This window comes from Micromonospora sp. RTGN7, assembly GCF_033804645.1.
In the GTDB taxonomy this organism is placed as follows: Bacteria; Actinomycetota; Actinomycetes; order Mycobacteriales; family Micromonosporaceae; genus Micromonospora.
Genome location: NZ_JAPZLF010000020.1, coordinates 1 through 57,671, shown reverse-complemented (window position 1 = coordinate 57,671; position 57,671 = coordinate 1). Strand labels below are relative to the sequence as shown.

The following is a 57,671-nucleotide window of genomic DNA, read 5'->3' as shown; positions in this document are numbered from 1 at the left end:
GCGAGGTCTCGCCAGCGGCTCCGCCAGACCCGGTGCCACTGGCTGGCGCGAATGCGCTCCAGGCTTCTGATCACGAGGGGATACTCCGTGGTCAGGGGACTCGGCATCCGTGAATGGAGCTCCTTGCGCCAGGTGTCGACCGGTTCGTTGATCAGCTGCCAGGGCAGGACGAACTCGATGGTCACCGCGCCGGCCTGATCTGCCCAACGGCGTTCGGTCTCGTTGATGACCTGGTCGACGGCGGCCTCGAGCTCCGTGTACGGGACGTGTCGGTCCTCGCCGCGGATCGGCTGCCACACCGGGGACGCCCACTGATACCAGTGCGACATGATGTAGGTGTCGTCGTCGCCGCCGTACTTCTCGAACTGGATCACCAGGTAGGCGGTGCCGGTGGGTGTTGGAGGGCTCGGCTGAGACGCATCGAGCTGATCGGTGACTCCCCAGTCCTTGGCCAGTTGGGCGACGAGCTGGCGCATCTGGTCCAGCGACGCCTGCGGTACGGCTGTTGCCAGCCTGTCGAGTAGCGGGAGCCAGGGTGGCACCTCACTGTGCGCGTTCGCCGACGCGAGATGAGCGAAGAGTTGCCAGGCGGTCTCGCACCAGGGCGGGGCGGGGGTCGCGCGGGTCTGGGCGACGAACCGCCGCAGTTCTGCAGTCACTTCGAGCGTGGACAGCAGGCTGCGGAGCCAGGGGATGTCGTGGTCGGAGAACAGCTCGGCCACCTGCCACTCGTCGGCCAGTCGCAGGAGCGTGATGGTCTGCTCGCTGCCCGGTTCGAGCAGCTCCAGGCATTCGACGAGGCAGCGCAGTCCACCCGGGCGGTCCACGCACACCGTCACCAGCTCGACAATCTGGGGTCGCAGCAGGCCCAGCTCCCGGTAACCCAGTGTTCCGCCCAACGCGTGGCCCAGCTCCTGAAGCAGCAACTGTCGGCTGTTTGGGTCACGGATGACCGACGACGCCTCCATCACGGTGGCGATCTGTCCGACGAGCCGGCGGCGTTCCTCCGCTACTGATGGCGAATAGCGCCGCTGGGTCTCATGCACCGGCCTCATGTGATCGCTCGTCGGCATAACCTCGGCGGGACGCTGCGCCCGGCGTCATCAGGACGGCTCCGAGTTGAACGGATCGAGCCTCTCCAGCGCCTCGACGACATCGGCCACCTCTCCGGTCACTTCCGCACGCCGTCGCTGGACACCGTCGTCGAAAAACGCGAGCACCCTGACCTGTCCGCTACGTCGGCGCAACAGGGCCTGCAGGGCGTACCAGCCGGCGGACGAGCCGACTCCGACACAGATCTGGAGCAGGGTGTCGGTCACCAGACCGCGGGACGAGACGAACTCGCATTCCGCGGCGGGGTGCCAGGTGTCCGCGACGATTCCCGCGGCCTGCAATTCGTGCACAAGTCCCGGGGTGGAGTCGTGGTAGGTCGGAACGCCGTCGTCGTCGGCGAACGGCAGGAAGGTCACATCGGCGCCGGGTCGCGGGCCGGGGTCGCGGTGGCTTTCCGTAGCGACAATCGAGACCTTTGGTGACATGCGCCTATGGTATTAGGCTGGGCGGCGCCTATGGCATCGGTGAAGTGTCGCCAACTTGACACATTTCGATGCCGTTCAATCTTGACCTGTCGCTCGTCGGGATAGCCGAGCCGGAATCACGTGCCTAACGACTGCTCGACGGGGATCAGGACGGTGCTTCCGGACCAGCTGATGTCCTCGTTGGAGATGGCTTTGTCCGGCTCGTCGTCCTCGTCCAGCGTGGAGTAACTGGCGTAGTAGCGGCCGAAGCCGTAGCCGCCGGCCGCCAGGGTGGCCAGTGCCCAGGGCCGGAGCTGGTCGCGCAGCTTGTCGGAGTCAGCCGGGCGGGTCAAGCTGCCCGCCGACCGGCTGGTCCGGACCGGCCTCTTGGGCCCGGCACTGCCACCCCCCCCGGCGCGGGGGCCACGACGGATCAGGCCGCCGGCTCCGGGGCGGGGCCAACCCACCGGAGTCCATTCCCCATCCGAGACGGCCAGGGTCGATGTTTGAGCCGACCCGTAGTCACTAGTGGACGGTTGATCGGAAAGCCGACAGACATAACCGCACGCATCACCGCCTCCGTAGCCTCGTCAGCACCGCACGCCGAGGAGGTTGGGTGTCTGACGTCCGCATCCGGATCGACTTCACGCCGCTCGCCGACGACGAGTTCGTCCTCGGTGAGCTGACCGAGGAGCTGGCGGACGAGCTCCGCGATGTCGGCGAGGTGGATCGCGTCGAGCTACCCGTCACCGACCCCAACGCCAAGGGCGTCGGCGAGCTGGCGCTCGGCGCGGTGACCGTGCTGGCGGGCGTCGACCCCGGCTACGTGCAGGCCCTGGTCGACGTGGTCCTGGCCTTCCTGCAACGCCACACCGGCCGCCGGGTGCACCTGCGGGTCGGTGACATCGAGCTGACCATCGACCGGCCCACCCACGCCCAGACCGACGAGCTGATCAGGACGATTCAGGCCGCCATCGAACGGTCCCGCCGCTGATGGGTCGGCACGCCCTGCTGCTCGGTACGGCCGCCTGCCACGTCGACCGCGAGCTTGCGCCTCTTCCCTCGGTACGACAGGACGTGGCGCAGCTCAAGGCGCTGCTGGACGGCACCGGCGAGTTCGACACCGTACGCGCCGAACTGGACCTGCCGGCCGCGCACCTGCGGCAGGTCGTCGAGGAGTTCTACGGCACGCGGCGAAACGGCGACCTGGCGCTGCTCTACTACTCCGGCCACGGCGTGCTGCACGGCGACGGGCAGTCACTGTTCCTGGCCGCGACCGACACGCTCTGCGGGCAGTTGCACGCCACCGCGTTCGACACCGACGGCACCCTGCGTCACCTGCTCAACCACACCAGGGCCAGCCAGAAGGTGGTCCTCCTCGACTGCTGCTTCTCCGGCGCGTTCACGGCCCGGCACCGGTTCCGGGGCGGAGTGCGCGAAGAGCCGCGGCGTGCCAAGCGCGAGCGTGGCACCTTCATCCTGACCTCCAGCACCCACCTGAAGGCGTCGAAGGCGCAGGGACCGGACCAGCCTTCGATCTTCACCGAGGTGCTCCTCACCGGCCTGCGGGGCGCGGCCGAGGGGACGGCGGACGACGGCTGGATCACCACCAACGACCTGTCCCGGTACGCCCTGACCGAGATGGCCCGGCGTCGTCAGCACAACCCGGTCGAGTCGAGTGAGGGAGTCACCGAGCCGATCCGGCTGGCAACGACGCCCGGATCCGCCGCCGCCGCGAGGCAGGTCGTAGCCGCCACGGCGAGCCCGGCGGACGAGGCGCCGTTCGACGCGGACCAGTGGCGTCGCCTGGTGACCTACTACGTCAACTGCATGCAGCGGTCGACCGTGCTGCAGTCCCTCATCGATCCCCGGGCAACCGGCACGTACGTCGCGGCTCCGCCCGGGTCCGAGGCCGTCCTCACCTCGGACACGCCCGTCCAGCTGGGCGGTTCGGCCGCAAAGCTCGCCGCGCGGGCCCGCGCCGAGGGCAGGGAGGTGCAGTACGGCTATCCGGTCGTCGCCGTCCGGCCCGGTCAGGGCAGACCTCCACGGCTGGCCCCACTCCTGGTCTGTGACGTCACCGTCGGCGCGGACGACGTCCTGCACGCCTCCTTTCCACCCCGTCCCAGCGCAGCCCTCGTCGACCTGTTCCAGCTCTCCGAGGTGGAAGCCGACGAACTGCGGCAACGCGTCGAGCAGCTCTTCGTACCGGGCGACCCCGCCGCCCTGGTCGCCACCGCCGACGTGCTCATCAAGACGTTCGGGCTGAGCCTGGTGGTCGAACTCGACCCGGCGATGCTGGTCGGCACCATCCGGCCGGGACCGTTGAACAGGGCCCAGAACGCGGCCATCCTCTACACCGTCGACGCCACCGAGTCGCCGCAGCGGCAGCTCGTCGAAGACCTGCGCGGCATGGTCAAGAATCCGAAGCTCATCGAGCGGACCGCCCTGGGCGCGCTGGCGCTGCGCCCGGACGAGGTGGCTGCGACGCCGGCCGTGACGGTGGCGATGAGCGCCACGAACGAGGCACAGGAAGAGATCATCCAGGCGGCGATGTCGCAGCCGTTGACCGTCGCCCAGGGGCCGCCGGGCACCGGCAAGAGTCAACTGGTCACCGCGCTGCTGGCCACCGCCACCGCCGCCGGCCAGAGCGTGCTCATCGGTTCCACCAGCAATCAGGCCGTCGACTCGGTGCTCGGCCGGGTCGCCGACCTGATCGGTCCGGGCCTGCTGGTGCGTACCGGCAACAAGGAACACCGTCAGCAGGAACCGAAACACCTCGCCGACATCCTCGCGGCCTACCCGCCGGCAGAGCCGCACAACATGCCGGACGACCGCACCCCGCTGCACGAGCTGCGGCTGTTGGCCGAGAAGGCTGCCGAGCACCGGGGGAGGCTGGACGAGCGGCGTCTGCTCGAACGCGACCTCGCCGAGCTGGCCGTCGAGCGTGACTCCGACCCGGGCGCAGGCACGGCCACCCTGCCGGACGACGACAAAGCTCTGGAGCAGCTCGTCCGCCTGACCGATCGAGCGCTCGCCAGCAGGTGGTTCGGGTGGTGGTACCGGTGGCGGCTGCGGGCGTACCAGGTTGCCGACCGGGACTCCGTCGAGGCCCTCGCCGAGCGGGCGGTGATCGAGCTGCGCTGGCGGGAACGGCGGCAGCGTCTCGCCGAGCTGCCCGACGGCGACGATTCCTGGCGGCGACTGGCCGACCTGATCGGCACCGAACGGCCCGCGCTCAGCATCAAACTACTGCGGGCGCAGATCGCCCGCCGGGTGGCTGCGGGAGCGCGCCTGTTGCAGGACCGGGCCGACGAGATGGCCAAGCCGCAGTCGGACAGCTGGGCCTACTTCCCCGAGCTGCTGCGGGTGCTGCCGGGCTGGGCGGTGACCGCGCTCTCCGCCCGGCGGCTGCGCAGAAGCCCCGCCCTGTACGACCTTGTGGTGATCGACGAGGCGGCGCAGTGCACCATTCCCGCGATCCTGCCCATGCTCTACCGCGCCAAGCGGGCACTGATCATCGGTGATCCGCGTCAGCTCGCGCCCGTCGTGGACCTGCCCGAGGCCGACGACATCACCGAGCGAGCCCGGGCCGAGGTGAGCACCGGCTGGCTGACCGTCCGCCGGCTCACCTACACGGGCCACTCCGCGTACGACGCGTTCGCCGCCGCAGCGGGCGCGACGCACCTCCTCGACGAGCACTACCGGTGCCACCCGGACATCGTCGAGGTGCCGAACCGGGAGGTCTACCAGGGGCGGCTTACCGTGCTGACCGACCCGGCCCGGCTGGCCGCTCCGGCCGAGCCGGCGGTGCGCTGGCGCGATGTCCCCGGAAGGTTCAGCCCCGGGGCGACCGGTTCCGGGCGTAACCAGGTGGAGATCGATCAGGTCGTCATCGAGGTGGCGCACCTGCGGACGGCGTACCCCGATGCCTCGATCGGGGTGGTCACGCCGCTCGCCGCGCACCAGCGTCGCCTGGCCACGGCCCTGCACGACGCCGGCCTCACCGACAACCTGCTCTGCGCGACCATCCACAGGTTCCAGGGCAGCGAACGGGACATCATGGTCGTCTCGCCGGTCGGGGCGCACGGCATCCCGGACCGCACCCGAGGCTGGCTCGTGCACCAGACCAACCTGTGGAATGTCGCCATCACCCGGGCCCGGTCCCAGCTCGTCGTGGTCGGTGACCGTTCGTGGTGGTCGGGGCAGCGTGGACTGCTCACCGCTCTGGCCCTCGGCCGCGAGGTCGCCGACAGGGTGCCGGGTGCCGCGATGGTGGCTACCGACCGGCTGCATCGTGCCCTTGGGGAAGCCGGCCTCGCCGTGCGGCGTGACGTTCCCGTGGCCGGGCGGACCATCGGCCTGGTTGTGCGCCATGCGGATGTCGAACTGGCCGTCGTCGTCGACGATCCGTTGGGCGCCTCCGACGGTCGAGGACTGCGTAAGGTGCTCGCCCATCTCGACATCGTCGCTGGCCTCACCCCCGTCCGTCGGGTGCCGGCCTGGCGTTGTCTGGCCGAGTCGGAGCGGGTAGCGGCCGAGCTGACCGACGAACTGCGCCGCTCGGCAGGAACGGACGCCCGGGAACGGTGATGTCGGTCAGCCCACGGCTGCGGATCAATAGGCATGTCAGGCCCGTCAGCGGCTCGGCCGGGATCTTCACAGGTCGGCCGCGATGTTCAGCCGCCAGAGGGCCGCCCTCCGACCGACCCGGGGCATGCCCCGGCGGGCGTCGGTCGGAGGGCGTTCGCCCCTCATCGGTGGGTAACGGGCCGGCTCATCCCGTCCAGCGGATGCCCTCGGCGATCTGGAGCAACTCACCCGTCGGCGGTGCCGTGGGCGCGGTCGGACGAATCCGCTCGGGCCCGTTCAAGGACACGGACAACTGGCCGCCGTGGAAGCCGTCGACGATCACCGTCATGCCCCGGTTCACCAGGTACGTCGGCAGGCCCTGGACATCCCGGTCCGCGCGTTCGCCCAGTTCTTTCCCCGTCGGCTCCGACCCCGTCGGCCCCCAACGGATCGAGTACCCGACGCCGTAGTCGACCGTGGGCCGGTCGGTGGGGATCCCGTCCTCGGTCAGTCCCTGGACCGGTTTCCGGTCGAGCACCCGGCCGGAGCCCTCCCGGTAGGTGAGGCCGGACTTGGTGCCGCCGAGGGCCGAGACGAAGCGCTGCCCTCGCGGCAGATAACTCGGCGCGAACGGTACGCGTACCGTCGAGGCCACGGTCTCGCCGATGCCCTCGGCGATCCGCTTCGCCGTCTCGCCCAGCTTCTCCGTACGCGGACCGCCGGGCTGCCCGACGCCGTACTCGAGGCCGACCCAGCGGCCCGAGGAAAGCGGGAACAGCACGAGAGCGCGGGTGTTCTTGACCGCCATCCTGCCGGTGCGGCCGTTGACCACCACCGGCTCCCAGCCCTTCCTGGACAGCGGAGGCTGCCACCCGGAGTGGTCCACGTCGACCCGCAGGTAGGGGCCGCCGTCCATGGGGTAGAGCACCCTCTGGTCACCCGGGCCGCACGTCCACATCGGCGTGGCCAGATTCGTCGGCAGCCAGCCGAAGCCCAGCCGGCACGGCTGCGGCTGGACGGGCCCGGCGGCTGCGGCGGCGGCGACCCCGTCGACCCCGTCGACCCCGTCGGTCGCCGGTGTCGACCCGACCGGCGGGATCGGAAGCCGCTGGACCAGCAGCCCGCCGCCGGCCAGCACCAGCACGGCCGCGCCGGCCGATCCCGCCACCGCGAACCGCCGACGGCGGCGGCTCCGCCGCACCCCGGCCCGGATTCCGGCCAGGACCTCCGTGGGGTCTGGAGAGTGGCGCTCCCCCTCGGCCAGCGCGCGGTTCAGTCGAGTACTCATCGGCTCTCCTCCAGTTCGAGTTCCAATCTGAGGGCGGCGAACGCGCGGGCCCGGTAGACCCGGACCGATCCGACGGCGCACTGGAGGACCTCGGCGATCTCCGGGTCGGAGAGGTCCTCGTAGTAGCGCAGCACCAGCACCGCCCGCTGCCGTTCCGGCAGCGCGGCGAGCCGGGCCCACAGGTCGTCGCGCTCGGCGTGCCTGACGGTGTGGTCGGGGCCGTGTTCGACCGGGGCCCGCCGGGCCTCGAACAGGGCCGCCCGCCGGGCCTTCCGCCGGTGCCAGGACAGGTACTCGGTGAGCACCATCCGGCGCAGGTAGAGGTCCGGCCGGTCCATCCGGCTGATCCGGCCCCAGCGGGCGTGCGCGCGGATCAGTGCGTCCTGCACCACGTCCTGGGCTAGGTCCCGGTCCCCGGCCAGCACCGCCGCGTACCGCAGCAGGGCCGGCAGCCGGGCACCGATCACCTCGTCGAAGCTCTCCATCCGTCCACCTCCGATGCCAAGAACGTCATGAGGCGTACGGGAGGTGACAGACGGAGGCAGTCGAGTCCTTGCCGCCCCTCGTCGGTGCACCGCGGACTACCGGGTGGACGGCACGAACCACGACGAGGTGTTGGAGGCGTACCGGTGGCGGCGTACCCGGGTCAGGCGAGGTGGCCGCCGATCTCGGTCAGTTCCTCGGGGGTGAGGTCGAGGTTGTCCAGGGCGGCGACGGTTGCCTCCAGTTGCCCCATGCTGCTCGCGCCGATGATCAGGCTGGGGATTGCCGCCGAGGTAGCGGTCGGTGCGCAGCCCTTGGGCGAGCGGGCTGTAGGCGATGCATCCGGCGCCGATCTGCTCCAGGGTGTCCAGCAGGCCGTTGTCCTCGGTCCAGCGGATGAGCATTGAGCCGGGCCACATCGGTAGCCGGCTCGACGACGTCAACGCACGAGGGGTGGCCGTCGGCACTCCTGTGCTCGTCCGGGCTGACGGGGCGCCGACGATGCTTCCACTATGGGCGATCAACCGGGCGGGCCGTTGCTGTCGGATGGGTGACAGTGCCGGGCGGGCTCGGGTCCGGGCGGTAACCGGTGGGTTCAGCGTGCGACGGCCGCCACGCTGGCGGCAACCAGTTTCGCGACGCGGTCGAACTCGCCGGCCTTGATCGCCGCCCGGGGCACCATCCAGCTCCCGCCCACGGCGAGGACCGACGGCAGCGCGAGGTAGTCGCCGGCCGAGTCGGCGTCGATGCCGCCGGTCGGTACGAAGGAGACCTGGCCGAACGGAGCGGAGAGGGCGGAGACCGCCGGGGCCCCGCCGGAGCTGCCGGCCGGGAAGAACTTGAGCACGGTGATCCCCGCGTCGAGGGCCGTCATGACCTCCGTCGCGGTGCTCGCGCCGGGCAGTACGAAGATGCCGTGCTCCTGGCACCGGCGGACGACAGCCGCGCTGAACCCGGGCGACACGACGAACCGGGCACCGGCCCGTACCGCCGCGTCCACCTGCTCGGTGGTGGTGACCGTGCCCGCGCCGACCGTGACGCCGCCGTGGGCGGCCATCCGGGCGATCGCCTCGGCCGCCGCCGGGGTGCGGAAGGTGACCTCGGCGATCGGCAGGCCCCCGGTCGCCAGCGCGTCGGCCAGCGGCTCGGCCGACGCGGCGTCGTCGAGGACGACGACCGGAACGAGGCGGTGCGTACGCAGCAGTTCAGGAGTGTGCATGGTCTTCTCCCCCTGAGGGTTCGGCGGTGGTCAGGCGCACCGGGACGTCGGCCCGGCCGGTGACACCGAGTTGGGCGAGGACGGCGACGCCGAGGACGGTCGCCTCGGGCTCGTCCACGAATCTGAGCCGGCGGTCGGTGACCTCCTGGCGCAGCCGGCGCCACGTCGGCCAGCCGGCGGCCACCCCACCGACGGTGACGTCGGTGATCTCGACGGCGCCGAGGCGGCCCAGCCGCGCGGTCGTCGCCTCCGCCTCCACCGCGAGTCCCTTGAGCAGGCTGACCATCGCGTGGGCGCGGGTGACGTCCATCGGCATGTCGGCGAGCCGGACGCGGCGCAGGTCGGCCCCGATCACCGCCGGGTCGACCTCGTCGACGACGCGGGCCAGTTCCGCCCACAACGTCGCGTCGGGGACGCCGGAGTAGAGCATGTCGTGCCAGGCCTGGTAGTGCCGGCCGGCCGGGGTGGCGCGGTGCACGAAGCGCAGGCCGCCCGCCACGAAGATCCCCGTGTCGAGGCCCGGCCCGACCACGTCGGGCAACTCGTCGACCAGCAGCACCTGCGCCTCGGAGGTGCCGACCGACACGTAGACGTCGCCGGCGGCGCGGACCCCGGTGCCGAAGGCGCCGCACATGTGGTCGTGGCCGCCGGCGACCACGGGGACCCCGGCCGGCAGCGCGCCGCCGCCCGAGGTGCGGCCCACCACGGTGGCGCTGTTGACCAGGCCGGGCAGCGAGAGCGTGGTAAGGCCCAGGTCCGGCAGCGCGTCGGTACGCAGCACGCCCGCCCGGATGTCGAGCAGCCCGGTACGCGAGGCGTGCGAGACGTTCAGGAAGACCGGGGCGCCTGCGTCGGCGAGCAGGTCCCGGGCGACGAAGTCGGCGAGCGAGGTGAAGGTGCGCGCCGCCGCCAACTCGTCGGGCAGGTGCTCGGCCAGCCAGCGCAGCTTGAACACCGAGAAGGTCTCGTCGGTGCCGGCCCAGCTGCTCTCGGCGCCCAGGGCCGCCCTGGCCTGCTGGCCGTGCTCGGCGAACCAGGCGAGCACCGGCGCGGTGACGGCCCCGTCGGCCGAGAGCAGCACGACCTCCTCGCCGACCGAACCGACGCTGACGCCGGCGAGGTCGTCGGGGCGTACGGCCGGGTCGGCCAGCAGTTGGGCCAGCAGGTCGCCGACCGCCGCCGCGAGCCGGGCGGCGTCCCGCCGGCCGCCCCACGGGTCCGGGTCGACGACGGTGGGCGCGTGCCGCAGCGCGACCAGCCGGCCGGCGTCGGTGTCGTAGCAACCGACCTTCGTCCGGGTGGTGCCGATGTCGACACCGATGAACTGGCTCATCCGCTGACCGTCCCTCCGGTCGTTGCCCGGGTCACCGTCACCGTCCTGCGTAGCCGCTCGACCAGCGCCGGGTCGACGTCGGGCGCGAGCGAGGCGGCGTTGGCCGCCCCCATCGCCGAGGCCAGCCTCAGGGCCCCCGCCGGGCTCTCGCCCCGGCCCAGGGCGACCGCGAGGCCGGCCAGGAACGAGTCGCCGGAGCCGGTGGCGTTGACAGTCTCGACCGTCGGCGCGTCCACCGCCAGGTCGTCGGCGCCGTCGGTCCAGACCGCCCCGTCGGTGCCGAGGGTGACCACGAAGGTGGCGCCGGTCTGCGCGTGCAACTCGCGTACGGCTGCCGTGGTGGCGGCCCGGTCCGGCAGCGGCCGGCCCAGCACGCCGGCCAGCTCCTCGGCGTTGGGCTTGACCACGAGCCGACCCGCGGGCCGGGAGGCCCGGGCGTCGTCGACGACCCGGGCGAGGGACTCGCCGTGCGCGTCGACGAGGGCCGTCGCCCCCCGGGCGAGCGCCAACCGGGCGACCCGGGCGTGCAGGTCGGCGGCGCAGCCCGGCGGCAGGCTGCCCGTGGAGACCACGACGTCCCCCGGGCGCACCGCCGCGTCGAGCCCGGCGAGCAGTTCCTCCTGCTCATCGACGGTGACCTGCGGGCCGCGTTCGTTGAGCACCGTCGAGCGGCCGGTGCTCCGGTCGATCACGACCGGCGTCACCCTGGTCTCGCCGGCGATCGCGACGTGCCGATCGAGTACGCCGAGCTCGCCGCAACCGTCGCGGATCACCTGGCCGACGCCGCCGCCGACGAAGCCGTACGCCGCGACGCCCGCGCCGAGGCGGCGGGCGCCCCGACAGACGATGAGGCCCTTGCCGCCGGCCAGGCTGCGCACCTCGACCACCCGGTTGACCTCGAACGGCCGGAACCGTTCCACCACCTGGAGCCGGTCGAGGGCCGGGTTGGGACAGACGACGTGCAGCGTGGACGCCGGCATCGGACTACTCGGAGTCGATCTGGTAGAGGGCGTAGAGCTCCTCGTCGCTCGCGCCTAGCACCTCGTCCTCGCGCTCGCGGAACGTCCGGACGGTGTCGCGCACCATCTCGTCGAGCCGCTCGGTCTGCGGCGGCAGGTTCATCGCGGCGTAGGGGTTGCCGCCAGCGCCGAGGGGCTCCGCCGAACAGTAGTTGTCGCCCCGCTGGAAGCCGATGGCGTAGAGCGCCATGAGTACCACGTCGAGGTCGAGCAGGCCGTGGCCGAGGGCGTGGCGGTTGCTGTCCGCCAGGTGCAGGTTGATCATGCGGTCGCCGTGGTCGAGGATCGTGGCGCCGATGTGCCGCTCGCCGCTGAGCATGTGGTAGAGGTCGCCGTTGATGTGCGCGATCGCCGGGTGATCCACCAGATCGAGCAGCCGCAGCGCCTGCGCGAAGGTGTGCACCACGCTGGTCTCCTCGGGGCGGATGGGCTCCACCGCGCCCCGGATGCCGGCGGCGGCGAAGTCGTCGGCCACGAGACGCATGGTCTGCGCGGAACGCTCCAGCTCGTAGGAGTCCTGGACCGTGGGACGACCGACCGAACCGGCGCCGAAGAGCAGGTACGACCCGCCGACCGCCTGGGTGAACGTCGCCTGGCGGCGGAAGTACTCGATGGCGCGGGCCCGCACGTGCGGCAGGTTGTGGGCGAACTCCTGGTCGGGCGTGACCATGCCGCAGACCCCGGAGACGGTGATGCCGTGCTCGCCGAGCACCCGCAACGTCTCGTCGGGCCGGTACCCGAGGTCGGGGGAGTAGAGGTTGCCGTGCAGCTCGATGTAGCGCACGTCGTTCTTCTCCAGCCGGTCCGCGGTCGCGGCCAGCTCCTCGGTGCCGAATCCCCAGTTGCTCCAGCCGAACTTCAGCCGCGGCTCCGTCGGGGTGTGCCCCCGACGGGCCTCGACGAACGCGCGGACGACCCGTTGGTCGTGGAGGCGGAAAGGTTGAGGCTTCATGGTGTGGGTCCTTTCGCGACAGGCGGAGGTCAGGCCCTACGGCGGACGAGCTGCTGGCGGAGGTTGCGCGGGTGCAGGTGCCCCAGGTTGCCCTGACGCCACTGGTCGAACACCGCCGCCAGGACGATGACCAGACCGATGCTGAGCTGCTGGAGGAATGGCGACAGGGCCAGCAGGATGAACGCGTTGCGCAGGACGCCCAGCAGACAGGCGCCCAGGAAGGCGCCGATGATCGAGCCCCGGCCGCCGGAGAGGCTGGCGCCGCCGATGACGGCCGCGGCGATGACGTCCAGTTCGTAGCCCATGCCGGCCTGGGCCTCGGCCACCCCGACCTGCGTCGAGAAGACGATCCCGGCGAAGCCGGCAAGCGTGCCGATCAGGACGAAGGTGAGCACCCGGGTCCACGCCACCGGGATGCCACCGGTGCGGGCGGCGGCGTCGTTGTCACCGATCGCGGTGACCCGCAGGCCGAAGACGGTGCGGGTGAGCAGGAGCTGACCGAGCAGGACCAGCACCAGGAAGATGATGACGCTGACCGGGATGCCGCCGAAGACCCGGCCCTGACCGATGAAGGAGAGCTCGCTCGGCATCGCCTGGGGCAGTCCGCCGGTGATGAGCTGGGTCAGTCCCCGCGCGATGGAGAGCATGCCGAGGGTCACGATGAACGAGCTGACCCGGCCGAGCACGACGACGGAGCCGACGGCGAAACCGCAGAGCGCGCCGACGCCGATGCCCACGGCCGCGGCCACCCACGGGTTGGCCCCGCTGCCGTAGACCGAGCCGGCGGTGACCGCCGAGAGGGCCAGCACCGAGCCGACCGAGAGGTCGATCTCCTTGGAGATCAGGACGAAGGTCTGCCCGACGGCGATGATGCCGACGACGACCACGGTCTGCAGGACGTTGTAGAGGTTGTCCTTACGCAGGAAGTTCTCGTTCGCCACGCTGACGATCAGGGCCAGCACGATGATCACGCCGAGCAGCCCGGTCTCCTGGCGCTTGACGAGTGACAGGAGGCCGCTCTTCCAGGAGCGCTCCTGCCTTTGGGGGGCCAGAGTGGCACTCATGATGATCCTTCGGTCGCGCCCATGGCCGCGGCGACGATGGGCTGGGGTCCGGCGTTGTTCAGGGCATCAAGGGTCACGTGTCCGCCGCGGACGACGACCACGCGGTCGGCCAGCTCGACGATCTCCTCGAGTTCGGACGAGATGAACCACACCGCCAGGCCCTCGTCGTGGGCCAGCGCACGCAGCGTCGCGTAGATCTCGGCCTTGGTGCCGACGTCGACGCCCCGCGTGGGTTCGTCGAGGATCAGCACCTTCGGCTGGGCCGCGAGGGCCCGCGCGAGCAGGACCTTCTGCTGATTGCCGCCGGAGAGCGAGGTGATGGGCGCCTCGCTGGAGGCGGCCTTGACGCCGAAGCGCTCGGTCAGTTCGCGCGCCTTGGCGCGAGTGCGGCGGGGGGAGACCCAGCCGAGCCGGCCCAGGGCCGACAGCACCCGGACGGTGAGGTTGTAGCCGACGCTCTGGGCGTGGAAGACCTCGGTCCGGCGTTCCTCGGCGACGTAGGCGATGCCGAGCCGTTGGGCCGCGCCGGGCCCGCCGATCCGCACGGGCCGACCGGCGACGCTGATGCCGCCGCCGGTCAGGCGGCGCAGCCCGATCACGGCCTCGGCGATCTCGGTGCGGCCCGCGCCGACCAGCCCGGACATCCCGACGATCTCACCGCGGCGGACCGCGAAGCTGACGTCGGTGAAGCCCTCGCCGGTCACGTTGCGCAGTTCCAACGCCACCTCGGCCTGCTCGATCGCCCCGGCCCGGTCGGCCATGACCTCCGCCACGACCGCCCGCTTCCGCTCACCGGCCATCAACGCGACGGCCCGCTTCTGGTCGATCTCGTCGGGCGGGCCGGCGGCGACGAACTCGCCGTCGCGCAGCACGATCACGTTGTCGACGATCGAGTAGACCTCGGTCAGCCGGTGGCTGACGAGCACGACCGCCACGCCCTCGTCGCGCAGCCGGGCCATCACCGCGAAGAGCCGCTCGGACTCCTCGTGCGTCAGGCTGGAGTTCGGTTCGTCGAGGAAGAGCACCTTGGGCTGGCGGGAGAGCGCCCGGACGATGTCGACCATCTGCCGGGACGCCGCCGACAGGTTGCGACAGAGCGTCGACGGGTCGGGCAGGTAGCTGGCCATCTCCAGCCGGTCGAGCAGATCGCGGGCCCGCTGGACGTTTGCCCCGCGGCGGGCGCGGGCGAACCCGGAACGTTCCCCCAGGTCGTAGAGGAAGAGGTTGTCGGCGATGGTCAGTTCGCCGATGAGTAGCGGCTCCTGGTTCACCACCACGACTCCGGCGGCGATCGCCTCCAGCGGGCTGCTGAAGGAGACGTCCTCCCCGTTGAGGGTGAGCCGGCCGGCGTCGGGCCGCATCTGACCTGAGCACAGGCGGATGAGGGTGGACTTGCCTGCCCCGTTCTCCCCGAGGAGTCCGGTGACCTGACCCGCCGGGAAGACCAGCGAGACGTCGCGTAGCGCCCTGACGGCGCCGAACGACTTCGTCAGGCCGGCGGCCGCGAGAGCCGCCGGCCTGACGTCGTCCACGTGGGTTGTCGGTTCCATGAGGAGGTGGCTTCTCCGATCAGGAGGCGCCCGGAGCGCCGAGCGGCTTCACCGAGGGGTCGTGCTCTGCCAGGTTGTCCTTGGTCACGAAGGGGGCGACGGCCTCCTGCTTCACCTCGGCAGGCTGCTGGCCGGTAGCCGCCGCGTTGAACAGCTCGATCGCGACGTTGTAGCCCTGGCCGAACGCGTCCTGACCGATCACGCCGTGCATCGAGCCGTCCTTGATGGCGGCGATGTTCTCGGTGGTGATGTCGAAGCCGATGACCTTGACGGTGTCCTGCTTCTTGGCGGCGGCGACGGCCTGGGCCGCGCCGAACGGGCCGCCGGCGGTGGCGTAGATGCCGACGAGGTCGGTGCTGGACTGCAGGAAGTTCTGCGCCGCCGCGAAGGTGTTGGACGCGGAGTCCTTGGCCTCGACGCCCTGGTTGACCGGGGTCAGCTTCGAGCCCTTGAGGGCGTCGACGAAGCCCTGTCGGCGCTGCTCCGAGCCGGGGGCGGTGAACTGGCTGACGATGATGCCGACCTTGCCGGCCTTGTCACCGGCGGCCTTGATCATCTCCTGGGCCGCGGTCTGACCGGCCTTGTACTGCTCCTGGGCGTAGTTGATGGTGCCGCCCGAGGTTCCGACGCAGTCGAAGAGCGTGTTGTAGGCGCCCATCTTGATGCCCTTGGCGGAGAGGTTCTTGATGTCGGCGCAGTTGCCCTCGCCGGCGATGAAGAATCCGACGCCCTTGTAGCCCTGGGCGTCGGCGGCGCGCACGGCGCTGGAGACCGTCTGCACGTCGATGTTCTCGCCCGCGACGATCCAGTCCACCTTGCCCTTGTGGGAATCCAGCACCCGGTCGGCGTAGTCGGCGCCGGCCTTCACCGAGACCCAGTACGGGTTGTTGGCAAATCCGATCATGGCGATCTTGACCTCGGAGTCCGGCGCCTGGTCGGTCGGCACGGGACGCCCGGCGATCGGGTCGGCCGGCTCGCCGCCGCTCGAGTCGTCGGAGCTGCAGGCGGTGGTGGCCAGGGTGACGGCCAGCAGTGCGGCGACGCCACGAGCGAGCGTCTTGCCGCGTGTCCGGTTGGACATCTTTCCTCCAGGGGGTGGTGGGGTGGGCCGTCCCCGCACGCAACGTGATCGGGGCCCACACCTACGGAGCAACACTACATTTGACGCCTCGGATGTCAACGACGCGTTTCCCGAACGTTAGCTCGGGGGGTCGGCACTTAGTAGCCCTGCTACCTCCCCTAGTCCGTGTTGTGCTCTTATATCGGTTATTGCACCCCAGTCCATTCCGCCAATCGAGGGAATTCGGGACTGTTTCGCTACAAACCACGTGGCTCGGCTGGCGGTGGGGGTGACTTCGTGTTGTAAGTTTGCTACAAACGGAGCTGAGAGGCGCCGCACGGGTCTGTAGGACCCCAAGCAGGAGGAGCCACGGTGACCACACCGCAGCAGGGACCGAGCCTGGTCATTTCCCCCGGGGAGATGCTCGGCCGCACCGGCCGCTACGAGAAGAAGCTGGCCGACCTCGGCGGGCTCTTCGCCGACGAGGCGGCGTTCGCCGCACGCCTGGAGACCGAGGCCGACCGGGTGATCTATTACGTCGACGAGTTCCGCCCGTCGACCGAGCCCGGCGACCTGATCACCGGGATCTCCACCCTGTCGCCCGGCCGGGTCGGCGCCGAGTTCCACCTGACCCGGGGCCACATCCACGCCCAGCACGACCGCACCGAGATCTACCACTGCCTCGCCGGCCACGGGCTGATGCTGATGGAGACCCTCGACGGCCGGACCGTGGTGACCGAACTGCGCCCCGGCGTTGTCGCGTACGTCCCGCCGGTGCACATCCACCGCAGCGTCAACCTGGGCGACACCGACCTGGTCACGCTCTTCTGCTACCCGGCCGACGCCGGACAGGACTACGGCATCATCGCCCGCTCCGGCGGCATGCGGCACCGGGCCGTAGCCGACGGCGCCGGCTGGCGCCTCGAGGAGAACCGCAGCTATGTCCCCCGCTGAGCGCACCGGCCACCCGCTGGCCCGCATGATCGACATCAGCGCCGTGCAGGCCCAGCACGGCCGCGCGGACGTCGAGGAACTCGCCGGCCACGCCCTGGCCGGTGACTTCGTCGCCGCGCACGTGCTGCCCTCCTGGCTGCCCGTGCTGCGCCCGTTGCTCGACGGATCACACACCAATGCCGGCTCCCCGGTCGGCTTCCCCTCCGGCGGCTCGGCCACCCCGGTCAAGGTGACCGAGGCGCGCTGGCTGCTCGACGCGGGCGTGCAGGAGATGGACATCGTGATGAACGTCGGGCTGGTCCGCTCCGGCGAACTGGCCGCGGCCACCCGCGACGTCGCCGCCGTGCTGGAGGCCGTCGACGGACGGGTACCCGTCAAGGTCATCCTTGAGGTCGGCCTGCTCGACGAGGCCCAACTGCGCGCCGCGGCACAGGCCGCCGTCGACGCCGGGGCCGCCTCGCTGAAGACCGGCACCGGCTGGCAGCCCCGGCCGACCACGCCCGAGCACGTCCGGGTGATCCGGGAGATCGCCGGGGGAGACCGGGAGATCAAGGCCTCCGGTGGCATCCGGTCGCTGGAGGCGCTGCACGCGCTGCTCGACGCCGGGGCGACCCGGTTCGGCATCAACACCGCGTACGCCGTGCGGCTGGTCGCGCAGGCCGGGGAGGCAACGCCGTGACCCCCGACGACCTGCGGCCGGCCACCCGACCCACCATGTACTTCGTCGGCGTCAGCACCGCGTCGTCGGCGATCCACCGCGTCTTCGCGGCGTGGCGCCCCCTGCTCGGTCTGGACGGGGTCGACCTCGTCGGCATCGACGTGCCGGTTGGCGCCCCACCGGCGGTCTACCGGCGGGTCGTCGAGCACCTGCGCGACGACGAACTCTCCCGCGGCGCCCTGGTGACCACCCACAAGCTCGACCTCTACGCGTCCAGCCCCGACCTGCTGCGGCAGGTCAACGACGACGCCGCCCGGCTGCGCGAGGTCAGCACGCTGGTGGCCCGGGACGGCTGGATCGACGGCCTGGCCCTGGACACCGTCACCAGTCAGATGGCCCTGCGCTCCCTCGTTGCCGAGATGGCGGGCCGGGACGTGCTGGTCATGGGGGCCGGCGGGGCCGCCCTCGCCCTCTGCGACCACTTCGCCCACCGGGCCGGCGACGACGCACCCGGGCGGGTCATCGTCACCGACATCGCCGACCGGCGGCTCGACGCCATCACCGCCGACGTCGCCACCGGCGACCCGGCGATCACCTGGCAGACCCGGCGGCTTTCCCCCGGCGAGGTGCACGACGAACTGCTGGCCGGCCTGGCCCCCGGCGCGCTCGTGGTCAACGCCACCGGCATGGGCAAGGACCGGCCCGGCTCACCGCTCAGCGACGCCGCCACCTTCCCCCACGGCGGGTACGCCTGGGAGTTCAACTACCGCGGGGAGCTCGGCTTCCTGCGCCAGGCGCGAGCCCGGGCCGAGGCCGACGCGCTGACCGTCGCCGACGGCTGGCGGTACTTCGTCCACGGCTGGACCCGCGCGGTCGACGCCGTGTTCGACCTCGACATCCCCACCAGCGGCCCGGACTTCGAGCGGCTCTACGACGCGGCCCAGGAGGTGCGATGACGCTACGGGCGCGGTGGCTCGGACAGGCCGGGTTCCGGCTCACCGTCGGCGGCCCCGATGGTGAGACGCACCTGCTCGTCGACCCGTACCTGTCGGACTCCCTGGCCCGCAAGTACGCCGGCACGACGTTCCCGCACCTGCGGATGCTCCCGTCGCCGGTGACCGCGACCGGGCTGCCGCCGCTGCGCGCGGTGCTCTGCTCGCACGCACACACCGACCACATGGACCCGGACACCCTGGTACCGCTGATGGCAGCCCAGCCGGAACTCCGGCTGGCCTGCCCCCGCGCGGTCCTCGGCGAGGCGCTGCGCCGTTCCGGCGCACCCCGGTCCCGGCTGGACGCCCTCGCCGACGGCGACCGGGTCGACTACGGGCCCTTCACGGTCACCGCGCTGCCCGCCGCCCACGAGGAACGCCTCCTCGACGACCGTGGTGACGACCACTTCCTCGGCTACGTCGTGGAGGCCGCAGGCACCCGCGTCTACCATTCCGGCGACTGCGTGCCCTTCCCCGGGCAGGCCGAACGACTCGCCGCCCTGCACGTCGACGTGGCGCTGCTGCCGGTCAACGGCCGCGACGCCCACCGGCTCGCCCACGGGGTGCCCGGCAACTTCGACTTCGCCGAGGCCGTCGAGCTCTGTGCGACAGCCGGCATCCCCACCCTGGTGCCACATCATTGGGGAATGTTTGACTTCAACACCGTCGATCCGGCCACCTTCGACCTCGACGCCGCCGCCCGCCGTGGCGTCACGGTGCGGGTACCCCGCCACGACGGCACCCTCGACCTCAAGGCCGCCCGATGAACGCCGGCACCGTGCTGGAGCGGATCAACAATGGCCTGGAGACACTGCGTCGTTCCGAGCGCAAGGTCGCCGACGTCGTCCTCGCCGACCCGCACGGGGTGGTCCGGATGACGCTGGCCGAACTCGCCGAGGCGGTAGGGGTCAGCCAGCCGACCATCGTCCGGTTCGCCAACGCGATCGGCTGCGACGGGTTCCACGACTTCCGCATCCAACTCGCGCAGAGCGTCGCGCTCGGCATCCCCGCGACCCAGTCGGTGATCGAGGCCCAGGACGGCACGGCCACACTGGTCAGCAAGGTCTTCGACTTCTCGATCACCTCCCTCGACCACGTACGACGCCACCTCGACCCGGACGCCCTCGACCGGACGGTGGAGGCGATCACCGCCGCTGACCGGCTCATCTTCATCGGGCTCGGCGCCTCCGGCATCGTGGCCATGGACGCGGAGCAGAAGTTCCCGCTGCTCGGGGTGCCCTGCTCAGCGCCGATCGACACCCACCAGCAGTTCCTCGCCGCGGCCACCAGCACGCCGACGACGGTCCTGGTGGCCATCTCGAACACCGGTCGCACCGCCTCGATCCTGGACACCGTCCGCGTCGCCCGGGACCGGGGGGCGACCGTCGTGGGCATCACCGGCGGGCCGTCGCCGCTGGCCGAGCTGAGCGACATCGCGCTGATCGTCGAGTCCCTCGACAACACCGACGTCTACACGCCGACGATCTCGCGGCTGGCCCAGCTCGTCGTCATCGACACCATCGCCACCATGAGTCTGCTGCGCCGGGGCGAGCCGGCGCTCGGCGACGTCCGCGAGATGAAGGCTCGACTGGCGCAGATGCGTTCCGGGGCGCCCTACCAGGGCGGCCTTGACCGGCGGGAGGAAACATGAGCGACGTCGCGCTCGCCTTCGACCTGGGCACCGGCGGCTGCAAGGCCGCCCTCGTCGACCTGACCGCACAGGTCGTCGGCACCGCGTTCGCCTCGTACCCCACGACCTATCCGGCACCGGGACGGCACGAGCAGCGCCCGACGGACTGGTGGGCGGCGGTCGTCGGTTCGTCGCGGGAGCTGCTGGCCGCCGACGCCGGCCGGCACCGCGTCGTCGCGGTGGGGCTCTCCGGCCACAGCCTGGCGATGGTGCCGGTCGACGCGGACGGCACGGCCCTGCTGGAATCGGTGCCGATCTGGTCCGACACCCGTGGCGAGGACGCGGCGGCGGCGTACTTCGCCGACACCGACGAGACGGACTGGTACACCCGCACCGGCAACGGTTTTCCGTCCGGCATGTACACGGTGTTCAAGGCCGCGTGGTTGCGCTCCGCGCACCCGGACATCGCCGCCCGTACGGCCCGGATCCTCGGCAGCAAGGACTGGATCAACGCCCGGCTCACCGGCGTCCAGTGCACCGACCCGAGCTACGCCTCGGGCAGCGGCGCCTACGACCTCGGCACCCGGCGGATGCTGCCCGACGTGCTGGACGCGCTCGGGCTGCCGGCCGACTGGTGGCCGCCCATGGTGGCGTCCACCGAGATCGTCGGCCGGCTCACCGCCGCCGCCGCGGCCGACACCGGCCTGCCCGCCGGGACACCCGTGGTCGCCGGCGGGGTCGACAACTCGTGCATGGCGCTCGGGGCGGGCCTGGACCAGGCCGGTGGGGCGTACCTGTCGCTGGGTTCCTCCAACTGGGTCACGGTGGCCGCCCTCGACCCGGTGCTCGATCCGGTCGGGCGGCCGTTCGTGTTCGACCACGTTCTGCCGGGCCTCTACATCTCGGGCCTGTCGACCTTCGGCGGCGGCAGCAGCCTGAGCTGGCTGGCCGCCCTGCTCGGCCGGGCCGACGACCTCGACGCCCTGCTCGACTCCGCCGCCGCCGTGCCGGTCGGCGCGGACGGGCTGACCTGCGTGCCCACCCTCGCCGGCGGCACCGTCGCCGAGGGCGGCGTGGGCGTGCGCGGCGCGTACCTGGGGCTGGACCTCGGGCACACGCACGGCCACCTGGCCCGCGCCCTGATCGAGGGCATCGGCTTCAGCCTCGCCGACGCCGCACGCCCGATGCTCGCCGCCGTACCCGCAGCCCCGGAGATCACCGCGACCGGCGGCGGCGCCCGGGGCCGGCTGATGCTCCAGGTCCTCGCCGACCTGATCGGCCGGCCGATCAGCCGCCCGGACGCCGCGCAGCACGGCGCCGCGCTCGGCGCCGCGACCCTCGCGCTGCTCGGCACGGGCGCCTGGACGGACACCGCGCCCCTGGGCGCGGCCCGGCGCGCGGCACTGCGCGTCGAACCCCGCCCGGAGCTCGCCGCCGCCTACGCGCTGCCCCGCGCCCGGTTCGACGCCGCCCGTGCGGCGACCAGGGCGCACGCCGCCGCTGCGGCCACCGACCAGCACCGCACCACGACATAGGAGAAGTGCCATGCCCCTCGCCGATCCACGACCCCTGCTCGCTGCCGCCCGTAAGGCCCGGCACGGCGTGGGGGCGTTCAACGCCACCCTGCTGGAGCACGCCGAGGCGCTGGTCGCCGGCGCGGAGGCGGCCCGCGCGCCGCTGGTGTTGCAGATCAGCGAGAACGCGGTCCGTTACCACGGCGGCCTGCGCCCCCTCGCGCTGGCCGCGCGGGCGCTCGCCGAGGCGGCGACCGTCCCCGTCGTGCTGCACCTCGACCACGCCGAGGACGTCGACCTCGTCCACCAGGCGGTGGCGCTGGGCTTCACCTCCGTGATGTTCGACGGCTCCCGGCTGCCCGACGACGAGAACCGGGCCACCACCCGCCGGGTCGTCGCGCACTGCCACGCCCACGACGTCGCGGTGGAGGCCGAACTCGGCGAGGTCGGCGGCAAGGACGGCGTGCATGCCCCGGGGGTACGCACCGACCCCGCTCAGGCCCGCCGGTTCTGCGAGGAGACCGGCGTCGACGCGCTCGCCGTCGCGGTCGGCACCTCCCACGCGATGGCGTCCCGCGACGCCGTGGTCGACCTGGACCTGGTCGCCGCGATCGCCGAGCTGGTGCCGGTGCCCCTGGTGCTGCACGGTTCTTCCGGCGTCGACGACGCGACCCTGCGGACTGTGGTGACCCGGGGGATGACGAAGGTCAACATCGCCACCCATCTCAACAAGGTCTTCACGCAGGTGGTGCGCGAGCGGCTCGACGCGGACCCGAAGCTGCTCGACGCGCGCAAGTACGTCGCACCGGCCCGGGACGCCATGGCGGCGGAGGTCGAGCGCCTGATCACGCTGCTCGGCCCGCAGACATCGGAGGTGCTGTCATGACCGCGCCCCGGATCCTCGTCACCCCCCGGTCGATGTCGGCCCCGGGCTCGGCCGCGGTCGACCGGCTCCGGGCGGCCGGCCTCACCGTCGTCACCCCCGCCCCGGGGCGGCAGCCCACCGGTGCGGAACTCGCCGCCGCGTTGCCCGGCGTCGTCGGCTGGATCGCCGGCGTCGAGACGATCGACGCGGGGATCCTGGCCCACGCCGACGCGCTGAAGGTGATCAGCCGCAACGGCGCCGGCCGCGACGCCATCGACGGTACGGCCGCCGACGCGGCCGGTGTCCAGGTGCTCACCGCCCGGGGTGCCAACGCCCAGGGCGTCGCCGAACTGGCCCTCGCCCTCGCCCTCATGGGTCTGCGCGGCCTGCCCGAGGCCAGCGCCGCCCTGCGGGCCGGGCAGTGGCAACGCGGCACCGGCCGGGAGGCTGCCGGACGTACCCTCGGGGTGGTCGGCTTCGGCGCGATCGGCCGCCGGCTGGCCCACCTGGCGGGTGGCCTCGGCATGCGGGTCGTGGCGCACGACCCGTTCGTTACCGACGACGGCGACGTGCCGCTGCTGCCGCTGGAGGAGCTGCTGCGCGTCGCCGAGATCGTGTCGCTGCACGTCCCGCCGTCACCGGACGGGCCGCTGCTCGGGGCCGCCGAACTGGCACTGCTCCGCGACGACGTCGTGCTGCTCAACACCGCCCGGTCGACCCTGGTCGACGAGGCGGCCCTGCTAGCGGAGCTGGAGTCCGGCCGGATCGCGTTGTACTCGGTCGACGCCTTCGACCGCGAGCCGCCGGAGCCGTCGGCCCTGCTCGCCCACCCCCGGGTGGTGCCGACGCCACACCTGGGCGCCGCCACCACCGAAAGCGTCCGGCGGGCCTCGGAGGCCGCCGTGGACAACCTCCTCGCCGCCCTCGGCTGATCAGGAGACCCGCTCCAGCGGGACCAGGACGGCGTTGCCGGACCAGTCGATGTCCTCGTCGGAGATGGCCTCGTCCGGCTCGTCGTCCTCGTCCAGCGTCGAATAGCTGGCGTAGTAGCGGCCGAAGCCGTACCCGCCGGCCGCCAGGGTGGCCAGCGCCCACGGCCGGAGCCGGTTGCGCAGCTTGTCGGGCGCCAGTCGATCCGGGTCAGCAGCCGGTCCAGCGCACCGCCGACAGCCACCCGTTGGTGTTGCTGAAGCCCACGATGCTGCCGTCGTTGGCGATCGCCCGTCCGGCTGCGGTCTGCGCGCCGGCGGGCGCCGGCAGGCTCCGGTAGGTGTTGCCACGGATCACCAAGCTGCCGGAGAGGGCTGTCCCCCGCGAGTTGATGTCGGTGGCCCCGAGCGCGTTCGGATGGAGCCTGATGTATCCGCCGGTGCCCAGGTCCCACCGCACGGGGAAGTAGTCACCGTCAACGGTGTCGACAGTGCCGACCGCCCACCGGCCCTGGGCCGCCACGACCTGCGCCCATCGGCCGTTCGGCACGGTCAGCGGGGCGGACCGGCCGTCGGGCCACCGCACCCAGCTCGTCCGGGGCGCGGTCTCCAGCTCTCTGGTGAAGCCCACGATGGTGCCGTCGAGGGTGATGTCCTGGGTCAGGACGTCGGCCGGAACGCCCCGCAGCTTCTCGACCGTCCCCGGGCGGGCGGCCGGCCACAGCAGCGCGGAGGCCTCGTAGGTGCCGTCGTGGTAGGCGTACCCGACGATGTCGCCCGCCCTGTTGATGGCCGAGACGAAGGTCAGCTTCGAGTTCGCGGGCTTCGGCAGGTCGATGAACGTGCCGTTGCGGTAGACCCACGGCCTGCTGGAGCCGTCGGTCTGCCCGTCGCCGACCATCACGCCGTGGGCGTTGACGTCGACGGCGCCCCCGACGAACGACAGGGGGAGGGTGGTGACGAGCTGTCCCTGGTCCCAGCGCAGCACGACGTACTCGGTGCCGTGGCCGGTGTCCCGCATGGTGCTGCCGATGACGAAGCGCCCGGTGGGATCGGTGTTCCACGCCTCGCTGGCCAGGCCCGCCGGCCCCGGGAGGGTCTCGACGACGCAGGGCGTCGTGGGTGGAGCGGCGGCCGGGGCGGCGGCGGCCGGGGCGGCGATGCCGGCTGCAGCGGCCAGCAGGCCGGTTACGGCGACGGCCGACAGGGCATGTCGAGCGAGCTGCGGCATGAGGCACTCCTGTGCGGTCCGGGGGAGACGGGGCACCGAGGATGCTTCCACTGCGGGTAGCCGGCCGGGCGAGCGGTTGCCTGTCGGATGGGCGACAGCTTCCCATCCCCGCACAGCAATTCCGGATCGACAGTTCATGTTGTAGCTATCCCTGTGCACAACGTGATTGCGCCCCCAAGATCACCGATGCATCGATACATTTGATTACGGGGGTCATCGGTGGCAGTCAGAATTTCGGCCGTGGACGTTGCACGGCCTCGAACAGGTTCTCTCCGGCGCTGGCTCGCTGCGGCGCTGTCGGCGGCCACCACCGTCACCGCGCTGGTGGCGCCGGCCGCCCCGGTGGCCGCCGCCGAGCCGGCGAAGGGCTCGTGTGTCGATGAACAGCCCGACGCGGGCGCGGCCCGGCGGATGCTGGCCGCCTGCGGCCGGCGGGTGGAGATCCTCTCCGAGCGTACGGAGTGGTCTCAGGTCTTCCTCAATCCCGACGCGTCGCGCACGTTGGAGCAGACGATCGAGCCGACCCGGGTGCGCAAAGGCACCGCGTGGGCGCCGGTGGACACGACGCTCAAGATGACATCCGAGGGCGTCGCCCCGAGGGCGACGGTCCTGCCCATGGTCTTCTCCGCCCATGGCGACGGGCCGTTCGCCCGGCTGCGCGACGGTTCCCGAGAGCTGGCGGTCTCCTGGCCCGGGACGCTCCCGACTCCGGTGCTCAGCGGCTCCACCGCGACGTACCGGAACGTCCTGCCCGACGTCGACCTCCAGGTCACGGCGCAGCCGCTCGGCTTCTCCGAGGTGCTGGTGGTCCGCACCCGTGCGGCGGCGGCCAACCCGAAGCTCGCGTCCCTGCGGTTCGGCATCGCGGCCAAGGGCCTGTCGGTCAGCGCGGCCCCGGGCGGCGGGCTCGCCGCCCGGGACGCCAAGGGCGGCACCGTCTTCGCCGCGCCGGCGCCCCTGATGTGGGATTCCTCGGACTCCGAGGACCGCCGCGCCGCCGCACCGCCGCTCCGCCGGCCCCGGAGAAGCGCGATCGGGAGGTTGCCCCGAGGCGAAAGCCGACGAAGCCCGAGCCTCCCGAGCCGACTCGCGCCGCCGAGACGGCGCCGGACCGGGACGCGGTGGCCGAGCGCGCCCGCCGGGCCGTCATGCCCGTCCGGGTCGATGGCAACGTGCTGACGCTGGCTCCGGACCAGCGCATGCTCGCCGACCCGGGCACGAAGCTGCCCATCTACATCGACCCGTCCTGGACCGGCGGGATCGCGAGCAACGCCTGAACCTCGGTCTGGAGCAAGCACAAGTCGAGTTCGTTCTGGCAGAACTCCACCGCGTTGTACAACGGCAAGCTGGTCGGGTCGGCGGGCGCGGGGCGTACCGAGGACTGCTCTGGGTGCGCCGACCACATCATCCGGTCGTTGTTCCGGATGGACACCACCAGAGTGCGTGGCACGCACATCCTCAGCGCCCAGTTCCGGGTCGAGCAGCGCTGGTCGTGGACTTGCAGCCCGAAAACGAACGCAAAGCTGTGGATGACCGGGTCGATCTCGTCGGGCACCACGTGGAACAAGCAGCCGACCTGGAACAGCAGTTACACCGCGCAGAGCGTGGGCAACCGCAAGTACGGCTCGGCGCACGGCTGCCTCGGCACCGGCACCATCGAGTTCAACGTCAAGTCGATGGTGGAGAGTGCGGCGGCGTCCAAGTGGACGAACCTCACCGTGGGCCTGCGCGCGATCGACGAGAGCACCAAGAACCAGTGGAAGCGGTTCAACCACTCCTCTCCGAAGCTCGCGATCACCTTCAACACCGACCCGAACGCGCCCGGTGATCGCAAGTCCGACAACAAGAACTGCGCCACCGGGGCCTCCCGGCCCTACGTGTTGACCACGACCCCGACCCTGGCCGCGAAGCACTCCGACCCGGACCTCGGGCAGCAGGCGCTGACCACCTGGTTCTACTGGTGGCCGGTGGGTGGGGCGCGGAACGAGACCAACAAGGTGTCCCACGCGGCGGGCAACCCGTCGACGGCGTCGAAGGCGATCCCGTCGGGCAAGCTGACCGACGGCGGGAGCTACGTCTGGCAGGCCCGGACCTGGGACGGCTCCCACTACAGCCCCTGGTCCGGCACCTGCGAGTTCACCGTCGACGCGACAGCGCCGCAACCGGCCGCCGAGGTCGACTCCAGCGGTTACCCCGATGACGGCGTCCCGCGCGGTGGTGTCGGTCTGCCGGGCACGTTCGCCGTGAGCCCGCCGACCACCCGGTCATACGAGGTCAAGGAGTATGCCTACAGCCTGGACTCGGGCGTGCTGACGGCGGCGAAGACCGTCCCTGCCCGTACCACGGACTTTGGCGCGTCGATCACCGTTGCGCCGTTGCACGACGGGGTGAACGTTCTCTACGTCTGGGCCAAGGACCATGCCGGACGTTTCTCCACCCCGGTGACCCACACGTTCAGCGTCCGTGGCGGGTCCGGCCCGGCCGCCGAGTGGACGTTCGAGGAGAGCGGAACGACCGCCACCGACGTCTCCGGCCACAGCAACGCCCTGACCCTCGGCACGTCCTACAACCTCAGCGTTGCCAACCTTCACACGTACTATGTGATGGCTGGCAACACGCCAGTCCTCGTACACAACACAAATCCGGGGCTGCGATGTACCATTACCGACACAGAAGGTCGGCCCTACGCAAAGGCTTACCAATGGTCAGGCAGCGGATTTGGCGGCGTATAACGGGTATCGGCCGACGAATCAAACGCTCAGAGGTGAGAAGATCTTTACGAATGGAAAACAATACATAGTGCAAGACGCTACGTCACACATCGGTGGTACTTGGAAAATTGCGAAATCGCCGGGCGCGTTGAATAGCAAGTCCTCCCGAACCGCGACCACTGATGCACTACTAACTCCCATAGGCGGTTGATCAATGGAGGACGCTAGCACCGGCCGTGACCAGGAGTTTTACCGGAAGTACTACTGGAGTGTTGACGTTCCTGGGCTCACCCAAGAACGGGCTGAATCGCTCGTGGCTTACTGCCCTGAGCTGCCTGGGACCGTGATCGACCCGGGGCTGTGGTTCACCGTTCATATGGATCGGGATACAGCGGAGGTGCTGAGGACCGCTCTGCTTAGTCTAGGGCCAGATAGTATAGGCGTTGGTCTGCGGGAAAGCGTAGATGACTGGCTTGATTCGATAGGCCCCAAGGTGTACGGTAACTGATCAGGCCAGCGGGGTCGCAGGGGGAGGCGACCATTGAACCCGTTTTCGCCGACCTGTCATTCAACTTCGCTGGATGAAATCAATTCTATTCGCTGTGTGGGCGTCACAGTGTATCTCGATGTTGACTCGAGTGTTTCAAATAATCAGTTCCGGGCCCTGGTCTTCCATCTGAGTAGCAGTCGAAGCGTGTTGTTTGACCCATCCTGGCCCTCTGGGATCCGGATCGGAGGTGAATTTGAAGTGGAGCGGATCCGTGATGAGATCTCCGATGTCAGGATTATAGAACTTGCCGTCCAAGTCGGTGGTATAGCTTCGCTCAGCCTCGACCCTTTGGTAAGGGCTGTCCACGGACTAAGGGCTGTCCACGGGCTGGGCTGAGAGTGAAGAAGTGCCTTCTTGTCTGGGGAAATAGGGCTTGCCGAGAGTCCCGTGTTCCTGTCACGGAAGGCATTTGCTGGGTGAAGGATGCCGCAACACGTCCGAAGATCATGGTGACCGGCGGCGGGCGGGGCGTGGTGGGTCACGCCGGTGCCCGGTTGCTCGCTGATCTGGCGGTGCTGCGGGACCAGCCGGGGTTGTTCGGGCCGGTCGCCTCTGACCCGACCGCGTGGCGGCTGTTGTCGCAGCTGGACGAGACCCTGTTGGCCGGGCTGCGGTGCCGCCCGGGCCCGAGCCCGCGAAGTCGTCTAGGCCCAACGTGCCGAGGTCCATGGCCTGCAACAGCCGACGGATCATCGCCTCCGACGGGCGGCGCCCGGCAGCCATGCCCAAGGTGACAGCCGTCTCGGCTGGCACATCGGCGACCCATTCGGCGATCGCGGCGTACGAGCGGTAGCCGGCGACCACCGCACACACGGCGGCCGTGACCACGACGCTCAGTCGGTGCCGGACACCTCCCCGGGCGCGTGGATCAGGCAGACCAGCGAGCGCTTCGGGCAGCCCACCAGCGGCTTCCGACACGGTCAGAGCCGGTGCGCGGGACACCGACGAGATCAGCGATGATGGCAGCGCGGGCATGACTCACTTCGGGCGATTAGCATGGCGTAGGAACCTTGATGATCTTCCGAACAGGTCATGCCCGTCTTGCTGCCACCAACAGCGGCGCTTCTACTCCAAGCCTCACAAGTCAGACACCATCACGACTTTGCCGGGGCCCTGGCTGCCAGGCAGGTTTGATTCCGGTCCCTGTCGGCACGGTTGCACCGGGAGGAAGGACTGCGCGACCCAGTGCGGCCATACCGACCGGGAGCGCGAGGCCATCTTCGTCCGGCAGGGGCATCATGGCGCCTGGCAGCAAGGCGGTCTCTGTAGCTTCGACGGTGCCACCGGTGTGCTCATGGCGGACGGCAGCACCAAAGCGATCAAGGACATCAAGGTCGGCGACGAGGTCGTCGCCACCGACCCTGTCACCGGTGAACAGGGACCGCGAATCGTCACCCACCTCTGGGTCCACGAGGACGAACTGGTCGCGCTGACCGTGAACGGCAAAGTCGTCACCACCACGGAGGACCACCCCTTCTGGAACGCGACCGACCAGGAGTGGCAGCGCGCCGACGAGCTCGACCCAGGTGATCTCCTGAGGACGCCGAGCGGTGCTGGAACGTTCGTTGAGACACCGGCCACCGGAATGCCCAAGCGGGGGGCGGCCTACAACCGCAGCGTTGACGACCTGCACACGTACTATGTGCTCGTCGGTGAGAGTCCGGTGCTGGTCCATAACACGACGCCGGGTGGCTGTGGTGTCTCCGAGGCGATCAGCCGTCAGAAGCGAAGCCGCCATATCTTGGGCGATCCGTTGCATAACGGTGGCGGGTACTTTAGAACCCATGGCGACGCGCAAGAAGTTCTTGACGCTTTTCATTCAGGTCGAGCTGCGGTTGTTGGAAGAACTGCAAATGGCAATATTGTCGTCCGGTATGATGGTGTGACTGGATTCAAAATAACAATCCCCGATCTGGATTCGTTGATCAGCCGACGAACGTTTTTATGATCAAGGGAACGAAGAGTCCCAGCGTAGTCCCTATCAATCCGAACTGGTCGGCTCCCTAAAGGTGGTGCGATGCGATGGAGTCTCAACTGGAGCGCGAGAATGGGCTCGTTCTTGATGCGATGCAAGCCTCATTAGGGCTGATCTCCGCGAAAATACACGCTGTATCTGTCGCAATGGAGGCGGAGGTGATTACCATGCATTTTGCTGTAGCTTACCTGAATGTCGATGCTGAAGAGGGTATAGATGATATTTTATTCGAACTTGATGCTCTTCGAGGTGGCACGGAAAGAATAGAGTCGTCTGTTCATGTTGGTTTTCCAGATGGTGGCTGGTCGGGTAGGTCGGGTCGCCTCTTCTATCTGGCAAAGGAGGTTTCTGAGTATTATCTTCGCGCTGGGCGAATGCGCAAAGTGGATTGCCGGGGAGGCGACGGCGCGACCTGACGGGTCTTGAGCGGCGACGTCTTCAGGCAACCGCTTGCGGCGGTCGCTTCGCGTGCGAACGGCTAGTTTTGCGTTGGCCAAGTGTTTGTCTTCCGTGTCGGGCCAGTCCTCATCGGCAATGAGGACTGGCCCGACACGTGGTAGCCGTGTGTCACCAGTCGGCGGGTTCAGCCGGTGGAAGCATTCGCCTCGACGAGTTCGGTGAATATCTCGGAGGGCTTCTTCCAGTCGTGGGTCTTAGGGGGTCGGTCGTTGATCTCGGAAGCGACCATCGCCAGGTATTTCGGGTCGGAGGTGATCGGGACGCCCTTGGGGAAGTACTCGCGCAGGATCCGGTTGGCGTTTTCGTTGCTGCCGCGTTGCCAGGGTGGGTGGGGGCGGGCGAAGTGCACCGGCAGGCCGGCGGCGGTGATCCGGGCGTGGCCGGCCATTTCCGACCCGCAGTCCCAGGTCAGCGATCGGGCCAGCTGCGGTGGGAGGGTCCCGGCGGCGGCGATGATCGCGTCGCCGACGGTCAGGGAGTCCCGGCCGGTCAGGGGAACCAGGACCACGAACCAGGAGGTGCGCTCGACCAGCGTCGCCACCGCGCTCTTGCCGCCCTTGCCGATGACCAGGTCGCCCTCCCAGTGACCGGGGACCTGCCGACCCTCGACCTCGGCGGGGCGTTCGTCGAGGTAGCGGGGCTCACGGATCCGCGGTGCGGGAGCCGGCCGGGCCCCGCCACGGCGGGCCGTGCGGCCAGTGCGCAACCCGATCAGCTCCCGAGCCAGGGTGGACACCGGCTGGGCGTACACCCACTGGTAGATCGCCTCGTGAGACACCCGGTAAGCCTGATCGTCGGGATAGTCGAACGGCAACCGACCCGCGATCGACGCCGGAGACCAGCCCAGCCGCAGGCGCTCGCGCACGACCTCCCGCAGACCCTGCGCCCGCTCGACCGCTCAAGTCTTCGGCCGTGCCCGCGACACCGTCGCTGCCTCCTCGGCCGCCGCAGCCCGGTACCGGCCGCGGCCGCCGTGCCGGGCGACCTCGCGTGAGACCACCGACGGGTCGCGGCCGACCAGGACACCGATCTGTTTGTACACCAGGCCTTCGGCCAAGCCACGGGATATCTCTTCGCGATCAGCCAGGGTCAACATCGCACGCACAGCGGAACATCCTGTCCCACCCAACCGCCAAGATCAAATGCTACGACCGGCTGAACCTGCCCAACCGTGCCGACAGGGACCGGAATCAAACCTGCCTGGCAGCAAGGCGGTCTCTGTAGCTTCGACGGTGCCACCGGTGTGCTCATGGCGGACGGCAGCACCAAAGCGATCAAGGACATCAAGGTCGGCGACGAGGTCGTCGCCACCGACCCTGTCACCGGTGAACAAGGTCCTCGCGTCGTCACCCACCTCTGGGTCCACGAGGACGAACTGGTCGCGCTGACCGTGAACGGCAAAGTCGTCACCACCACGGAGGACCACCCCTTCTGGAACGCGACCGACCAGCAGTGGCAGCGCGCCGACGAACTCGACCCAGGTGATCTCCTGAGGACGCCGACCGGCGCAGGAACGTCGGTTGACGTGTCCGCCAGCGGGTTGCCCAAGCGCGGCACCGCCTACAACCTCAGCGTTGCCAACCTTCACACGTACTATGTGCTCGCCGGCAACACGCCCGTCCTAGTCCATAACACTGGTTGCGACGAATGGGCCGCCGCGTTCGCAAAGCGAAGCGGTGGCGAAATCAAGACCTTCGTCGGTGCCGGTGGGGATCAATTGCCGATGGGGCCGTATCGGCCGAAGGGTCCGGGCACTCCCGAGCTTGGTGAGAGTTGGTTCCACCATACCGTAGTGGTCAGGGGCGGCAAGGTATACGATCAGTGGTATAAGAGTGGTATTGGTGTCAACGAGTACAAGACCCGATTTGATTACTAGGAGGACATGGATTTTGGGTTTTGATCATGACTGAGTCGCTGCCTGATTTCTTGCCTAAACTACAGAAGCATCACGGAATCTACGTGGTGCGGAGGACCTACGAAGGGACCTGCGCATTCCTGGCGGGATATGAGCTCGGGTCTGGGGATCGCGTCCTCAAGGAATTTCATGGCTGGCTTGTCGAGAGAGAGCGGGGGCGCCCGGAACTCTATTGGCCGCTGCTTGTCTTGTGTGAAATTTACGAGGACGGTGCGCTGCCTGATTTGAGATACTTCACGCCTGCGCAGGACGAAGAGGCGGTAGGTGTTCTCTTCCGGTTGCTCGATGTGTTCTTTGAGTCACACGGGATGGTAGATAGAGGCAGGTCGGTGAGTTAGTCGGAATCAATGGCGACCTCTTCAAATCTTGACCGTGGCAGCGGCCCCAAATGGCAGTGCAATTGGCGTGGTTATACGGACCAGCAAGAAGCTCTGCGATTGCAGTGAGTAGCTGCGGCTCAGGCGGCCGTCGATTTCGGTCAGTTCTTCGGCGGTGAGGTTGAGGTTGTCCAGGGCGGCGATGTTCGTTTCCAACTGTTTCATGCTGCTTGCGCCGATGATGAGGCTGGTCATTCGGGGGTCGCGCAGGGCCCAGGCGAGGGCGAGTTGGGCCAGGGATTGTCCGCGTCGTTCGGCGATCGTGTCGAGCGCCCGGATGGTGGCCATTGTCTTGGTGTCGAGGTCGGTCTCGTTGAGGAAGAGGCTGGTGCGGACCCGGGAGTCGGCTGGGATGCCGTTGAGGTAGCGGTCGGTGAGTAGGCCTTGGGCGAGGGGGCTGTAGGCGATGCAGCCGGCGCCGACCTGTTCGAGGGTGTCGAGCAGGTTGTCGCGTTCGGTCCAGCGGTTGAGCATCGAGTACGACGGTTGGTTGAGCAGCAGCGGTGTGCCGAGGTCGCGCAGGATCGCGGCGGCCCGCTCGGTCTGCATGGAGTCGTAGTTGGAGATGCCGACGTAGAGGGCCTTGCCGGAGCGGACGAGCGCGCCCATCGTCTCCTCGAGCGGGGTGTCCGGGTCGAAGCGGTGGGAGTAGAAGACGTCGACGTAGTCGAGGACCATTCGCCGCAGCGACTGGTCCAGCGACGAGATCAGATTCTTGCGGGAGCCCCATTCGCCGTACGGGCCGGGCCACATCAGATAGCCGGCCTTGCTGGAGATGACCATCTCGTCCTGGTACGGCCGCAGGTCGTCGGCGGGTGCGGGCCGCGAGGCGAGCAACCGCGCCGGCGGTAGCGACGTCGGACTACCGTCACCGCTGGCGTCGGGACGCTCTATGACGCTCCCACCGACAGGCTGATCGACATGAGCTCACGTGCTTTGGAGGACTGGTGTCGGTGTCGCTAAGACCGCCGCGCGGGACGCGGATCATGGTCGCGGCTCTCTTCGGAACCATGCTGATCTGCGGTGCCATCCTGCTCGACGACCGTCTGACCACCACTGTCGAGCAGCGGGTCAACGAGGGGACAGCTGTGACCGGCCTGGTCGTGCAGGCAAACCGGCTCCGGCTCAGCCGTTCGGAATCGGTGACCCGGATGACCGTGACGTACACCGTCGACGGGGTGGCGTACCGAAAGCGGTTCTCCAGCCAGCTTGACCAGGGCCGGCGCCACGCCGGGGAGGAGACCACGGTGTACGTCGACCGTGACGATCCGTCCCGGGCGGCCACGGCTGAGGGGTACGCGACGGAGGATCTGCTGCTCCAGTTGCCCAACCTGCTCGGGGTCGCCGGGTTCCTGACGATCGTGGCGGCGCTCGTCTGGATCAAGACGGGTGGCCGCCCTCCCGGCACCAGCTGACCGGCTGCCGCCCCGCTGGTCGGCGGCAAGGCACGGCACGACCCCGTCGCCGTCCCGGCCGGCAGGGGAGTGCCTGCCGGCCGGGGGTGGCGTCAGGAGGCGGCGCAGGTGGGCGTCGGGGCCGGCGCGGGGCCGGTGCCGATCAGCCCCAGGGTGGCGCTGGCCCCCGGGGCGAGCCGGCCGTTCCAGCTCGCGTTGCGCGCCGTGACCGTGCCGTCGGCGGTCGTCACCGTGGCGCCCCAGGCGTCGCGCACGCCCTGCCCGTCGGCCCTTGGCCAGCGGACCGACCATCCGGTGGTCGCCCCGGTGCCGACGTTGCGCACCCTCACCTCGGCCTGGTAGCCGCCGGGCCACCGGCTGACCACCTTCCACGTCGCCGCGCACGCGGGCGCGTCCTTCCAGTCGCCCAGCTCGTCGAGGGTGAGCACGTGCGGGTCGTCCCGGTAGACCCGGCGCAGGAAGTCCGGCGAGTTCCACAGCCCGTCGGTGAGGAAGTCGCCGGACCAGGTGACGAACCAGCTCCAGTCGGCCCGGTAGACGCGGGTCAGCTCCGGGTCCGGAATGGGCCCCACCTCACCCAGCGCGACCAGCTTGCGGTCACGGCCCAGCGACACCAACCGGTCGTACGAGCCGCTGAGCGGCCCGTGGTCACCGACCGCCGGGTACGAGTCGACGCTGACCACGTCCACCATGTCGTCGCCCGGATACCAGTCCGGGGAGATCGAGTTCCACACCCAGATCAGGTTGGTCAGCCCGTGGTGGTTGGTGAGCCGGTCGTACATCAGCCGGTAGAGCCGCTTCGCCGGGCCGGGGCCCTTGGCGCCCCACCAGAACCAGCCGCCCTCGGCCTCGTGCAACGGTCGCCAGAGCACCGGCACGCCCGCATCACGCAACCGGGTGAGCTGCACGGCGATCGCGTCGATGTCCCGGATCAGCAGTTTGTAGTCGGCGGAGTCGGGGTCGGCCAGCGCCGCCGCCACGTCGAAGGTGGTGGCCTCGGTGTAGAAGCCGCGCCACCACTCCTTGCCGGGGGTGTCGATCAGACCGCTTGGCGCGTTCCAGTGCCAGGTGAGAGTGACGATGCCGCCCCGGGCGTCCCAGGCGAGCGCCTTCTCCACCTCCGTGGAGGTGGTGCCGCGCTCGACCCGGCTGGGGGAGTAGTCCATCAGGTCGAGGCCGGCGATCGCCGGCGCCTTCCCGACGTTCTCCTCCAGCCAGCGCACCCCGTCCATGTCCTGCTGGCCGGAGAGCACGTCGGTGCCGTAGTGCGCGGCCAGGTAGCGCATCAGCGCCCGCGCCGGGGCATCGGCATCGGGGTTGACCAGCGCGCCGGTGACCTGGTGCGGGGGCGGCGCGGCGACCGGGGCGAGGTGCAGGGCGTCGATCTCGTACCAGCCCCAGTTGTTGCGTACCGTGATGGTGTTGTCGCCCGCGCGCAGCAGGACCCGGCCGGCCGGGGCGGTGGTCCACTGCTCGTTAGCGGGCAGGACGACCTCGCCGTGGCCGGCGCCGTTGAGCAGCAGCGAGGCGGTCTTCTGCCCGTACGGGGCGCGGTAGGCCACGGTCAGCTCGTAGAGGCCGCCCGGCGAGTTGGGGACGGGGACGGTGACCTGGTCGTCGGCGGCGTCGAAGCCGGCGACGTAGCCGGTGCCGGAGTACCCGGCCGCGGCGGTCTGGACGGTGACGCCGGTGAGGGTGCCGCTCTCGGCCTCGTAAACGGCGGGACCAGCCGCCGCGGCGGCCTTGACGGGCGCCGCAGGACCGGCCGTCGCCGCGGGCGTAGTCGTCGCGGCGGCCTCGACGGGCGGAGCGAAACCGGGGTTCAGGGGCGTGAGCAGCGACAGCGCGGCGGTCAGCGCCAGCCAGCGGGGACTCGGTCGGGCATGTTTCATCAAAGCTCCCGTAACGACGGTGGTGGATGGAAGCGCTCCCACCATCGACGCGCGGCCGTCCATTGTCAACCTTTGCGGTAAGGAAAATGCCCTTCCTGTACCGAATGCGTTAATAAGGTGCCCTTCCTTTCGCGTAGCTTCGGGGGATGCGCTTCGTTGATCTCGACACTCCCAAGCCCATCTCCAAGATCGGCCTCGGCACCTGGCAGTTCGGCTCGAAGGAGTGGGGCTACGGGCCCGACTACGAGCGCCGGGCCGCCGACATCGTCCGGCGGGCGCTCGACCTCGGCGTCACCCTCTTCGACACCGCCGAGCTGTACGGCTTCGGCCGCAGCGAGCGGATCCTCGGCGCGGCCCTCGGCGACCAGCGGGAGAAGGCCGTGGTGGCCAGCAAGATCCTCCCGATCCTGCCGATCGCCCCGGTGGTGCAGCAGCGGGCGGTCGCCTCGGCGGCCCGGCTCGGCGTCACCCACCTCGACCTGTACCAGGTGCACCAGGCCAACCCCGTGGTCGCCGACACCACCACCATGCGCGGCATGCGGGCGTTGCAGGACGTCGGCCTGGTCGGCGAGGTCGGGGTCAGCAACTACACCCTGCGCCGCTGGCGGTTCGCCGAGGCCGCGCTGGGCCGGCGGGTGCTCAGCAACCAGGTCCGCTACAGCATGGTCGACCGGGCCCCAGAGGAGGAACTGCTGCCGTACGCGGAGCAGGCCGGCCGGATCGTCATCGCCTACAGCCCGCTCGCCCAGGGCTTCCTCTCCGGCCGCTACGACGCGCAGAACCCGCCCAGCGGGTCGGTGCGCCGGGCCAACCCGTACTTCCTGCCGGAGAACCTGGAGCGCGGCGCGGCGCTCATCGCCACGCTGCGCGAGGTGGCCGACGCGCACGACGCCACGCCCAGCCAGATCGCCCTGGCGTACCTGGTGCGCCACCCAAACGTGGTGGCGATCCCCGGCGCGTCCGGCGTGGAGCAGATGGAACGCAACGCCGCCGCCGCCGAGATCGACCTCGGTGCCGACGAGTACGCGGCGCTGGCCACCGCCGCCCGCGCGTTTCGGCCGATCACCGGCCTGGCGGCGGTGCCGAAGCTGATCCGCGCCCGCCTCGGCGGGTGACCCGTGCGAGGTGCTCGCTGGCGTGCCCTGCTTCGGTGCGGATCGCGCTAGGCGGTGTCTCCTGGATCTTGGCAAGAGGGATCCAAGGTGAGGTTGAGCAGTTCCAGGCCGGTGACAGGCTGAAATCCGATGTCGGTGTAGAGCATCAGAGCTGGGACGTTGTCGGTCTCGGTCTGGAGTGACACGCGATGCGCGCCAGCGTTACCCGCGTTATGGATGACGTGCTGCAGGAGAGCGTTGGCGATACCGGTACGGCGATAGTCCGGGGCCACGTAGAGGTCGCGGATCGACCATGCGGTGCCCAACATGAGCGAGGCCGGCATGATCGTGACCGTGATGAAACCGCAGGCCTCCTCAGCACGGATGGCGGCCGCTGCGGTGAGCCTGTGCTGGGTGACCTGCTCGTGCAACCAGGATCGGGTGTTCTGAGGGGCTGACGGTTGGCCGTAGTGTGCCCGGTAGTCGTCGAACAGTGCAGCGACCTGATCGAACGCCGGGTGGGTGGAGGTTATTGGCTCGACTGTCGTCACACCGCGAGTGTGGCCGACGGTCGAGCCAAGGGCTGCCCTCGGGTTTGTGGCCTCCACCGTCGTGCCACGGCCGGTGCTGTCCTCTGTACGGGAACGGCCGGGTTTGGGTTGCCTGCTCGCCGTCGGAGCCTTGTCCGGCATCGCAGGGCAGTGCGCGGACGACTGCGAGGACACGCAGGCCGTCGCGCTGGCAGCGGTCCTGGGTGCGGCGTCAAGTGGACGCTTACCGCAGGGCGCGGTTCTGGGAAAGACCGCCGGGTTGAAAGGTTGGATCCCGGCCTCCGTACCGAAGGAGTCGCAGGTCGTCATTCGCGACATCCGGGAGTCGGGTGTGTCGCTTCATGCCAAGGACGGTAATCTGGTAGGCCCTCGGTGCCGCAGGGATTTGAAAATAACGGTAAGAGTGGCGGTTGTGTCCTTCCAAAGTACGATAGCTCGGGTAAGGAAATTTGGTATAGAGAGTGGGGCGCGGTCCAATCGCGAAGCAATCCCTCCCCGGGTGGCGAGCGAATCGTTGCAGGTTTCGATGGCTCTATATAATACTCGCCCACCCGTTATCAAACATTCATCGTAGCCGTACCGGGATCCTGAAATGTGGAAAGAATCCGATTCCCCTGTCCAAGTGCTCGCCCGCAGCGGCTTGCACTCCTTGGAGGACGTCGTTCCACCAGCGGGCGTAGTTGCAGTGGCCCGGTTGAACGGCGCAGCAATGATGAACGCGGACCGCGTATTCGAGCAGTTTTCTGACGCACTACTGTTCCCGAGTTACTTCGGGTGGAACTGGCCGGCACTCTCTGAGTGCCTCAGAGACCTCAGCTGGCTTTCGGCAAACCGATTCTTAATCGTCATCGACAATGCGCAGGATGTTTTGCTGGAAGACGTCAGTGAAAGGGAGGTGTTCTTTAACATACTGGTCCGAGCTGGCCGGCACTGGGCAGAATCCTACGACGCAGAAAATCGTGACAGTGGTCCTCGCTTCCACGCCATCCTCCTATCCGATGATCAAGAGACCGAGTCCCTCGCGATGACGGCGGCTTCGAGGATGGGACGGGCGTGATCGGCCAGTCTTGACGTCAGCGCCCTGGCGGCCTCGGGAGTCGAGGCCGCCAGGGCGACGGCTCAAGTGGACCTACGGGCGTCGTGGGTGCGTTTCTTGGTGCGGTCGAAGTCGATCGGCAGCAGCGGGCCCCTTGTTCTCGTGTCGGGCCAAGTAGACCGCCATCTCCCGGCTCGATCGGTGCGTCAGGCCGGTCAGCAAGGGCCGGCACACTCCGGTCTTGGTAACGGCGCACCCAGATGTTCACCATCGGAAGCGACACACCCGCCAGGACCGCGACCTCCTCCGCACTATGGCCCTCATCACGCCACAACACCATCCGCGCCCGCCCGCGCTCGGCGAGATCACGAACTCTGCCAGGGGAATTGTCCGCTCAGCAGTGGCCGTCGATTTCGGTCAGTTCCTCGGCGGTGAGGTCGAGGTTGTTCAGGGCGGCGACGTTCGTTTCCAACTGCTTCACGCTGCTCGCGCCGATGATGAGGCTGGTCATCCGGGGGTCGCGCAGCGCCCAGGCGAGTGCGAGTTGGGCCAGGGACTGGCCGCGTCGTTCGGCGATCGCGCCGAGCGCCCGGATGGTGGCCATCTTCTTCTCGTCGAGGTCGCCCTCGTTGAGGAAGACGCTGGTGCGCACCCGGGAGTCGGCGGGGATGCCGCCCAGGTATCGGTCGGTGAGCAGCCCCTGGGCGAGCGGGCTGTAGGCGATGCAGCCGGCGCCGACCCGCTCCAGGGTGCCCAGCAGGCCGTTGTCCTCGGTCCAGCGGTTGAGCATCGAGTACGACGGCTGGTTGATCAGCAGCGGCGTGCCGAGGTCGCGCAGGATCGCGGCGGCCCGCTCGGTCTGCTCCGCACTGTAGTTGGAGATGCCGACGTAGAGGGCCTTGCCGGAGCGGACGCTCGCGTCGAGCGCGCCCATCGTCTCCTCCAGCGGGGTGTCCGGGTCGAACCGGTGGGAGTAGAAGACGTCGACGTAGTCCAGGCCCATCCGGCGTAGCGACTGGTCCAGCGAGGAGATCAGGTTCTTGCGGGAACCCCACTCGCCGTACGGGCCGGGCCACATCAGGTAGCCGGCTTTGCTGGAGATCACCAGTTCGTCCCGGTATGGCTTGAGGTCGCAGGCGAGCAGCCGGCCGAAGTTCTCCTCCGCGGCCCCGGGCGGCGGGCCGTAGTTGTTCGCCAGATCGAAGTGGGTGACCCCGAGGTCGAATGCCCGCCGGACGATGTCGCGCTGCCGCTCGAACGGCCGGTCCGGGCCGAAGTTGTGCCACAGCCCCAAGGAGACGGCGGGCAGCCGCAGCCCGCTGCGCCCGGCGCGCCGGTAGGTCATCGTCTCGTAGCGCCCTTCGGCGGCAAAGTACGTCACGATTCCGACCCTACCGACACGAACGTCTCGGTGCCCTGGGTGACGGCATCGGGGCGGGATCGCTCGGCGCGGAGTACGTGTCGCCGATCGAACGGCCCGGTCCGGGTTGCAGTTGCGCCACAGCCCGAGCGGGACGGCGGGCGGCCACAGAGAAGCAGGGGGCAACCACTTGCTGGGCCGATTGGTGTCGCAGGCCATACCAATCGACAAATGGTCAAGCAAGTCGGCCGCGCGAAGTGGAGGCGGTGCCGCACGGGCATGGGGTGATGTGGAAGCCATGTCAAATCCCGCGTTCACACCGCGCACCGGGGTATTTGCAAGAGAACGGACAATGCATCCTTATTCGTCGGGATTGCTGCCGTCACCGGCCGACCACTCGAGGTTATTTGCGCGGGTCAAGGCGCCTCTTGCTTATGGTCCCGCCAAACCCTTCGGCTATGTCATCGGTGTGGCCCGCTCCGCCCGGTGGCATGCTGACGCCGCTCAGGCCATGGGGATGAATCACTTGAGCACATCACTGTAAGAGTCTTCCTGTGCATGGCCTTTTGTAGTCGACTGACCTGTTGACGCCGATGTACTAAGGCTGTCGAGGTCGCCAACTGGCTATACGATTCGGGGAGGGCTCCATGCGGGATATTGCAATCGTTGGAATGGGTTGCCGCTTTCCCGGTGCGAACAACCTCCAGGAATACTGGCGGGTCCTTACGCGCGCCGAACCACGTTTCCACTCGGTGCCAGTCGCGCGTTGGGACCACAGCCCGTACCTCGATCCGGAGGATCGCCGGGCGGTCGGAAAATCTTACACCGACCAGGTTTCGTATATCGACGATATCGACGATATCGACGCTTCTTATTTCCGACTACTGCCGCGTCGCGCGCGCACAATGGATCCCCAGCACCGGTTGTTGCTGAATGTCACCCGCGAAGCCCTGCAGGACGCCGGCTGGGAAAACCGGGCATACGACCGCACCAACACCGGCGTCTACTTCGCGATGAGCACCGCTGATTTCAACACGCTCAGACCCGACCCGGCCGACCTGGAAATCTACTCCGTTCCCGGCAGTCTGCTGAACATGGCTGCCACCACGGTCAGTCAGTTCTACGACCTGGGCGGACCGAGTTTCACCGTGGACTCCGCCTGCTGTTCAGGACTCGTCGCGATACACGAGGCGGTGGTCGCGCTGCGGGCGGGGGTCTGCACCGAGGCGCTCGTCGGTGGGGCCTATGTGAATCTCATACCGAACGGCCTGGTGGCCTTCTCCAGGGTGGGGGCCATTTCCCCCACCGGTGTCTGCCGTCCCTTCGACCAACGCGCCGACGGATTCGTTCTCGGCGAGGGTGTCGGTGTGGTGGTGCTGCGCCCTCTGGACGCGGCCCTGGCCGCCGGCGACCGAATCTATTCGGTCATCAGGGGCGTCGGTTGCTCGAATGACGGCACCACCGACGGACCGATGACGCCGCGCAGCGGGGGACAGTACCTGGCCTTGCGTCGGGCGTACGACGATGCCGGTGTCGCCGCCGACTCGATCGGTTTCATCGAGGGCCACGGCACGGCCACCTCGGTCGGTGACCGCGTCGAACTCGAGTCGCTGGCGCGGATCCGGGCCGAGTCGGCGACCGGTACGACGGGGCCCCGTCCCGCGTACCTGGCCTCCGTGAAGGCGCTGGTCGGGCACTCGTTGACAGCTTCCGGCATGGCCGGCCTGATCAAGGCCTCCCTCGCGCTCCGACATGGCATCATTCCCCGTCAGCCGGACGCCGTGCCGAACGACGAGGTGGCGGCGGGTGGGATGCATCTGCCCGAGGCGAACATCGCCTGGCCGGCAGAGGATGGTGCCCCCCGGCGAGCCGGCATCAACTCGTTCGCCTTCGGCGGCACGAATGTCCATATCGTCCTCGAGGAGGCTCCGGCAGCGCGCGAGCGTGGCCCGGAGGCCGGTGGGGCTTTCGGCCCCGCCGACCCGGTCCGGCCGGAGCTGTTCCTTTTCTCCACGGGCTCGGCGGACCTGCTCGTCCAGTACGTCGACCGTATCCGCCAGACCCTCGACGAGGACCCGTACCTTAGCCTGCGCGCCGTCGCCGACACGCTGGCGATGCGTGAGCTACTCCCGTGGCGGCTCGCCGTCATCGCCCGTACCCGGGTCGAGCTGACGGCCCGCCTGCAAGAGGCGATGCGGGCGCTGGGTGAAGGGCGCTCCGGGACGGTGGACGACGGCGTCTTCCTGGGGGAGGTCAGGCGGCGCCGCAAGGCACCGCCCGTTGCGTTCCTCTTCCCGGGGCAGGGCAGTCAGAAGCCCGGTCTGCTGGCCGATCTCTACGCTCGCTTCCCCCAGTTCCGGGACACCGCAGACCGTCTCGACCGGGAGGTGCGGAGGGTCTCCGATTTCTCGCCGTTGTGGGCCCTCTACGGTCCTGATGCGGACACCCCGGCAGGTCGGGACCGGATGCGTGGCACCGACGTCTGCCAACCGCTGCTAGGTGTCGTGACGCTTGCCGCGGCTCGGCTCGCCGAGGCCAGCGGCGTCATCCCCGCCGTCACCCTCGGGCACAGTGTCGGCGAGTTCCCGGCCGCCGCGGTCGCCGGTGCCCTGAGCGACGACGAAGCACTTCACCTGATGGCCGGCCGTGGCGCGGCGATGCGCAGCGCCGAGGAACACGAGTCGGGCGGGATGCTGGTCGTCCAGGCCGACCCGCAGCGCGTCGCCGAGCTCTGTGTCGGCCTCGGCGATGTCTGGCCGGCGTGCTTCAACCACCCTCGGCAGACCGTCGCCGCCGGCACGAACGCGGCGCTGGCGCGGCTCGCCGATCGGTGCGCCGAGGTAGGGATCATCGCCCGCCCCGTCGCGGTCTCCAACGCGTTCCACACCCCGCTGCTGGAATCGGTCCGCCCGCAGATGTGCGACGAACTGGCGGCGCGCCGGATCTCTGAACCACGTCAGGCGACCTTCGTCTCCTGCATCAGCGGCGACGCCTGCGCCGATCCGGCCATCCTGCGCGAGCTCTGGGCCAACCACGCCACGTCCCCGGTCCGGTTCACCGATGCGGCCCTGGCGGCGTACGAGGCCGGTGCCCGGATCTTCGTGCAGGTCTGCGGCGGACAGTCGATGCTCGGCATGATCCGGCGCACCCTGCGGGACAAGGACGACGCGCACTTCGTGGCCCTGTCGGCAGAGGGCCCGGACGACGCCGAGAGCTTCCTCAGAGCGCTCGGTCAGCTTGCGGTGCTGGGGATTGCGGTGACCCCGCCGCGGGCTGGTGGGCCGCCCGTCGATCTTCCGCCATCTCCGCTGGCAACCCAGCGTTACCCCATCCCGGCACTACCGGATAGGCGACCGGCGTCACCGGTCCCGGTGGCAGCAGCCGCTCTACCGATCAGCGAAGTGCCGCCTCACGTCCCGGATCGAATGGAAGACACGTCTGTGAACCAGATCGTCAGTCTCATGCGGGAGCAGCTCGCGTTGTTGCGCGTGGTGCAGTTCACCTCGTCCGGCCTGGAGCCCGATCAGCCTGTGCCGCTGCCCCCGCTGGTGGCTCCGGCACTGGTGGGATCGGTGGTCGCCCAGCCCTCGATGGTCGCGCAGGCGGCCGTGGCGGCGCCGCCATCGGCGCCCGCCCTGGTGGCGGTGGGACCAGCCCCGGCTCCAGCCCCGGCCCCGGCCCCGGCCCCGGCCCCGGCCCCGGCCCTCATCGGCCTGGCGAGGCCGGCGGCCGTCAGCTCCAATGCCGCCCAGCTCGCCGCCGTCCGAGCGGAGGTCGTCAACCACGTCTCGCGGATCAGCGCGTTCCCGGCGGAGTCGCTGACCGGCCTTGAGCAGATGGGCCCGGAACTCGGCTTCGACTCCCTGATGGTCACCGAGCTGGTCACCGTGCTGGCGCGCACCTGGCCGCAGCTCGCCGGTGGTCTGACCGACCTCTCCAGGCACCCCACCCTCGACGAGGTGATCGCCGCGGTCGCCCGGCAGGTGCTCCCGTCGACGCCGGCACCAGCCATTGCCGCACCGCTGCCGGTCGTGCCCGAAGTCGTACCCTCGCCCACGGTCGACCTCCCACCGGTGCGGACCGAGAACAGCGTCGCCGAGTTCGCTGACCTCATCGAGCACCGCGCGATGATGCAGCAGTTCGGGCGCAACCCGTACTTCCTGATACACGAGGGGCCCTCGACGTCGACCACGAGAGTCGACGGCCGAGAACTCATTTCCTACTCCAGCTACAACTACCTGGGCCTGTCCGGACATCCCCGGGTGAACGACGCGGTCCGCTCGGCGATCGAGGCGTACGGCACCTCGGTCTCGGCGAGCCGCTTCCTGTCCGGAAACCGTCCCCTCCACGTCGAGCTGGAGGCCGAACTCGCCACGCTGCTCGGCACCGAGGATGCGCTGGTCATGGTGAGCGGCCACGCCACCAACGTCTCGCTGATCGGGCACATCTTGGGCCCGAACGACCTGATCGTGCACGACGAGCTCGCCCACGACAGCATCCTCCAGGGCTGCCGGCTCTCTGGAGCCACCCGACGGCCCTTCGCCCACAACGACCCGAAGAGCCTCGACGAGGTGCTGACCCGGCATCGGCACCGCCACCGTCGGGCCTTGGTCGTCGTCGAGGGCGTCTACAGCATGGACGGCGACATCGTCGACCTGCCCGAGATCATCAACGTGAAGGACCGGCACGGCGCGTTCCTGCTGATCGACGAGGCACACAGCCTCGGCACGGTGGGCCGGCACGGCGGTGGCGTGGGCGAGTACTTCGACGTCGACCGCAGCCAGGTGGAACTCTGGTCCGGAACGATCTCGAAGGCGGTCGCCAGCTGCGGTGGGTACGTCGCCGGCTCGCGCGACCTCATCGACTACCTCAGGTACACCGTGCCGGGCTTCGTCTACAGCGTCGGCATGACCCCGCAGAATGCTGCGGCGGCCCTCGCCGCGATGCAGATCATGCGGAGCGAGCCGGAGCGGTTGCGCAGGCTCAGCCAGAACTCGGCCCTCTTCCTGCAACTGGCCGGTGAAGCCGGTATCGACACCGGCACGAGTCAGGACTCGCCGGTCGTTCCCTGCATCGTCGGTGACTCTGCCCGCTGCCTTGCCCTGGCCAACGCCCTTTTCGACCGGGGAATCAGCGCCAACCCGATCCTCTATCCCGCAGTTCCAGATGAACTGTCCCGTCTCCGGTTCTTCATCACCTCGGAGCACACCCCGGCGCAGATCGAGCACACCATTGCGGTACTCCTTCAGGAACTGGAACGACTGTCCTGACGAGTCGAAATCGATACCGGCTCTGTCTGCGGCGGTCGCTCAGGCCAGCTGCGAATACCACTGCCCTGACCCCAAACCCTGTTGATCGGAGAACCAGTGGATTGGTCAACGAGCAAGGTACTGACTCCCACAACCATGCACACCTCAATCGAGGTGGAACAGATCGCACTCACTCTCGCCGGAAAGCTGCGCGCCCGTGGGGTCGCCGCCGGTGACCGCGTGATGCTCTGCGCGGACAACTCCGTCGACTACGTGGCCACGCTCCTGGCGCTGGTGCACATCGACGCTTCCGTCGTGCTCGTCGACCCTCGCGAGACGCTCGAGGAACGGGAGCGGATGCGGAAGATGGCGCGGGCTCGATGGACGATCGCCGACGACAGCAGCGGACCGGGCGTCGTGACCACGGCACAGATCCTCGCCGACCCCAGAGACTTCGACCGCGACGAGTATCTGAATTTCGCGAGCTGGTACGCGCGTTTCGATGCCCTGATCACCTGGTCCTCAGGGTCGACCGGCCAGTCGAAGGGGATCGTGCGATCCGGTCGAGGCTTCCTCAACGACCTGGAACGCACCCGGGAGAGGATGGGCTACCGGCCCGACGACGTCCTGTTGCCGTTGGTCCCGTTCTCCCACTTCTACGGCCTGACGCTGGTGGTGCTCTCCTGGACCGTCGGGTGCTGCCTGGCGATCGCCCCCCGCGAGCGGTTGGACCGGGCGATCCAGTTGGGCGGTACGGCCGGCGCTACGGTGGTGGACGGCGCGCCCTCGACCTACCACAGCCTGTTGAACCTCGTCGAGCGCCGTCCGGACCTCATGCAGAGCCTGAGCACCGTGCGGATGTTCTGCGTTGGCGGCGCGCCCCTGCCGGCCTCCCTGGCGGAGCGGTTCAAGCGGGTGTTCAACAAGCCGCTGCTGGACGGCTACGGCAGCAACGAGGCCGGCAACATCGCCATGGCCAACAGCGAGAACCCGGTGGCGTGCGGGCGTCCGCTCTCGGACGTCGAGGTGCTCATCCTCGGCGGCAACGGGCGTGAGGTCGCAAACGGCGAAGTCGGCGAGATCTTCGTGTCGTCACCGAGCCTCATGGAGGGCTACCTCGACGAGCATGGCACGGTCACACCCCTCGGGCCGGGCCCCTACGCCACCGCCGACCTGGGCTACCAGGCGGTGGACGGCAACCTCTGCGTCCTCGGCCGTAAGTTCGCGGTCTACCGGTTGGGCTACACGCTGTATCCCGAGGCCATCGAGCGCAAGGCCGAGGTGTGCGGACGGCCGGTGAAGATCGTCGCCGTCGACGACGAACGCAAGGGCTGCCAGTTGGTCTTTTTCGTAGAGGACCCGGCGGAGGGATCGGCCGCGCATTGGCGTAGCGCGATCTGCACCCTGCTGCCGTCGTACGAGCACCCGAACAAGGTCATCGTGGTGCCGCAGATGCCACTGAACCGCAACGGCAAGCCGGACACGAAGCAACTCCAACGGACCGCCGAGGAGGTCGTCTTCCGGTCTCGTGTCTGCCGTCCGAAGCCCGGGGAGGTGTCCGGGCCGGTGGTGCCCGAGACGGGAGCGCTTTCCGCCGAGGACCTGACGAAGGTGCCGTTCCCGGACCGGATCGCCCGGCTTCGGGCCGTGTCTGAGTTCATCAGCGCCAACAAGCAGGCGCTGATGAACGTCTGCACCGGAATCTCCAACCACCGATCCGTGGAAATGGAGATCGAAGCCTCGCTCCACGCGTTGGCCGGCGCCGTCGGCGAGGTCGTGAACAACAAGCCCCCTGCGGTGTCGCAGATGGCTATCTTCATGTCATCGAACGTGCTGTTGTACTCGTACACCCTCTACATGCTGATCCCGTCCCTGTTCGCCGAGAAGATCGTGGCGCGGGCGTCCAGCCAGGTGGCCAGCGAGACCCTGGCGCTGCACGAACTGCTCGCGCCGGTGCACGGCCTGCCCCTGAGCGTGACCACGGAGAGCCAGCGGGAATTCATGCAGGGCGCCGTGAACGACGCCAATGCCATCGTCTTCACGGGCAAGTATCAGAACGCGGAGGTCGTTCGCGCAGGCCTCCGCGATGACCAGGTCTTCATTCTCTTCGGGCAGGGCGCCAACCCGTTCATCGTGGGAGCAGACGCCGACCTCGACCTCGTGGTCGAGGACGCCATTCGAATCAGGATGCTCAACTCAGGCCAGGACTGCTTCGGCCCCGATGTCTTCTTCGTCCACAAGGCCGAGACGCCGCGGTTCGTCGAAGCCCTGGTCAAGCGGCTCTCGGTCGCCACCTTCGGCGACAACGACGACCCGGACGCGGACTACGGACCCATGTCGTACGCCTCTGCGGTCGCCGACGCGACGGAGTTCCTCTCACAGAACGGCCGTCACATCATCTACGGCGGTCAGGTCGACTTCCGGACCCGTCAGATCCAACCGACCGTTCTGCTGCGTGACTTCGACGACGACATCGCGATGACCGAGATCTTCTCGCCGATCTTCAACATCGTCAGCTATGACGACAGGCAGAAGCTCCGGGAGAGACTGCAGAGCCCCTACTTCCAGGACCGCGCGATGGGTGCCATGGTGTACGGGCACATGCCGGAACTGGTCGATCAGCTCTCGAAGCGACACATGGTGGCCGTCAATCAGACGCTGCTGGAGATCGACAACGGTAACGAGCCGTTCGGTGGGCGCGGCATGATGGCCAATTACGTCAGCCACCGCAAGCGACGCAAGGCCATCCCGCTGCTGATTTCCGATATCCTCGCCACCGAGCTGGGAGAACGTCCATGAGCGATACCGTCAGCTATCCGAATGCCTGGTACGCGTTGGTTGACTATCTCCGGGCCATTGGCGTGGACACGGTCTTCGGCCTGCCTGCGGACGATCTCGTCGTGCTGCGGGCGATCGAGGCCACGCCGATCAGGATGGTCCTCTGCCGGGACCAGCGCAACGCGGCGTTCATGGCGACGGGCCACGCGCTGCGGTCGGGTGGCCCAGCCGTCTGTGTCATCGGCAAGGGACCGGCTACGACCAACGTGGCGACCGGTCTGCTCGAGGCGAACCGCTCCGGCGCTCCGCTGGTGGTGCTGGCGGCCGGCACGGCGAGCCAGGTCCGTGGCTCGGGCGCCTTTCAGGAGCTGGATCAGATCGCGGTCCTCTCGCCGCTGGTGAAGTGGGCGCACCGGGTCGACCACCCGTCGCGGGTGATTCCCGCCCTCGAACGGGCGTTCTTCCTCTCCACCAACGGCGCTCCGGGGCCGGTCTACGTCGAACTGCCGGACCACCTGCTGACCGAGGAGGTCGTCCGGACCCGGGATTGGCGACTTCCCCATCCGGTCCGGTCCGGTCCGGACCCGGCTGTGCTCGCAGAGTCGTTGCTGGCACTGCGTGGCGCCAGCCGCCGGGTTCTGCTCGTCGGCGGCGGTATGCGTCGACGTAACGGCGACCACGCGATCGAGCGGCTGGCGGAGCTGCTCGGCGCCGCCGTCTTCGCCACCGCCTCTGGCCGGGGCGTCGTCGACGAGACCAACGAGATGTTCTGCGGGCTGGCCGGTCTCTACTCGCCACAGGAGGCGGAGCCACTGTGGGAGCAGGCGGATCTCGTCGTCTCGTTGGGTAGCCGGCTCGAGGAGACCGCCACCTTCGGGAAGGGCTTCGCCAACCCGGCCACCCCGGTCCTCCAGGTCAACGTCGAGCCCGGGGACGTCTCCACGGACTGGGGCGGGCCGGTGGTCCTCGCCGATGGCGCAGCAGTCGTCCAGTCCTGGGTCTCCGCCCTGGCCGGCGAGCCCGACCAGCCGAACCGGGAGTGGGTGGAGCGGGTGCACGCCTGTCACACCGACTCGGCCCGGCGGATCGAGCACGAGCGTGAGCAGATGGCCGCCAAGCCGGAGATCCACATCGCGGAGCTCCTGGCGGCACTCGACACGGTCCTGCCCGAGCGGCGGATCCTGGTCCAGGAGAACGGCCTGCAGGACATGTGGTCGTACTTCTACCCGTTCTGGCGTTGCGGGTCCGAGGCGGACTCGATCGTCCCGTCCGAGCAGACCAGCCTCGGCTTCGGGGCGTCCGCTGCGGCAGGCGTACGGCTGGCCGCCCCGGACACGCCGGTGGTCGCCTTCATCGGCGACGGCGCGTTCGGGATGCTCGGCAACGACCTCGGCGTACTCGTCGAGGAGGGCATCGGAGTTCTCTATGTTGTGCTGCGCAACGGCGGGTACGGCTGGTTGCAGGCCCAGCTGAACAAGGCGGGTGGCAGCGGCTCCCGGTTCAGCTTCGTCTCGGCGGACGGCACTGCGGACACCTGCCACGCGACGCAGCCCGGTGTGCACCACGTTGTCCTCATGGACAAGGACAGGCTCCACCAAGACCTGGAACTGGCGTTGGAGGCCACCGTCAAGGGCCAGGTCGCAGTGGTCGAGGTGCCGGTCCGCCTTTCGGACATCCCCGCCGCTCTCGCGGAGCTGGATGGCGATTTCCCGGTCCGACCCGATGAAAATTCGAAAGAAGTGGTAACGCCATGACAAGCCAAGCTGGGCCGCCTCGGAAGCGAGTGGTCATCACAGGGCAGGGAGCGGTGACCCCGATCGGCCTGAACGTCGACGACTTCTGGGAGTCGTTGACGCAGGGCCGCAGCGGGGTCGACCGAATCACCCAGTTCGACGCCGGCGACCTGCCGGTGCAGATCGCCGGTGAGGTCAGAGGATTCGATCCGTCCGACTACATGCCCCGGACGGTAAGTCGGCGCATCGACAGGTTCGCCCAGTTCGCGGTCGCCGCGGCGTTGCAGGCTGTGGAGAACTCCAAGCTCGTTCTTCACAGCAGCGACAACCCCCGGGTCGGGGTACTCGTCGGCTCCGGGTACGGTCCCACGAACCTGATCCAGAACTGCGCCCTTCAGTTCCGTGAGAAGGGCATCCGGGGTATCGCTCCGTGGGTCTCGGCCGCCTCGGCGATCGACAGCGCGGCGGGTGAGGTCGCACTGCGGCTGCGGGCGACCGGCCCGAGCGGCGCGGTCAGCACCGCCTGCGCCTCCGGTACGACCGCCATCGGCCAGGCGATGCGGATGATCCAGCAGGGCCAGGTCGATGTGTTCGTCGCCGGCGGTTCGGACGATTCCGTCACCCCGGTCGACGTCGCCTCGGGTGCGTCGACCCGTGCCCTCTCGCGGCGCAACGACGATCCGCAGCGTGCGAGCCGGCCGTTTGACCGGGCTCGGGACGGGTTCGTGATGGCCGGCGGCGCCGGGATCGTGGTGCTCGAATCCCTCGATCACGCCGTCGCCCGCGGTGCGCAGATCCTCGCCGAGGTCGCCGGCTACGGGGAGACCAGCGACGCCCACCACCCGACCGCCCCACACCCGGAGGGACTGGGCGCGCAGCGGGCCATGCGGATGGCCCTGCAGGATGCCGGCGTCGCCCCCCACGAGATCGACTACATCAACGCCCACGGTACGAGCACCCAGCTCAACGACCGGACCGAGTCGGCCGCAATCCGACAGGTCTTCGGGGAGCAGGCGCTACGCATCCCGATCAGCTCGACCAAATCCATGACCGGGCACATGATCGGAGCGGCGGGTTCGGTGGAACTCATCGCCACGGTAAAGGCGATCCACCAAGGCCTCGTGCCGCCGACCATCAACTGCGAGGACCCCGAGGACGCGGAGCTCAACTACGTCCCGAATGCCGCCCAGCAGCACCAAGTGTCGATTGCTATGAGCAACTCGTTCGGGTTTGCCGGGCACAACGCCGTACTCGTCGTACGGGCCTTCTAGACCGCACTATCCCCCGAGTAACTAGGAACACTGGAGAGAACAGATGAACACTGATCAGATTCGCGCGGAGCTGGCCGGCATCTTCGAAGAGGTGGCTGGGGTTCCCGACAACGACGTGCAGCTCGACAAGAGCCTGCGCGAGGACCTCGACGTCGACTCGTTGTCGATGGTGGAGATCATGGTTGTGGTGGAGGAGAAGTTCGGGGTGAGCCTGCCGGACGAGTTGGCGGCTGAGCTGCGCACCGTCGGCGACCTCGTCAGCTACATCCAGCAGCACGCTCCGGCGGCCAGCGCCAGCTGACCCGGCACCTCCGCGATCGTCGGCGGGCTTCAGTACTCGGTGGGCGGCGGGGAGACCGGCGCCCACCGAGTCCTGAAGCCCACACCAATCGATACACGCCCTAGGGCAGGCCATCATGGATACACCACGAACAAATCCGTACACAGGTCCCCTCGTGCACCGTTCCTACCACGCCTACCAGCAGGATCACCTGGTGAAGCTCCGCCCGACGGAGGGGCCACCGGACGCGCTCGCTGCGATGGTGCACACCTCGTTCCGGGCCATGACGCTGAGCGACACCTACCCGTGTGTGGTCGCCCGGTCCGCGATGCGCCGCGGTGACTACCGATTCGGCTGTTACGCGAAGTTCGGCACCCCGGACGCCACTGTCTCGCTCGCCGCGGACCTCTGGGACTTCATCAACGAGTTTCCCGTGGTGCCGGATCGCTTCGCGTCGTTCGTCGCCAGCTTCGACGGACCGGCCACGTCGACCGAGGAAGAGTTCGAGGTGCAGCTCTGGGAACAGTTGCAGCTGTTGCACGACGCGGACGTACAGCACAGCGAATGGGACCCCACGGTATCCACGGACCCCCAGAAGTTCGGCTTCTCGTTCAGTTTCGGCGGCCGGGCCTTCTTCATCGTGGGCATGCACGCGGCAGCCTCACGGTTCTCCCGTCGTACCGCGTGGCCCACCCTCATCTTCAACTCCCACGAACAGTTCAGCCTGCTGCGTCTCGACGGGCGCATGGATCGGATGAAGGACACGGTCCGCAAGCGGGACCGGCGGCTGCAGGGGTCGGAGAACCCGAGCCTCGCCCAGTTCGACGAGCGCTGGCCGGAGACGGTCATGTACTCGGGCCGACTCGTCGAGGACGACTGGAAATGCCCGTTGCACATCCATCAGACGAGCGACGCCGGAGACCAGCGGGTTCCGGCCGGTACGGAAGGCGGCCAATGAAGCTCCCTGTCGATGTAGATTGTCAAGTCAGGGTGCTGCGTGAGCTGGAGCCGGTGGTCGCTGAGAACCTCAATCGGCACCTTTCGGTCGCCCGGGACTGGAACCCGCACGACTACGTGCCCTGGAGCGAGGGCCGCAACTTCGGCTTCCTCGGGGGGGACGACTGGGAACCGGATCAGTCCCGGCTCGAGCCGGCGGTCCGGGCGTCGATGGTGGTGAACCTGCTGACCGAGGACAACCTGCCGTCGTACCACCGGGACATCGCGACCACCTTCGGCCGGGACGGTGCCTGGGGTGAGTGGGTCAACCGATGGACCGCGGAGGAGGCACGGCACGGCGCCGCGCTGCGTGATTACCTCGTAGTCACCCGGGCCGTCGACCCGGTCGACCTGGAGCGGCGACGGCTGCGCCACATGTCGGTCGGCACCCTGAACGAGCCCGAGGGCGTGCTGGAGAACCTGGCATACACCGCATTCCAGGAATTGGCGACGCGGCTCGCGCACCGGAACACGGGGGCTGCCACCGGCTGCCCGATCGGCGATCAACTGCTGGCCCGCATCGCGGCGGACGAGAATCTACATTTGATCTTCTACCGCAACACGGCCGGTGCGGCGCTCGACATCGCGCCGGACGACACGCTGATCGCGATCCGTAACGCCGTCCTCAACTTCGAGATGCCCGGCGCGAGCCAGCCCGACTTCCACCGGTTCTCGGTGCTTATTGCCAACCATGGCATCTACGACCTGCGGCTGCACCACGACAAGGTGGTCATGCCCATCCTGCGACACTGGAAGATCTTCGAGCGCAACGACCTGACCGCCCGGGGCGAGCAGGTGCGCGAGGAACTCGCGGACTTCCTCGGCAAGCTCGACGAGCGGGCCAGCCGCTTCGTCGAGCGGCGCGCGCAGCGTCAGGCGCGGGCCACCGCGCTGGCCGGTTAGCACGATGGCCCGATCTGTACTGGTGACCGGCGGCAACCGGGGAATCGGTCTGGCGATCGCCCGCGAGCTGGCCGCGACGGGAGACTCCGTCGCGGCTACGTATCGCAAGGAGCCGCCAACCGGCGACCTGCTGGCGGTTCCCTGCGATGTGACCGACATCCATTCGGTCGACCGGGCATTCAGCCAGGTCGAAGCGGTGCAGGGGCCGGTCGAGGTGCTGGTCGCCAACGCCGGTATCACCCGGGACACGCTGCTGGCGACGATGACCGAGGAGACGTTCACCGAGGTCCTGGACACGAACCTCACCGGGGTCTACCGGGTGGTGAAGCGGGCCGTACGAGGCATGATCCGGCGCCGGTACGGCAGGATCGTCATTATTTCCTCGGTGGTAGGGGCGCAGGGCGCGAGAGGGCAGGCAAACTACGCGGCGGCCAAGGCCGGGCTGGTCGGGTTCGCTCGATCGGTCGCCCGCGAGGTCGGCTCCCGGGGCATCACGGTCAATGTGGTCGCCCCGGGATTCGTGAAAACCGAGATGACAGCGGGGCTGCCGGCCGCGGCCCAGGAGGATACCCTGCGCATGATCCCGCTGGGGCGCTTCGCCGAGCCGGCCGACGTCGCGCGGGTCGTGCGCTTCCTGGCCAGCAACGAGGCTGCCTACATGACAGGTGCTGTGGTGCCTGTCGATGGTGGACTGGGGATGGGCCCCTGACCCGATGACTGCGAGACTGCTGCCAACCCGCCTCGGCGCGGACCGGCGGCAGTAGAAGGCTACGGGTACACCTTCGGTCCGTATCGCCCGAATCGGTGCGATCCTGGTGCCCACCAAGAAGATCCACTGACCAGCTACACAGCTATTGAATGGAGTCGTTGCGGTGTCCATCGCCTCAGGCGAGCGTGCCGAAATTATAAGTCAGCCGACCGGTCCGCCGGTACCGCCGCCGAAGCGTGGCATCGCGCTGCGCTGGCCGCGACTGACCCTGATCCTGGCCCTCCTGTTCATCCTCGCAGGCGCGGCACTGTCCGGTGGCATCACCGACGCTCTCAAGAACGGCGGCTTCGACGATCCAAAGTCGGACTCGGTGGCGGCGACGAAACTGCTGGACCAGAAATTCCCGGCGAGCCAGCCGAACCTGGTGATCCTCAGCCGCGCCAAGAGTGGCGGGATCGACGGGGCTGCCGCCCGCGCCGACGGCGAGAAGTTGCTCGCCGCGCTGAAGGCCGAGTCCGGCGTCCAGATCGTCGCGTCGTATTTCTCCCAGCCCAACCCGGCGTTGAAGTCCACCGACGGGAACTACGGCGGAACGTTCCTGCGTATCGCCGGCGACGACGACGCGGTGGCTGACGTCACCAAGCGCCTGCACGACAAGGTTGCCGGTGACCGGGACGGGACCGCCGTCACCTTCGGCGGGATCGCTCAGATCAACAACGACATGAACGCTCAGCTCGAACAGGACTTCGCGCTGACCGAGGTCATCGCCTTGCCGCTGACGTTCCTCCTGCTGTTCTTCGTCTTCCGAGGCTTCATCGCAGCCCTGCTGCCGCTTGTCATCGGTATCTTCTCGATCTTCGGTTCGCTGGCGTTCCTCACGGTGCTCGGCCAGGTGACCTCGATCTCGGTGTTCGCACTGAATCTGGTCACCGCGTTGGGTCTGGGTCTGGCGATTGATTACAGCCTGCTCATCGTGGCCAGATACCGGGAGGAGCGTGAGCGCGGCCTGGTCGGCGTTGCTGCGGTCACCGCGACGATGCGGACGGCCGGCCGCACCGTGGCGTTCAGCGCCGTGATCGTCGCAGCGGTACTGCTGACGATGCTGGTGTTCGACCAGTTCTTCCTGCGTTCGTTCGCCTACGCGGGCTTGGCTGTGGTGGCCATCACGGCGCTCGGTGCGCTGGTGCCGTTGCCGGCGGCGCTGCTGCTGCTCGGCGACCGGATCGACAAGTGGTCGCTGCGGCGCCGCAACCCGGAGAAGGAGCCCGCGAACCGGCTGTGGGGCCGGATTGCCGGCATCTCGATGCGGTTCCCCGCGGTCTTCGGTATCGCCGGCGTGGCCCTCTTCGTGCTGATGGCGCTGCCGATGGGGCACCTCCAGGTCAACATCCCGGACGAGCGGGTCCTGCCCAAGACGACCGAGTCGCGGGTCGTCGTGGAGACACTGCGGGCGCAGTTCCCCGAGGCAGCCCGGCAGATCAACACGCTGCCGATGGTGGCGCCGAACTGGCCAGGCTCAGGTGAGGCCGAGATCGGGCAGTACGCTGCGGCGTTGTCCCGGCTGGACGGCGTGACGATGGTCAACACCGGGGTAGGCCAGTACGTCGACGGTGCCGTCGCGGCGCCGGCGGTTCCCGAACTGGCCGCCACCTTCCGATCCGGGGAGAGCGTCTACATCGAAGTTCTCAATGATGTCGTCGCGTACTCGCCCGCTGGTCGGGATCTGGTCGAGAACGTCCGTGCCGTGCCTGTCCCCGGTGGCCAGACCGTCTACGTGGGCGGACTCGCCGCCCAACTGGACGACGTCGCGAGCTCGATAGGCTCGCGACTGCCCTGGGCGATCGGCCTGGTCGTGCTACTGACCTTCGTGCTGCTCACCCTGGCCACCGGCAGCCTGATCATGCCGCTCAAGGCGATCTTGCTAAACGTGCTCGGTCTGGGTGCGATGCTGGGCGCGATGGTGTGGATCTTCCAGGACGGCAACCTCGCCGACCTGCTCGGCTTCACGCCGTCGCCGCTGGCGGTGGCCATGCCCATCCTGCTGATATGTGTCGCGTACGCCCTCTCGATGGACTACGAGATGTTCCTGATCTCGCGGGTCAAGGAGGTGTACGAGGAGACCGGGGATCCGGTGCGGGCCGTACGGGAGGGCCTCGGTAAGAGTGGTTCCATCGTGAGTGCGGCGGCCATCATTCTGGCGGTGACCTTCTTCGCGACGGCACTGTCCGGGGTGGCGGTGGCCAAGCTGTTCGGTGTCGGTGCCGGTCTGGCCGTCATCCTCGACGCCACCGTTATCCGGGGTCTGCTCGTGCCGGCGTTCCTCAAGTTGGTGGGCCACGGCGCCTTCTGGGCTCCGGGCTGGGTCAAGAAGATCAACCGCAGGTTCGCCAGCAGCATCGGCCACTGAGCGGGCCGCGTCGTCGGCGGGGCCTGTCCGGCAACACTCCGGACAGGCCCGAGCCGTCGCGCGGTCCGCTGGGCCGAAAGGCAGGCGATGCCCATACGCCGCAGGTCGGCGAGGGCGCTCGGGTCCGTGGGAACAGGCCCCACCAATCCCTTACCCAGGCGTCGGCAGGTCAGCGGCGCACGTACCGTCGAAATGGTCCGTTCTGAATTCCGGGGTGACAGGGTCACATGGCAGATCAAGCAGGATGTCGCGTGGGCTCACGCGGGAGGTCGTCGTGATTCCACAAGTCGAGCAGAGTGCAGGCGTGACCAAGCAGATTCGTCAACTTGACCGGGTGGTGATCCGGTTCGCCGGGGATTCCGGTGATGGTATGCAGCTGACCGGTGATCGGTTTACCTCCGAGACGGCCCAGTTGGGTAACGATATTTCTACGTTGCCGAACTTCCCGGCGGAGATTCGTGCTCCTGCGGGCACGCTGCCGGGTGTGTCGAGTTTTCAGGTGCACTTCGCTGACTACGACATCCTGACTCCCGGTGATGCGCCGAATGTGTTGGTGGCGATGAATCCGGCGGCGTTGAAGGCCAACCTGGCTGATCTGCCGCGTGGGGCGGATATCATCGTGAACACCGATGAGTTCACCAGGCGTAACCTGGCGAAGGTGGGTTATCAGTCCAGTCCGTTGGACGATGACTCCCTCGCCGGTTATGTGGTGCATCCGGTGGCGTTGACGTCGATGACGGTCCGGGCCCTCGCGGAGCTGGCGGTGGCGAAGAAGGACGCCGAGCGGGCCAAGAACATGTTCGCCCTCGGTCTGCTGTCCTGGATGTATTCCCGGCCGTACGCCTCGACGCTGCGTTTCCTGGAGCGTAAGTTCGTCAAGCGTCCTGAGTTGGTCGCGGCGAACATCGCGGCTTTCAAGGCCGGCTGGAACTTCGGCGAGACGACCGAGTCGTTCTCGGTGCGGTATGAGGTGAAGCCGGCGAAGATGCCGCCGGGCACGTACCGCAACATCACCGGCAACGCGGCGCTGTCCCTCGGTCTGGTGGCCGCGGGCGTGCGTTCCGGCCTGCCGGTGTTCCTCGGGGCCTACCCGATCACCCCGGCGTCGGACATCCTGCACGAGCTGAGTAAACACAAGCGGTTCGGTGTGGTCACCATGCAGGCCGAGGACGAGATCGCC

General features: G+C 68.9%; 46 protein-coding genes and 8 pseudogenes (1 of these 54 running past the window's edge). 32 read left to right on the top strand and 22 right to left on the bottom strand.

The features are described 5' to 3' along the window. The 3 genes from SNR22_RS23975 to SNR22_RS23965 form a co-directional block, all read right to left on the bottom strand. Positions 1-1,046 carry the 5' portion of an effector-associated domain 2-containing protein gene (locus tag SNR22_RS23975; protein WP_320068906.1) on the bottom strand. 442 nt of this gene lie to the left of the window's left edge, so 1,046 of the gene's 1,488 nt are visible here — the first part of the coding sequence; it begins with the start codon at positions 1,044-1,046; its stop codon lies off the left edge, out of view. 57 nt (positions 1,047-1,103) lie between these two features. Further along, a complete protein-coding gene (locus tag SNR22_RS23970) occupies positions 1,104-1,538 on the bottom strand; it encodes a hypothetical protein (protein ID WP_320068905.1) in 435 nt (144 codons plus the stop codon). Positions 1,539-1,654: 116 nt separating this feature from the next. Continuing rightward, positions 1,655-1,870, bottom strand: a complete 216-nt coding sequence (locus SNR22_RS23965) for a hypothetical protein (RefSeq protein ID WP_320068904.1) — start codon at positions 1,868-1,870, stop codon at positions 1,655-1,657. A 263-nt stretch (positions 1,871-2,133) separates the two neighbouring features. On the opposite strand from SNR22_RS23965, the gene SNR22_RS23960 reads away from it, so the two are divergent. Further along, positions 2,134-2,511 carry a hypothetical protein gene (locus tag SNR22_RS23960; RefSeq protein WP_320068903.1) on the top strand — a complete coding sequence of 126 codons (378 nt, stop codon included), beginning with the start codon at positions 2,134-2,136 and terminating at the stop codon, positions 2,509-2,511. Beyond that, complete coding sequence (locus SNR22_RS23955; RefSeq protein ID WP_320068902.1) at positions 2,511-6,110, top strand: AAA domain-containing protein; 3,600 nt, start codon at positions 2,511-2,513, stop codon at positions 6,108-6,110. The genes SNR22_RS23960 and SNR22_RS23955 overlap by 1 nt, the downstream gene beginning before the upstream one ends. A 184-nt stretch (positions 6,111-6,294) precedes the next feature. Here the strand turns inward: SNR22_RS23955 and SNR22_RS23950 are convergent, their stop codons facing one another. The 10 genes and pseudogenes from SNR22_RS23950 to SNR22_RS23905 all read right to left on the bottom strand — a co-directional run bounded on the left by SNR22_RS23950 (position 6,295) and on the right by SNR22_RS23905 (position 16,078). Beyond that, positions 6,295-7,377 (bottom strand): hypothetical protein, encoded by a 1,083-nt coding sequence (locus SNR22_RS23950; RefSeq protein WP_320068901.1) that lies wholly within the window; start codon positions 7,375-7,377, stop codon positions 6,295-6,297. Further along, positions 7,374-7,862: a SigE family RNA polymerase sigma factor gene (locus SNR22_RS23945; protein WP_320068900.1), complete on the bottom strand. Its 489-nt coding sequence runs from the start codon at positions 7,860-7,862 to the stop codon at positions 7,374-7,376. The genes SNR22_RS23950 and SNR22_RS23945 overlap by 4 nt, the downstream gene beginning before the upstream one ends. 161 nt (positions 7,863-8,023) lie before the next feature. Beyond that, positions 8,024-8,267: pseudogene (locus SNR22_RS23940) on the bottom strand (aldo/keto reductase); the annotation flags it as partial. Positions 8,268-8,455: 188 nt separating this feature from the next. Then, complete coding sequence (gene eda, locus SNR22_RS23935) at positions 8,456-9,079, bottom strand: bifunctional 4-hydroxy-2-oxoglutarate aldolase/2-dehydro-3-deoxy-phosphogluconate aldolase (RefSeq protein WP_320068899.1); 624 nt, start codon at positions 9,077-9,079, stop codon at positions 8,456-8,458. After that, positions 9,066-10,412 (bottom strand): FGGY-family carbohydrate kinase, encoded by a 1,347-nt coding sequence (locus SNR22_RS23930; RefSeq protein ID WP_320068898.1) that lies wholly within the window; start codon positions 10,410-10,412, stop codon positions 9,066-9,068. The genes eda and SNR22_RS23930 overlap by 14 nt, the downstream gene beginning before the upstream one ends. Beyond that, the gene (locus SNR22_RS23925; protein ID WP_320068897.1) at positions 10,409-11,392 is read right to left on the bottom strand and encodes a hexose kinase; all 984 of its coding nucleotides are present in this window, start codon (positions 11,390-11,392) and stop codon (positions 10,409-10,411) included. The genes SNR22_RS23930 and SNR22_RS23925 overlap by 4 nt, the downstream gene beginning before the upstream one ends. Positions 11,393-11,396: 4 nt before the next feature. Next, positions 11,397-12,383, bottom strand: coding sequence for a sugar phosphate isomerase/epimerase family protein (locus SNR22_RS23920; protein ID WP_320068896.1), 987 nt, complete (start codon positions 12,381-12,383; stop codon positions 11,397-11,399). Positions 12,384-12,412: 29 nt separating this feature from the next. Continuing rightward, positions 12,413-13,447, bottom strand: coding sequence for an ABC transporter permease (locus tag SNR22_RS23915; RefSeq protein ID WP_320068895.1), 1,035 nt, complete (start codon positions 13,445-13,447; stop codon positions 12,413-12,415). Then, the gene (locus SNR22_RS23910; RefSeq protein ID WP_320068894.1) at positions 13,444-14,997 is read right to left on the bottom strand and encodes a sugar ABC transporter ATP-binding protein; all 1,554 of its coding nucleotides are present in this window, start codon (positions 14,995-14,997) and stop codon (positions 13,444-13,446) included. Before SNR22_RS23910 ends, SNR22_RS23915 begins: the two co-directional genes overlap by 4 nt. A 19-nt stretch (positions 14,998-15,016) precedes the next feature. Continuing rightward, positions 15,017-16,078: a sugar ABC transporter substrate-binding protein gene (locus SNR22_RS23905; RefSeq protein ID WP_320068893.1), complete on the bottom strand. Its 1,062-nt coding sequence runs from the start codon at positions 16,076-16,078 to the stop codon at positions 15,017-15,019. A 351-nt stretch (positions 16,079-16,429) separates the two neighbouring features. On the opposite strand from SNR22_RS23905, the gene SNR22_RS23900 reads away from it, so the two are divergent. From SNR22_RS23900 to SNR22_RS23865, 8 genes are read left to right on the top strand one after another with little or no spacing between them, the layout of a single operon-like run. Next, a complete protein-coding gene (locus tag SNR22_RS23900; protein ID WP_320068892.1) occupies positions 16,430-17,011 on the top strand; it encodes a glucose-6-phosphate isomerase family protein in 582 nt (193 codons plus the stop codon). Next, positions 16,998-17,690, top strand: a complete 693-nt coding sequence (gene deoC, locus SNR22_RS23895; protein ID WP_320068891.1) for a deoxyribose-phosphate aldolase — start codon at positions 16,998-17,000, stop codon at positions 17,688-17,690. Before SNR22_RS23900 ends, deoC begins: the two co-directional genes overlap by 14 nt. Continuing rightward, entirely contained in the window at positions 17,687-18,625 is a 939-nt protein-coding gene (locus SNR22_RS23890; RefSeq protein WP_320068890.1) for a hypothetical protein, read from the top strand. The genes deoC and SNR22_RS23890 overlap by 4 nt, the downstream gene beginning before the upstream one ends. Then, on the top strand, positions 18,622-19,428 hold the full coding sequence (locus SNR22_RS23885; RefSeq protein ID WP_320068889.1) for an MBL fold metallo-hydrolase: 807 nt from the start codon (positions 18,622-18,624) through the stop codon (positions 19,426-19,428). The genes SNR22_RS23890 and SNR22_RS23885 overlap by 4 nt, the downstream gene beginning before the upstream one ends. Next, the gene (locus tag SNR22_RS23880; protein WP_320068888.1) at positions 19,425-20,312 is read left to right on the top strand and encodes a MurR/RpiR family transcriptional regulator; all 888 of its coding nucleotides are present in this window, start codon (positions 19,425-19,427) and stop codon (positions 20,310-20,312) included. The genes SNR22_RS23885 and SNR22_RS23880 overlap by 4 nt, the downstream gene beginning before the upstream one ends. Then, positions 20,309-21,826, top strand: a complete 1,518-nt coding sequence (locus SNR22_RS23875) for a xylulokinase (protein ID WP_320068887.1) — start codon at positions 20,309-20,311, stop codon at positions 21,824-21,826. Before SNR22_RS23880 ends, SNR22_RS23875 begins: the two co-directional genes overlap by 4 nt. 10 nt (positions 21,827-21,836) lie before the next feature. Continuing rightward, positions 21,837-22,691: a class II fructose-bisphosphate aldolase gene (locus SNR22_RS23870; RefSeq protein ID WP_320068886.1), complete on the top strand. Its 855-nt coding sequence runs from the start codon at positions 21,837-21,839 to the stop codon at positions 22,689-22,691. Next, complete coding sequence (locus SNR22_RS23865) at positions 22,688-23,602, top strand: NAD(P)-dependent oxidoreductase (RefSeq protein WP_320068885.1); 915 nt, start codon at positions 22,688-22,690, stop codon at positions 23,600-23,602. Before SNR22_RS23870 ends, SNR22_RS23865 begins: the two co-directional genes overlap by 4 nt. A gap of 208 nt (positions 23,603-23,810) precedes the next feature. Here the strand turns inward: SNR22_RS23865 and SNR22_RS23860 are convergent, their stop codons facing one another. Then, the gene (locus SNR22_RS23860; RefSeq protein WP_320068884.1) at positions 23,811-24,830 is read right to left on the bottom strand and encodes a hypothetical protein; all 1,020 of its coding nucleotides are present in this window, start codon (positions 24,828-24,830) and stop codon (positions 23,811-23,813) included. 240 nt (positions 24,831-25,070) lie between these two features. Between SNR22_RS23860 and SNR22_RS23855 the strand changes: the two genes are divergently transcribed. The 5 genes and pseudogenes from SNR22_RS23855 to SNR22_RS23845 all read left to right on the top strand — a co-directional run. Next, a complete protein-coding gene (locus SNR22_RS23855) occupies positions 25,071-26,009 on the top strand; it encodes a hypothetical protein (RefSeq protein WP_320068883.1) in 939 nt (312 codons plus the stop codon). A gap of 152 nt (positions 26,010-26,161) precedes the next feature. Beyond that, a pseudogene (locus SNR22_RS29490) lies at positions 26,162-26,596 on the top strand (DNRLRE domain-containing protein); the annotation flags it as partial. Positions 26,597-27,055: 459 nt separating this feature from the next. Further along, positions 27,056-27,472, top strand: a pseudogene (locus SNR22_RS29485) (hypothetical protein); the annotation flags it as partial. Positions 27,473-27,548: 76 nt separating this feature from the next. After that, a complete protein-coding gene (locus SNR22_RS29480; RefSeq protein WP_413775694.1) occupies positions 27,549-27,752 on the top strand; it encodes a toxin C-terminal domain-containing protein in 204 nt (67 codons plus the stop codon). Positions 27,753-28,537: 785 nt separating this feature from the next. Continuing rightward, positions 28,538-28,736: pseudogene (locus SNR22_RS23845) on the top strand (IS1380 family transposase); the annotation flags it as partial. A gap of 72 nt (positions 28,737-28,808) precedes the next feature. Here the strand turns inward: SNR22_RS23845 and SNR22_RS23840 are convergent. Then, positions 28,809-29,066 (bottom strand): annotated as a pseudogene (locus SNR22_RS23840) (transposase family protein); the annotation flags it as partial. A 319-nt stretch (positions 29,067-29,385) separates the two neighbouring features. On the opposite strand from SNR22_RS23840, the gene SNR22_RS29475 reads away from it, so the two are divergent. Beyond that, the gene (locus tag SNR22_RS29475) at positions 29,386-30,039 is read left to right on the top strand and encodes a polymorphic toxin-type HINT domain-containing protein (RefSeq protein ID WP_413775693.1); all 654 of its coding nucleotides are present in this window, start codon (positions 29,386-29,388) and stop codon (positions 30,037-30,039) included. 74 nt (positions 30,040-30,113) lie between these two features. Further along, a complete protein-coding gene (locus SNR22_RS23830; protein ID WP_320068881.1) occupies positions 30,114-30,482 on the top strand; it encodes a hypothetical protein in 369 nt (122 codons plus the stop codon). Positions 30,483-30,649: 167 nt separating this feature from the next. Here SNR22_RS23830 and SNR22_RS23825 read toward each other — a convergent pair whose 3' ends face one another. Then, a complete protein-coding gene (locus SNR22_RS23825; protein ID WP_320068880.1) occupies positions 30,650-31,390 on the bottom strand; it encodes an IS30 family transposase in 741 nt (246 codons plus the stop codon). 33 nt (positions 31,391-31,423) lie between these two features. After that, entirely contained in the window at positions 31,424-31,621 is a 198-nt protein-coding gene (locus SNR22_RS29470) for a helix-turn-helix domain-containing protein (RefSeq protein WP_413775692.1), read from the bottom strand. A 114-nt stretch (positions 31,622-31,735) separates the two neighbouring features. Between SNR22_RS29470 and SNR22_RS23820 the strand changes: the two are divergent. Both SNR22_RS23820 and SNR22_RS23815 read left to right on the top strand, forming a co-directional pair. Beyond that, positions 31,736-32,215, top strand: a pseudogene (locus tag SNR22_RS23820) (polymorphic toxin-type HINT domain-containing protein); the annotation flags it as partial. Between the two features lie 212 nt (positions 32,216-32,427). Continuing rightward, complete coding sequence (locus SNR22_RS23815; RefSeq protein WP_320068879.1) at positions 32,428-32,778, top strand: hypothetical protein; 351 nt, start codon at positions 32,428-32,430, stop codon at positions 32,776-32,778. A 117-nt stretch (positions 32,779-32,895) separates the two neighbouring features. Here SNR22_RS23815 and SNR22_RS23810 read toward each other — a convergent pair. Then, positions 32,896-33,630 (bottom strand): annotated as a pseudogene (locus SNR22_RS23810) (aldo/keto reductase); the annotation flags it as partial. A 140-nt stretch (positions 33,631-33,770) separates the two neighbouring features. Between SNR22_RS23810 and SNR22_RS23805 the strand changes: the two are divergent. Further along, on the top strand, positions 33,771-34,232 hold the full coding sequence (locus SNR22_RS23805) for a DUF3592 domain-containing protein (protein WP_320068878.1): 462 nt from the start codon (positions 33,771-33,773) through the stop codon (positions 34,230-34,232). Positions 34,233-34,324: 92 nt separating this feature from the next. On the opposite strand, the gene SNR22_RS23800 is transcribed toward SNR22_RS23805, so the two are convergent. Next, a complete protein-coding gene (locus tag SNR22_RS23800) occupies positions 34,325-36,124 on the bottom strand; it encodes a glycosyl hydrolase (RefSeq protein WP_320068877.1) in 1,800 nt (599 codons plus the stop codon). 146 nt (positions 36,125-36,270) lie between these two features. Between SNR22_RS23800 and SNR22_RS23795 the strand changes: the two genes are divergently transcribed. Next, positions 36,271-37,239: an aldo/keto reductase gene (locus tag SNR22_RS23795; protein WP_320068876.1), complete on the top strand. Its 969-nt coding sequence runs from the start codon at positions 36,271-36,273 to the stop codon at positions 37,237-37,239. A 47-nt stretch (positions 37,240-37,286) separates the two neighbouring features. On the opposite strand, the gene SNR22_RS23790 is transcribed toward SNR22_RS23795, so the two are convergent. Beyond that, positions 37,287-37,769 (bottom strand): GNAT family N-acetyltransferase, encoded by a 483-nt coding sequence (locus SNR22_RS23790; RefSeq protein WP_320068875.1) that lies wholly within the window; start codon positions 37,767-37,769, stop codon positions 37,287-37,289. Positions 37,770-38,361: 592 nt separating this feature from the next. Here SNR22_RS23790 and SNR22_RS23785 point away from each other — a divergent pair. Then, a complete protein-coding gene (locus SNR22_RS23785) occupies positions 38,362-38,826 on the top strand; it encodes a barstar family protein (protein WP_320068874.1) in 465 nt (154 codons plus the stop codon). Positions 38,827-38,842: 16 nt separating this feature from the next. On the opposite strand, the pseudogene SNR22_RS23780 reads toward SNR22_RS23785, so the two are convergent. Then, positions 38,843-39,151: pseudogene (locus SNR22_RS23780) on the bottom strand (hypothetical protein); the annotation flags it as partial. Positions 39,152-39,199: 48 nt separating this feature from the next. After that, positions 39,200-40,186: an L-glyceraldehyde 3-phosphate reductase gene (gene mgrA, locus SNR22_RS23775; RefSeq protein WP_320068872.1), complete on the bottom strand. Its 987-nt coding sequence runs from the start codon at positions 40,184-40,186 to the stop codon at positions 39,200-39,202. A 626-nt stretch (positions 40,187-40,812) separates the two neighbouring features. Here mgrA and SNR22_RS23770 point away from each other — a divergent pair. The 10 genes from SNR22_RS23770 to SNR22_RS23725 form a co-directional block, all read left to right on the top strand. Further along, positions 40,813-45,435: an aminotransferase class I/II-fold pyridoxal phosphate-dependent enzyme gene (locus SNR22_RS23770; protein ID WP_320068871.1), complete on the top strand. Its 4,623-nt coding sequence runs from the start codon at positions 40,813-40,815 to the stop codon at positions 45,433-45,435. An 81-nt stretch (positions 45,436-45,516) separates the two neighbouring features. Then, positions 45,517-48,213 (top strand): aldehyde dehydrogenase family protein, encoded by a 2,697-nt coding sequence (locus tag SNR22_RS23765; RefSeq protein ID WP_320068870.1) that lies wholly within the window; start codon positions 45,517-45,519, stop codon positions 48,211-48,213. Next, a complete protein-coding gene (locus SNR22_RS23760; RefSeq protein WP_320068869.1) occupies positions 48,210-49,946 on the top strand; it encodes a thiamine pyrophosphate-binding protein in 1,737 nt (578 codons plus the stop codon). Before SNR22_RS23765 ends, SNR22_RS23760 begins: the two co-directional genes overlap by 4 nt. Continuing rightward, positions 49,943-51,196 carry a beta-ketoacyl-ACP synthase II gene (fabF, locus tag SNR22_RS23755; protein ID WP_320068868.1) on the top strand — a complete coding sequence of 418 codons (1,254 nt, stop codon included), beginning with the start codon at positions 49,943-49,945 and terminating at the stop codon, positions 51,194-51,196. Before SNR22_RS23760 ends, fabF begins: the two co-directional genes overlap by 4 nt. A gap of 43 nt (positions 51,197-51,239) precedes the next feature. Continuing rightward, a complete protein-coding gene (locus SNR22_RS23750; protein ID WP_320068867.1) occupies positions 51,240-51,497 on the top strand; it encodes an acyl carrier protein in 258 nt (85 codons plus the stop codon). 154 nt (positions 51,498-51,651) lie between these two features. Then, the gene (gene gntA / locus SNR22_RS23745) at positions 51,652-52,434 is read left to right on the top strand and encodes a guanitoxin biosynthesis heme-dependent pre-guanitoxin N-hydroxylase GntA (protein WP_320068866.1); all 783 of its coding nucleotides are present in this window, start codon (positions 51,652-51,654) and stop codon (positions 52,432-52,434) included. After that, complete coding sequence (locus SNR22_RS23740) at positions 52,431-53,375, top strand: acyl-ACP desaturase (protein ID WP_320068865.1); 945 nt, start codon at positions 52,431-52,433, stop codon at positions 53,373-53,375. Before gntA ends, SNR22_RS23740 begins: the two co-directional genes overlap by 4 nt. A gap of 4 nt (positions 53,376-53,379) precedes the next feature. Further along, on the top strand, positions 53,380-54,084 hold the full coding sequence (gene fabG, locus SNR22_RS23735) for a 3-oxoacyl-ACP reductase FabG (RefSeq protein ID WP_320068864.1): 705 nt from the start codon (positions 53,380-53,382) through the stop codon (positions 54,082-54,084). Positions 54,085-54,247: 163 nt separating this feature from the next. Further along, on the top strand, positions 54,248-56,491 hold the full coding sequence (locus tag SNR22_RS23730; protein WP_320068863.1) for an MMPL family transporter: 2,244 nt from the start codon (positions 54,248-54,250) through the stop codon (positions 56,489-56,491). A 304-nt stretch (positions 56,492-56,795) separates the two neighbouring features. Then, positions 56,796-57,671: 2-oxoacid:acceptor oxidoreductase family protein (locus SNR22_RS23725; protein WP_320068862.1), on the top strand; the 876-nt coding region annotated here is incomplete at its 3' end.

What these genes read in the sequence shown, in the direction of transcription:
- SNR22_RS23970 (WP_320068905.1), bottom strand. Translation starts at nt 1,538, where the DNA reads ATGTCACCAAAGGTCTCGATTGTCGCTACGGAAAGCCACCGCGACCCC.
- SNR22_RS23955 (WP_320068902.1), top strand. Translation starts at nt 2,511, where the DNA reads ATGGGTCGGCACGCCCTGCTGCTCGGTACGGCCGCCTGCCACGTCGAC.
- SNR22_RS23950 (WP_320068901.1), bottom strand. Translation starts at nt 7,377, where the DNA reads ATGAGTACTCGACTGAACCGCGCGCTGGCCGAGGGGGAGCGCCACTCT.
- SNR22_RS23945 (WP_320068900.1), bottom strand. Translation starts at nt 7,862, where the DNA reads ATGGAGAGCTTCGACGAGGTGATCGGTGCCCGGCTGCCGGCCCTGCTG.
- eda (WP_320068899.1), bottom strand. Translation starts at nt 9,079, where the DNA reads ATGCACACTCCTGAACTGCTGCGTACGCACCGCCTCGTTCCGGTCGTC.
- SNR22_RS23930 (WP_320068898.1), bottom strand. Translation starts at nt 10,412, where the DNA reads ATGAGCCAGTTCATCGGTGTCGACATCGGCACCACCCGGACGAAGGTC.
- SNR22_RS23925 (WP_320068897.1), bottom strand. Translation starts at nt 11,392, where the DNA reads ATGCCGGCGTCCACGCTGCACGTCGTCTGTCCCAACCCGGCCCTCGAC.
- SNR22_RS23920 (WP_320068896.1), bottom strand. Translation starts at nt 12,383, where the DNA reads ATGAAGCCTCAACCTTTCCGCCTCCACGACCAACGGGTCGTCCGCGCG.
- SNR22_RS23915 (WP_320068895.1), bottom strand. Translation starts at nt 13,447, where the DNA reads ATGAGTGCCACTCTGGCCCCCCAAAGGCAGGAGCGCTCCTGGAAGAGC.
- SNR22_RS23910 (WP_320068894.1), bottom strand. Translation starts at nt 14,997, where the DNA reads ATGGAACCGACAACCCACGTGGACGACGTCAGGCCGGCGGCTCTCGCG.
- SNR22_RS23905 (WP_320068893.1), bottom strand. Translation starts at nt 16,078, where the DNA reads ATGTCCAACCGGACACGCGGCAAGACGCTCGCTCGTGGCGTCGCCGCA.
- deoC (WP_320068891.1), top strand. Translation starts at nt 16,998, where the DNA reads ATGTCCCCCGCTGAGCGCACCGGCCACCCGCTGGCCCGCATGATCGAC.
- SNR22_RS23885 (WP_320068889.1), top strand. Translation starts at nt 18,622, where the DNA reads ATGACGCTACGGGCGCGGTGGCTCGGACAGGCCGGGTTCCGGCTCACC.
- SNR22_RS23880 (WP_320068888.1), top strand. Translation starts at nt 19,425, where the DNA reads ATGAACGCCGGCACCGTGCTGGAGCGGATCAACAATGGCCTGGAGACA.
- SNR22_RS23875 (WP_320068887.1), top strand. Translation starts at nt 20,309, where the DNA reads ATGAGCGACGTCGCGCTCGCCTTCGACCTGGGCACCGGCGGCTGCAAG.
- SNR22_RS23870 (WP_320068886.1), top strand. Translation starts at nt 21,837, where the DNA reads ATGCCCCTCGCCGATCCACGACCCCTGCTCGCTGCCGCCCGTAAGGCC.
- SNR22_RS23865 (WP_320068885.1), top strand. Translation starts at nt 22,688, where the DNA reads ATGACCGCGCCCCGGATCCTCGTCACCCCCCGGTCGATGTCGGCCCCG.
- SNR22_RS23860 (WP_320068884.1), bottom strand. Translation starts at nt 24,830, where the DNA reads ATGCCGCAGCTCGCTCGACATGCCCTGTCGGCCGTCGCCGTAACCGGC.
- SNR22_RS29475 (WP_413775693.1), top strand. Translation starts at nt 29,386, where the DNA reads ATGGCGGACGGCAGCACCAAAGCGATCAAGGACATCAAGGTCGGCGAC.
- SNR22_RS23830 (WP_320068881.1), top strand. Translation starts at nt 30,114, where the DNA reads ATGGAGTCTCAACTGGAGCGCGAGAATGGGCTCGTTCTTGATGCGATG.
- SNR22_RS29470 (WP_413775692.1), bottom strand. Translation starts at nt 31,621, where the DNA reads ATGTTGACCCTGGCTGATCGCGAAGAGATATCCCGTGGCTTGGCCGAA.
- SNR22_RS23815 (WP_320068879.1), top strand. Translation starts at nt 32,428, where the DNA reads ATGACTGAGTCGCTGCCTGATTTCTTGCCTAAACTACAGAAGCATCAC.
- SNR22_RS23800 (WP_320068877.1), bottom strand. Translation starts at nt 36,124, where the DNA reads ATGAAACATGCCCGACCGAGTCCCCGCTGGCTGGCGCTGACCGCCGCG.
- SNR22_RS23795 (WP_320068876.1), top strand. Translation starts at nt 36,271, where the DNA reads ATGCGCTTCGTTGATCTCGACACTCCCAAGCCCATCTCCAAGATCGGC.
- SNR22_RS23785 (WP_320068874.1), top strand. Translation starts at nt 38,362, where the DNA reads ATGTGGAAAGAATCCGATTCCCCTGTCCAAGTGCTCGCCCGCAGCGGC.
- SNR22_RS23770 (WP_320068871.1), top strand. Translation starts at nt 40,813, where the DNA reads ATGCGGGATATTGCAATCGTTGGAATGGGTTGCCGCTTTCCCGGTGCG.
- SNR22_RS23760 (WP_320068869.1), top strand. Translation starts at nt 48,210, where the DNA reads ATGAGCGATACCGTCAGCTATCCGAATGCCTGGTACGCGTTGGTTGAC.
- fabF (WP_320068868.1), top strand. Translation starts at nt 49,943, where the DNA reads ATGACAAGCCAAGCTGGGCCGCCTCGGAAGCGAGTGGTCATCACAGGG.
- SNR22_RS23750 (WP_320068867.1), top strand. Translation starts at nt 51,240, where the DNA reads ATGAACACTGATCAGATTCGCGCGGAGCTGGCCGGCATCTTCGAAGAG.
- SNR22_RS23740 (WP_320068865.1), top strand. Translation starts at nt 52,431, where the DNA reads ATGAAGCTCCCTGTCGATGTAGATTGTCAAGTCAGGGTGCTGCGTGAG.
- fabG (WP_320068864.1), top strand. Translation starts at nt 53,380, where the DNA reads ATGGCCCGATCTGTACTGGTGACCGGCGGCAACCGGGGAATCGGTCTG.